General features: G+C 67.9%; 52 protein-coding genes and 1 pseudogene (1 of these 53 running past the window's edge). 37 read left to right on the top strand and 16 right to left on the bottom strand.

Annotated features, from left to right (window positions below):
- The 6 genes from yidD to RCH12_RS07980 all read left to right on the top strand — a co-directional run.
- On the top strand, positions 1-309 hold the 3' portion of the coding sequence (gene yidD / locus RCH12_RS08005) for a membrane protein insertion efficiency factor YidD (protein ID WP_327016562.1). 24 nt of this gene lie to the left of the window's left edge; only the last 309 of its 333 coding nucleotides appear in the window; the start codon falls outside the window, past its left edge; its stop codon occupies positions 307-309.
- Positions 297-1,271 (top strand): membrane protein insertase YidC, encoded by a 975-nt coding sequence (yidC, locus tag RCH12_RS08000; protein WP_327016561.1) that lies wholly within the window; start codon positions 297-299, stop codon positions 1,269-1,271. The genes yidD and yidC overlap by 13 nt, the downstream gene beginning before the upstream one ends.
- A gap of 5 nt (positions 1,272-1,276) precedes the next feature.
- Positions 1,277-1,801 carry a Jag family protein gene (locus RCH12_RS07995; RefSeq protein ID WP_103429915.1) on the top strand — a complete coding sequence of 175 codons (525 nt, stop codon included), beginning with the start codon at positions 1,277-1,279 and terminating at the stop codon, positions 1,799-1,801.
- Between the two features lie 11 nt (positions 1,802-1,812).
- Positions 1,813-2,442: a 16S rRNA (guanine(527)-N(7))-methyltransferase RsmG gene (rsmG, locus tag RCH12_RS07990; RefSeq protein WP_103429916.1), complete on the top strand. Its 630-nt coding sequence runs from the start codon at positions 1,813-1,815 to the stop codon at positions 2,440-2,442.
- An 87-nt stretch (positions 2,443-2,529) separates the two neighbouring features.
- Entirely contained in the window at positions 2,530-3,468 is a 939-nt protein-coding gene (locus RCH12_RS07985) for a ParA family protein (RefSeq protein ID WP_088457775.1), read from the top strand.
- Positions 3,468-4,508: a ParB/RepB/Spo0J family partition protein gene (locus RCH12_RS07980; RefSeq protein ID WP_327016560.1), complete on the top strand. Its 1,041-nt coding sequence runs from the start codon at positions 3,468-3,470 to the stop codon at positions 4,506-4,508. Before RCH12_RS07985 ends, RCH12_RS07980 begins: the two co-directional genes overlap by 1 nt.
- A 2,004-nt stretch (positions 4,509-6,512) precedes the next feature.
- Here RCH12_RS07980 and RCH12_RS07975 read toward each other — a convergent pair.
- From RCH12_RS07975 to RCH12_RS07950, 6 genes are all read right to left on the bottom strand, one after another.
- Complete coding sequence (locus RCH12_RS07975) at positions 6,513-7,472, bottom strand: D-alanine--D-alanine ligase family protein (protein WP_088457773.1); 960 nt, start codon at positions 7,470-7,472, stop codon at positions 6,513-6,515.
- A 41-nt stretch (positions 7,473-7,513) separates the two neighbouring features.
- Positions 7,514-8,833 carry an aminotransferase-like domain-containing protein gene (locus tag RCH12_RS07970; RefSeq protein ID WP_327016559.1) on the bottom strand — a complete coding sequence of 440 codons (1,320 nt, stop codon included), beginning with the start codon at positions 8,831-8,833 and terminating at the stop codon, positions 7,514-7,516.
- Positions 8,834-8,966: 133 nt separating this feature from the next.
- On the bottom strand, positions 8,967-9,290 hold the full coding sequence (gene trxA, locus RCH12_RS07965) for a thioredoxin (RefSeq protein ID WP_088457771.1): 324 nt from the start codon (positions 9,288-9,290) through the stop codon (positions 8,967-8,969).
- Positions 9,291-9,300: 10 nt separating this feature from the next.
- A complete protein-coding gene (gene trxB / locus RCH12_RS07960) occupies positions 9,301-10,275 on the bottom strand; it encodes a thioredoxin-disulfide reductase (protein WP_327016558.1) in 975 nt (324 codons plus the stop codon).
- A 164-nt stretch (positions 10,276-10,439) separates the two neighbouring features.
- Entirely contained in the window at positions 10,440-12,059 is a 1,620-nt protein-coding gene (gene murJ / locus RCH12_RS07955; protein WP_327016557.1) for a murein biosynthesis integral membrane protein MurJ, read from the bottom strand.
- A complete protein-coding gene (locus RCH12_RS07950; protein WP_327016556.1) occupies positions 12,052-14,349 on the bottom strand; it encodes a DUF6049 family protein in 2,298 nt (765 codons plus the stop codon). Before RCH12_RS07950 ends, murJ begins: the two co-directional genes overlap by 8 nt.
- Positions 14,350-14,439: 90 nt before the next feature.
- Between RCH12_RS07950 and RCH12_RS07945 the strand changes: the two genes are divergently transcribed.
- The 7 genes and pseudogenes from RCH12_RS07945 to dnaB all read left to right on the top strand — a co-directional run bounded on the left by RCH12_RS07945 (position 14,440) and on the right by dnaB (position 20,948).
- The gene (locus RCH12_RS07945) at positions 14,440-15,870 is read left to right on the top strand and encodes a CCA tRNA nucleotidyltransferase (protein WP_103429923.1); all 1,431 of its coding nucleotides are present in this window, start codon (positions 14,440-14,442) and stop codon (positions 15,868-15,870) included.
- 185 nt (positions 15,871-16,055) lie between these two features.
- A complete protein-coding gene (locus RCH12_RS07940) occupies positions 16,056-17,030 on the top strand; it encodes a hypothetical protein (RefSeq protein WP_327016555.1) in 975 nt (324 codons plus the stop codon).
- 267 nt (positions 17,031-17,297) lie between these two features.
- Positions 17,298-17,666, top strand: a pseudogene (gene rpsF / locus RCH12_RS07935) (30S ribosomal protein S6); the annotation flags it as partial.
- A gap of 141 nt (positions 17,667-17,807) precedes the next feature.
- Positions 17,808-18,317 carry a single-stranded DNA-binding protein gene (locus tag RCH12_RS07930; protein WP_088457765.1) on the top strand — a complete coding sequence of 170 codons (510 nt, stop codon included), beginning with the start codon at positions 17,808-17,810 and terminating at the stop codon, positions 18,315-18,317.
- Between the two features lie 54 nt (positions 18,318-18,371).
- Positions 18,372-18,635 (top strand): 30S ribosomal protein S18, encoded by a 264-nt coding sequence (gene rpsR / locus RCH12_RS07925; RefSeq protein WP_035835236.1) that lies wholly within the window; start codon positions 18,372-18,374, stop codon positions 18,633-18,635.
- A gap of 11 nt (positions 18,636-18,646) precedes the next feature.
- Positions 18,647-19,096 (top strand): 50S ribosomal protein L9, encoded by a 450-nt coding sequence (gene rplI, locus RCH12_RS07920; RefSeq protein ID WP_088457764.1) that lies wholly within the window; start codon positions 18,647-18,649, stop codon positions 19,094-19,096.
- A 445-nt stretch (positions 19,097-19,541) separates the two neighbouring features.
- Positions 19,542-20,948, top strand: a complete 1,407-nt coding sequence (gene dnaB / locus RCH12_RS07915) for a replicative DNA helicase (protein WP_088457763.1) — start codon at positions 19,542-19,544, stop codon at positions 20,946-20,948.
- Between the two features lie 31 nt (positions 20,949-20,979).
- On the opposite strand, the gene hrpB is transcribed toward dnaB, so the two are convergent.
- Both hrpB and RCH12_RS07905 read right to left on the bottom strand, forming a co-directional pair.
- Positions 20,980-23,538, bottom strand: a complete 2,559-nt coding sequence (gene hrpB / locus RCH12_RS07910) for an ATP-dependent helicase HrpB (RefSeq protein WP_327016554.1) — start codon at positions 23,536-23,538, stop codon at positions 20,980-20,982.
- A gap of 206 nt (positions 23,539-23,744) precedes the next feature.
- Positions 23,745-25,802 carry a BCCT family transporter gene (locus RCH12_RS07905; protein ID WP_327016553.1) on the bottom strand — a complete coding sequence of 686 codons (2,058 nt, stop codon included), beginning with the start codon at positions 25,800-25,802 and terminating at the stop codon, positions 23,745-23,747.
- A 275-nt stretch (positions 25,803-26,077) separates the two neighbouring features.
- Between RCH12_RS07905 and RCH12_RS07900 the strand changes: the two genes are divergently transcribed.
- The 3 genes from RCH12_RS07900 to RCH12_RS07890 are packed head-to-tail and all read left to right on the top strand — an operon-like array spanning position 26,078 to position 28,901.
- Positions 26,078-27,223 (top strand): NAD(P) transhydrogenase subunit alpha, encoded by a 1,146-nt coding sequence (locus tag RCH12_RS07900; RefSeq protein WP_327016552.1) that lies wholly within the window; start codon positions 26,078-26,080, stop codon positions 27,221-27,223.
- Positions 27,223-27,531, top strand: a complete 309-nt coding sequence (locus RCH12_RS07895; RefSeq protein WP_103429928.1) for an NAD(P) transhydrogenase subunit alpha — start codon at positions 27,223-27,225, stop codon at positions 27,529-27,531. The genes RCH12_RS07900 and RCH12_RS07895 overlap by 1 nt, the downstream gene beginning before the upstream one ends.
- Positions 27,528-28,901, top strand: a complete 1,374-nt coding sequence (locus RCH12_RS07890; RefSeq protein ID WP_103429929.1) for an NAD(P)(+) transhydrogenase (Re/Si-specific) subunit beta — start codon at positions 27,528-27,530, stop codon at positions 28,899-28,901. Before RCH12_RS07895 ends, RCH12_RS07890 begins: the two co-directional genes overlap by 4 nt.
- A 186-nt stretch (positions 28,902-29,087) precedes the next feature.
- Here RCH12_RS07890 and RCH12_RS07885 read toward each other — a convergent pair whose 3' ends face one another.
- Positions 29,088-29,873 (bottom strand): HEAT repeat domain-containing protein, encoded by a 786-nt coding sequence (locus RCH12_RS07885; RefSeq protein ID WP_327016551.1) that lies wholly within the window; start codon positions 29,871-29,873, stop codon positions 29,088-29,090.
- A gap of 125 nt (positions 29,874-29,998) precedes the next feature.
- Between RCH12_RS07885 and RCH12_RS07880 the strand changes: the two genes are divergently transcribed.
- The 3 genes from RCH12_RS07880 to RCH12_RS07870 all read left to right on the top strand — a co-directional run bounded on the left by RCH12_RS07880 (position 29,999) and on the right by RCH12_RS07870 (position 33,728).
- On the top strand, positions 29,999-30,598 hold the full coding sequence (locus RCH12_RS07880) for an HdeD family acid-resistance protein (protein ID WP_103429930.1): 600 nt from the start codon (positions 29,999-30,001) through the stop codon (positions 30,596-30,598).
- Positions 30,595-30,864, top strand: coding sequence for a hypothetical protein (locus RCH12_RS07875; RefSeq protein ID WP_088457756.1), 270 nt, complete (start codon positions 30,595-30,597; stop codon positions 30,862-30,864). The genes RCH12_RS07880 and RCH12_RS07875 overlap by 4 nt, the downstream gene beginning before the upstream one ends.
- A gap of 80 nt (positions 30,865-30,944) precedes the next feature.
- On the top strand, positions 30,945-33,728 hold the full coding sequence (locus tag RCH12_RS07870; RefSeq protein WP_327016550.1) for a cation-translocating P-type ATPase: 2,784 nt from the start codon (positions 30,945-30,947) through the stop codon (positions 33,726-33,728).
- On the opposite strand, the gene purB is transcribed toward RCH12_RS07870, so the two are convergent.
- Both purB and RCH12_RS07860 read right to left on the bottom strand, forming a co-directional pair.
- Complete coding sequence (purB, locus tag RCH12_RS07865; protein ID WP_327016549.1) at positions 33,716-35,098, bottom strand: adenylosuccinate lyase; 1,383 nt, start codon at positions 35,096-35,098, stop codon at positions 33,716-33,718. The two genes, RCH12_RS07870 and purB, sit on opposite strands and share 13 nt — an antisense overlap.
- Positions 35,095-35,622 (bottom strand): low molecular weight protein-tyrosine-phosphatase, encoded by a 528-nt coding sequence (locus RCH12_RS07860; RefSeq protein WP_088457753.1) that lies wholly within the window; start codon positions 35,620-35,622, stop codon positions 35,095-35,097. The genes purB and RCH12_RS07860 overlap by 4 nt, the downstream gene beginning before the upstream one ends.
- Before the next feature lie 135 nt (positions 35,623-35,757).
- On the opposite strand from RCH12_RS07860, the gene RCH12_RS07855 reads away from it, so the two are divergent.
- The gene (locus tag RCH12_RS07855) at positions 35,758-36,054 is read left to right on the top strand and encodes a hypothetical protein (protein WP_327016548.1); all 297 of its coding nucleotides are present in this window, start codon (positions 35,758-35,760) and stop codon (positions 36,052-36,054) included.
- Entirely contained in the window at positions 36,051-37,706 is a 1,656-nt protein-coding gene (locus tag RCH12_RS07850; protein WP_327016547.1) for a hypothetical protein, read from the top strand. Before RCH12_RS07855 ends, RCH12_RS07850 begins: the two co-directional genes overlap by 4 nt.
- Positions 37,707-37,718: 12 nt before the next feature.
- On the opposite strand, the gene RCH12_RS07845 is transcribed toward RCH12_RS07850, so the two are convergent.
- The gene (locus RCH12_RS07845) at positions 37,719-38,114 is read right to left on the bottom strand and encodes a phage holin family protein (protein ID WP_088457750.1); all 396 of its coding nucleotides are present in this window, start codon (positions 38,112-38,114) and stop codon (positions 37,719-37,721) included.
- A gap of 105 nt (positions 38,115-38,219) precedes the next feature.
- Here RCH12_RS07845 and RCH12_RS07840 point away from each other — a divergent pair, with 105 nt between their 5' ends.
- Genes RCH12_RS07840 through RCH12_RS07825 form a run of 4 tightly spaced genes read left to right on the top strand, consistent with a single transcriptional unit; the run spans position 38,220 to position 42,989 of the window.
- Positions 38,220-39,326 carry a histidinol-phosphate transaminase gene (locus RCH12_RS07840; protein ID WP_327016546.1) on the top strand — a complete coding sequence of 369 codons (1,107 nt, stop codon included), beginning with the start codon at positions 38,220-38,222 and terminating at the stop codon, positions 39,324-39,326.
- Positions 39,327-39,336: 10 nt separating this feature from the next.
- A complete protein-coding gene (gene pdhA, locus RCH12_RS07835) occupies positions 39,337-40,479 on the top strand; it encodes a pyruvate dehydrogenase (acetyl-transferring) E1 component subunit alpha (RefSeq protein WP_243399260.1) in 1,143 nt (380 codons plus the stop codon).
- On the top strand, positions 40,479-41,489 hold the full coding sequence (locus RCH12_RS07830) for an alpha-ketoacid dehydrogenase subunit beta (protein ID WP_243399261.1): 1,011 nt from the start codon (positions 40,479-40,481) through the stop codon (positions 41,487-41,489). The genes pdhA and RCH12_RS07830 overlap by 1 nt, the downstream gene beginning before the upstream one ends.
- A gap of 27 nt (positions 41,490-41,516) precedes the next feature.
- Positions 41,517-42,989: a dihydrolipoamide acetyltransferase family protein gene (locus RCH12_RS07825; RefSeq protein ID WP_327016545.1), complete on the top strand. Its 1,473-nt coding sequence runs from the start codon at positions 41,517-41,519 to the stop codon at positions 42,987-42,989.
- A 146-nt stretch (positions 42,990-43,135) separates the two neighbouring features.
- Here the strand turns inward: RCH12_RS07825 and RCH12_RS07820 are convergent, their stop codons facing one another.
- The 3 genes from RCH12_RS07820 to RCH12_RS07810 are packed head-to-tail and all read right to left on the bottom strand — an operon-like array spanning position 43,136 to position 45,385.
- On the bottom strand, positions 43,136-43,939 hold the full coding sequence (locus RCH12_RS07820) for a putative protein N(5)-glutamine methyltransferase (RefSeq protein WP_327016544.1): 804 nt from the start codon (positions 43,937-43,939) through the stop codon (positions 43,136-43,138).
- Positions 43,940-43,945: 6 nt separating this feature from the next.
- On the bottom strand, positions 43,946-44,719 hold the full coding sequence (locus tag RCH12_RS07815) for a tyrosine-protein phosphatase (RefSeq protein ID WP_327016543.1): 774 nt from the start codon (positions 44,717-44,719) through the stop codon (positions 43,946-43,948).
- A 9-nt stretch (positions 44,720-44,728) separates the two neighbouring features.
- Positions 44,729-45,385, bottom strand: a complete 657-nt coding sequence (locus tag RCH12_RS07810; RefSeq protein ID WP_243399168.1) for a GNAT family N-acetyltransferase — start codon at positions 45,383-45,385, stop codon at positions 44,729-44,731.
- 224 nt (positions 45,386-45,609) lie between these two features.
- On the opposite strand from RCH12_RS07810, the gene RCH12_RS07805 reads away from it, so the two are divergent.
- The 11 genes from RCH12_RS07805 (at position 45,610) to RCH12_RS07755 (ending at position 53,979) form a co-directional block, all read left to right on the top strand.
- On the top strand, positions 45,610-46,329 hold the full coding sequence (locus RCH12_RS07805) for an AAA family ATPase (protein ID WP_103431320.1): 720 nt from the start codon (positions 45,610-45,612) through the stop codon (positions 46,327-46,329).
- A 61-nt stretch (positions 46,330-46,390) separates the two neighbouring features.
- Positions 46,391-47,446, top strand: coding sequence for a metal ABC transporter substrate-binding protein (locus RCH12_RS07800; protein ID WP_327016542.1), 1,056 nt, complete (start codon positions 46,391-46,393; stop codon positions 47,444-47,446).
- 7 nt (positions 47,447-47,453) lie between these two features.
- Positions 47,454-48,245, top strand: coding sequence for a metal ABC transporter ATP-binding protein (locus RCH12_RS07795; RefSeq protein ID WP_327016541.1), 792 nt, complete (start codon positions 47,454-47,456; stop codon positions 48,243-48,245).
- Positions 48,246-49,142, top strand: coding sequence for a metal ABC transporter permease (locus tag RCH12_RS07790; protein ID WP_103431323.1), 897 nt, complete (start codon positions 48,246-48,248; stop codon positions 49,140-49,142).
- Positions 49,142-49,978: a metal ABC transporter permease gene (locus RCH12_RS07785; protein WP_327016540.1), complete on the top strand. Its 837-nt coding sequence runs from the start codon at positions 49,142-49,144 to the stop codon at positions 49,976-49,978. The genes RCH12_RS07790 and RCH12_RS07785 overlap by 1 nt, the downstream gene beginning before the upstream one ends.
- On the top strand, positions 49,975-50,382 hold the full coding sequence (locus tag RCH12_RS07780; protein WP_174776366.1) for a Fur family transcriptional regulator: 408 nt from the start codon (positions 49,975-49,977) through the stop codon (positions 50,380-50,382). The genes RCH12_RS07785 and RCH12_RS07780 overlap by 4 nt, the downstream gene beginning before the upstream one ends.
- A gap of 176 nt (positions 50,383-50,558) precedes the next feature.
- The gene (gene rpmB, locus RCH12_RS07775; protein WP_066598603.1) at positions 50,559-50,795 is read left to right on the top strand and encodes a 50S ribosomal protein L28; all 237 of its coding nucleotides are present in this window, start codon (positions 50,559-50,561) and stop codon (positions 50,793-50,795) included.
- The gene (rpmG, locus tag RCH12_RS07770; RefSeq protein WP_066598602.1) at positions 50,795-50,962 is read left to right on the top strand and encodes a 50S ribosomal protein L33; all 168 of its coding nucleotides are present in this window, start codon (positions 50,795-50,797) and stop codon (positions 50,960-50,962) included. Before rpmB ends, rpmG begins: the two co-directional genes overlap by 1 nt.
- A 2-nt stretch (positions 50,963-50,964) precedes the next feature.
- On the top strand, positions 50,965-51,270 hold the full coding sequence (gene rpsN / locus RCH12_RS07765) for a 30S ribosomal protein S14 (protein ID WP_035835254.1): 306 nt from the start codon (positions 50,965-50,967) through the stop codon (positions 51,268-51,270).
- 315 nt (positions 51,271-51,585) lie between these two features.
- Entirely contained in the window at positions 51,586-51,873 is a 288-nt protein-coding gene (locus RCH12_RS07760; protein ID WP_066598601.1) for an HU family DNA-binding protein, read from the top strand.
- Positions 51,874-52,002: 129 nt separating this feature from the next.
- Positions 52,003-53,979, top strand: a complete 1,977-nt coding sequence (locus RCH12_RS07755; RefSeq protein ID WP_327016539.1) for a cytochrome c oxidase assembly protein — start codon at positions 52,003-52,005, stop codon at positions 53,977-53,979.
- Between the two features lie 33 nt (positions 53,980-54,012).
- Here the strand turns inward: RCH12_RS07755 and RCH12_RS07750 are convergent, their stop codons facing one another.
- Positions 54,013-55,083 (bottom strand): hypothetical protein, encoded by a 1,071-nt coding sequence (locus tag RCH12_RS07750; RefSeq protein ID WP_327016538.1) that lies wholly within the window; start codon positions 55,081-55,083, stop codon positions 54,013-54,015.
- A 215-nt stretch (positions 55,084-55,298) separates the two neighbouring features.
- Between RCH12_RS07750 and RCH12_RS07745 the strand changes: the two genes are divergently transcribed.
- Entirely contained in the window at positions 55,299-56,612 is a 1,314-nt protein-coding gene (locus RCH12_RS07745) for an ATP-dependent DNA helicase (RefSeq protein WP_240632306.1), read from the top strand.
- Positions 56,613-56,768 lie beyond the last annotated feature (156 nt).

The raw sequence follows: 56,768 nt of genomic DNA, 5'->3' as shown, positions 1-56,768 counted from the left end.
GTATTGCTGCCCCGAAATCTCGGGGTGGCCCTCCTGCGGGTCTATCGCGCAGTAATCTCACCGTTGTACGGCGATGTTTGCCGGTACTACCCCTCGTGTTCGGCGTACGCCCTCGGCGCCGTCCAAGAATATGGCCTGATCGGCGGCTCTTTCTTCGCCGCACGCCGGGTCTTGCGTTGTCATCCTTGGGCTGAGGGCGGAATCGATGATGTTCCCCTGAAACGACACCGTCGCTACACCGTGACGTCGTTTGGATTTGTAGTTCCTTTAGCCACGGAAAGGGCTGACCCGCACGTATGGACCTCATAGGTACTATCCTCTGGCCGCTGAAGTGGGCCGTTGAGCTTCTGCTCGTCGCCTTCCACTGGTTGTTCTCCAACCTCGGCATGGGCTACAACGACGGCATCACCTGGGTGCTGTCCATCGTCGGCCTCGTCCTCGTGGTGCGAGCTGCGTTGATCCCGATCTTCGTGAAGCAGATCAAGAGCCAGCGCAAGATGCTCGAGGTCGCGCCGCAGCTGAAGAAGATCCAGGACAAGTACAAGGGCAAGAAGGACCAGTTCTCCCGCGAGGCCATGTCCCGCGAGACCATGGAGCTGTACAAGCGCACCGGGACCAACCCGCTCGCCTCGTGCCTGCCCCTGCTCCTGCAGATGCCGATCTTCTTCGCCCTGTTCTCGGTGCTCAACGACGCCCAGCGCTCCAACGCCGGCGTCGGCCCCCTCAACCAGGCCCTGGCGACCAGCTTCGGCAATGCCAACCTGTTCGGCGTTGCGCCGCTGCACGACACGTTCGCCCAGCAGTGGACGCTGTGGACCTCCGGAGCGGACTTCAACCTCTCCGTCATGATCATCGCGGCCACGATGGTCGTGCTGATGACCGCGTCGCAGTTCATCACCCAGCTGCAGATCGTCTCCAAGAACATGTCGCCGGAGACCAAGGCCAGCCCGATGTTCAAGCAGCAGAAGATCATGCTGTACCTGCTGCCCCTGGTCTTCGCCTTCTCCGGTGTGGCCTTCCCGCTCGGCGTGATGTTCTACTGGCTCACCTCGAACATCTGGACCATGGCCCAGCAGTTCCTCGTCATCCGCAACATGCCCACACCGGGCAGTGAGGCCGCCAAGGCCCGCGAAGAGCGGCTCGCCCGCAAGGGCAAGCTCATCGCAACCGACGGAGACGTCATCGCTGTCGACGAGCCCAAGAAGCCGGCCCAGCGCCAGCAGCCCGTTGGCAAGAACCGTGCCAAGAAGCAGACCGGCCCCAAGAAGTAAGAGGGATGGACATCGTGACTGAGAACACTGACGTGATCAACGCGGATACCGCGTCCGACGCCGCGCCCACCATCGGCCAGCTGGAGCAGGAAGGCGACATCGCAGCGGACTACATCGAAGAGTTCCTGGACATCTGCGACCTGGACGGTGACATCGACATCGATGCCCGGAACGGACGGGCCTACCTGTCGGTGAATTCGGTTGACCCGCAGAACCTGCGCCTGCTGTCCAAGCCCGACACGGTGAACGCCCTGCAGGAGCTCACGCGACTGGCCGTGCAGAACAAGACCGGGTCGTTCTCGAGGCTGATCCTCGACATCGGTGGATCCCGCGAGGCCCGCGAGGCCGAGCTGACCGACCTCGTCGGCCACGCCATCGAGCGCATCGAAGGCGGCGCAACGGAGGCTTCCCTCCCCCCGATGTCGTCCTACGAGCGCAAGCTCGTGCACGACATCGTTTCGGAGCGCGGATACGTCTCCGAGTCCCTGGGTGAAGGTCGCGACCGTCACACCGTCATCACGGCAGCGTAGCCGCACCGAGTATGACTGAGACCCTCGAGGCCGAGCCCGCCGTTGCTGCTGGACTCTTCGGTGACCGCATCGAGGTTGCTCGGGAGTTCACCAAGCACCTTGCCGAGCAGGGGGAGGAGCTCGGCCTGATCGGCCCGCTCGAACTTCCCCGCTTGTGGAGCCGGCACATCCTGAACTGCGTCGTGGTTGCACCACTTCTGAAGCCCGGGCTGGTCGGCGACGTGGGATCGGGTGCCGGGTTACCGGGTCTGGTGCTGGCGATCGCGCGGCCCGATGTCTCGTTTGTGCTCATCGAGCCGATGGAACGCCGAGTGGCGTGGCTGACCGGCCAGATCGCCGCGCTCGGCCTTACCAACGCCCGGGTACTGCGGGCCCGCGCGGAAGATATCCGGCTGGATACGCCCCTGGATCAGGTCACCGCGCGCGCCGTGAGCGCGTTCAAGACCCTGATTCCCCTCACGGCGCCGCTGCTGCGTCCGGGCGGTGAACTCGTGCTGATGAAGGGCGCGGGTGCCGCGGGGGAGATCGCCAACGCCGCCAAGCCGATCAAGAAGTTCCGCCTGCGCGATGTTGAGGTCCTCACCCTCGGCGAGGGTGTGCTGGAGGACGTCACTCGGGTCATTAAGGCTACAGTGGACTAGTCCCCGGCAACATCCGCGCAGCATGGGCGGAGAACTCCGGGGCACCCTTTCGGGTGGCTCATCAACCGTCGAACGCAAAGGTTTCACGTGAAACATCCCGGCGAAGACCAGCAGACCGGCACTCCCGGTTCCGGCGTCGACAACAGCACCCCCCTGGCGCGGGAGATCTCGGATCTGACCCGCCGCCGTCAGGTGATCGCCGCCGAGAGGCTACCCAAGCCCGAGAGCACCAGGGTGATCACCATCTCCAATCAGAAGGGTGGGGTGGGCAAGACCACCACCGCCGTCAACCTGGCCGCCGCGTTGGCCCGCCAGGGTGCGCGTGTTCTCGTGATCGACCTGGACCCTCAAGGCAACGCCTCCACCGCACTCGGTGTGGAGCACCGCGCCGAGACCTCGAGCGTCTACGACGTCATCATCAATGACCTGCCGATGGTGGACGTTGTTCAGAAGAGCCCGGAGTTCGGGGCGCTCTACTGTGTACCGGCGACCATCCACCTGGCTGGCGCAGAAATCGAACTCGTTTCACTCGTCGCCCGGGAACAGCGGCTGCGGCGCGCCCTCGACCTGCACATCAAGGAGATGGCCGACCCCTACGACTACGTCTTCATCGACTGCCCGCCGTCGCTCGGGCTCCTCACGATCAATGCATTCGTCGCCGCCCGCGAGGTGCTCATCCCGATTCAGTGCGAGTACTACGCGCTGGAGGGGCTGAGTCAGCTGTTGAAGAACATCGAGCTGATCGAGAAGCACCTGAACCCGCAGCTCATCGTCTCGACGATCCTGCTCACGATGTATGACAGCCGCACGAACCTCGCGAACCAGGTGGCGCAGGATGTGCGCGATCACTTCCCGAAACAGGTGCTGGACACGCTGATTCCGCGCTCTGTGCGGGTTTCTGAGGCACCCAGCTACGGTCAGAGCGTCATCAGCTACGACCTCAACTCGGCAGGATCGCTCTCCTACCTCGAAGCAGCCGCAGAAATCGCCCGTCGGGGCGTTCCACGAACAGGAGATGCGCAGTAATGGCGAAACGTACAGGGCTCGGCCGCGGTATCGGTTCGCTCATTCCGGTGCAGGACAACCCATCACAGGCCCGGCCCGTCGACGTCTTCTTCCCGTACAACGAGGTTCCGCACGCCGAGGGCACCGCCGGCGCCTCCCCGGTGCCCGGTTCGGCGCCGGCGTCCTCCACAGGTTCGGCTCCGACAGCGACGATCGAGGCGGCCGACGAGGCTACTGTCGAGCTGCTTCCGGTTCCCGGGGCGCGCCTAGCGCATCTGAACCCGGCCGACATCGTGCCCAACGCCGTGCAGCCGCGCAGCGTCTTCGACGAGGACGACCTGGCCGAACTTGTGCACAGCATTCGCGAGGTCGGAGTGCTGCAGCCCATCGTCGTGCGTCCGCTCGTGGAGCAACCGGGCAAGTACGAACTCGTCATGGGGGAGCGCCGCTTGCGCGCCACCAAGGAAGTCGGCCTCGACAGCATCCCGGCGATCGTGCGGGATACCGCTGACATCGACATGCTCCGCGACGCGCTGCTGGAGAACCTGCACCGCGCGCAGCTGAACCCTCTCGAAGAAGCGTCCGCGTACCAGCAGTTGCTGTCGGACTTCGATATCACCCAGGAAGAGCTGGCCAGCCGCATCGGCAGGTCGCGCCCGCAGATCACCAACACCCTGCGCCTGTTGAAGCTGCCCGAGGCCGTGCAGCTTCGTGTGGCGGCCGGCGTATTGTCGGCCGGTCATGCCCGAGCAGTGCTGTCGGTGGGGGACACCGAGGGCATGTTGCGCCTCGCAGACAAGATCGTCAACGAGGACCTGTCGGTGCGGGCGGCTGAGGCCGCGGCCGCTGCCGGACCCAAGCCCGTTGTCGTGAAACCCGCACCCGGAAAGCGGCAGGGACATCTCAACGAGATCGCCGAACACCTCGGAGACCGCCTCGATACCCGAGTGAAAATCAACCTGGGCGCACGAAAAGGCCAGATCACAGTTGATTTCGCTACGATCGGCGACCTGAACCGCATTCTCGGCGCACTCGGGGAACCCGGTTTCGGAGCCAACTAGCGGCGCTTTGTTTCACGTGAAACATTCGGTGTGGGACTAGGCGGGCCTGCCAAACGGCGGGTCTCGCTGATTGAGGTGAGCGAAGTTCTTATACTGATTTTGGGCGCGCTCGCCCGCGGTGGTACTCGCTGATTGAGCATGTGGACATCAGATTTCCGGGTCCTGACAGCTTGGCTCCTCGCCACCCTTCCGGGCCTCGATGACTGACGTGGTCGATGTTCGAATCCGAGGGTCTCGCACGCTCACCCACAGCCGGGCCTCGCTGATTGCGCTTGTCGAAATCAGGCCTGGCGCCTGTCGACGAGTCCGATCCAACGCGGGTCCCCGGGATTGAGCCTGTCGAAGTCGGATCCTCGATGCTCCTGAGCCCGAACCGCGCGGCCGGGAGTCATCGGATTTCGCGATTTTGAGCTCATTTTGGGCGTTGAGAGGGCCACCGTGGCGCGACGAGCCGGCATTTGCGCAGCTGACAAGCGGAGCAGCGGCCTTACGATGGCTCTCAGGGCCGTCAATTCGCGCCAATCTGGCGGGAAGATTGCCTACTGGAGCCCCTTTGCGGCGAGAAACCGGGTGGCCGGTGGTTGACGAACCCTGGCTCACGACGGGTATTCCGTCGAGTGTGATGTTTCACGTGAAACAGCTGCAGCGCGTGGTATCGACGGGCTTGACCAACGACGTGGTGCAACGCGCATGCCATGGCTGCTCCTTCGAGTCGGGTTGACTGGGCGTCCCGAAATCACGGTGCCCCGTTCGAGGAATCGACTCTTCAGGTCTCACCACCCGCTTGAGATTTCTGACATCAGATTCACTGGGCCGGCTGGCACGACGCGCTCTGCTCAGCGCTCACCGTGACCGACCCCTGGCCCGGTTCCGGACGCTCGTAAGACGATCGTGGCGTCGCCGGCCTGTCTTTGGCCGTCCGAAAGCGGGGGAGTGGCCGTTCGATGGCGCTCACGTTTCGGGTTTACGTCAAACGGTCCGGGATTGCGCCGGCTGGACTTGCTCCGAGCGTTGTTTCACGTGAAACACCGGCCGTACCGGGTCTCGATAGGCACGACCACCGAAATGGTATGCAACATCCGTGTTCTGGCCGGAGCACGTCGGGTGAATCTGGCCGTGCCCGCGGCTCGGGACTTCTGGCAGTCTCGTCAAGCTCGGCCGACGTACGTGCGGAGCGCATGCCCTGACGTCCGGATCGTCCCCACCGCTCAGTGAGGGTGTCGGGGATTGACGCGGGAAACGTAATGGGCCCTGACTCGCTCGCTGAGTCAGCCCGTCGAGGTTCCGCTCCCGCTTCTGGATAGGCCCAGCGGGCTCCATGTTTGGTTGATCGAACTTGTCGACGTCAAGTTTCTGGCACTAATGAGTACGAACGATCCCGCGAGGGGAGCGGCCGCAATCGGGGGACTTCAGAGGGCTGTTTCCGAGAAAATGGAGGCGAACTCGGTGGTCGGGGCGGATGCGCCGTCGGAAGCTACCGCGTCTCCGCCCGGTGTTTCACGTGAAACATTTGCCGCCTAGGGTCTGAGTAGGCTCGACCGGCGAGGTGGTTGCGGCCTGCACGTCAGGTCTGGAATGGGCACCCACGGCTGATTGTGGTTGTCGAAAGCGGGTTCCGGTGTCAATAGGGTGCACGGGAGCGCACACAACGGCCTCTACAGCGCAATTTGAGCCGGTTTTGGGCCAGTTGAGGGCGATTGTGGCGCTCCCGACCGGCTTCGGCGGCGTTGACGCGCGGGGGAGTGGACGCGCGGTGGCGCTCGGAGCCGCCAAATCAAACGACGTGGGGACGATGTTCAGATCTGTCGTCAGGAGCGGGTGGCAGCCAAGGTTCCTCCAGCAGGGTCTCGACCAGTTCGACCACCGAAGGGCGCGTCTCGCTTTCTGGCCGGGCCGGCGAGATGGTGACGAGCGGCAACTGGGAGCCGTCGATGACAATGTTTCACGTGAAACACCCACCCTCGGAGGGGGGTGTTTCACGTGAAACATGACGGCAACGCGTGGCTACTGCAGGCTGGTGGAGGCCGCTCGAGCGAGGGCCGCATAGACAGTTCCGAGTGACTCTCCGGAGGCTTCAATGGACTGCGGGGCGAGCGAGGTTTCGGTGAGTCCGGGCAGGACGTTCGCCTCGAGGAACCATGCGACCCCCTCGGCGTCGACCATCAGGTCGATGCGGGAAAGCTGGGCCAACCCCAGCAGGCTATGAATCGCCACGGCGGTCTCGGCCACCCGCTGGGCCACATCCGGCGCGATGCGGGCCGGCGTGAAGAACAGCGTTTCGCCGGCGTTGTAGCGTGCTTCGAAGCTGAAGACGCCACTCACGGGCACGATTTCAACGGCGGGGAGTGCGACGGGCCCGGCACCGGTGTTGATCACCGTGACGGCAAGCTCGGTGCCTTCGATCTTCGTCTCAACGAGGGCGGTCTCGTCGTAGGTGTAGGCATCGACCATGGCGCGGGGGAGACCCGCTGCTGTGTCGACAATGGTCACACCCTGGGCAGAGCCACCCTGGGCGGGTTTGACGACCAGGGGTGTGCCCAGGGCGGTCACGAGGTGCTCGAGCACACTGGCTGCACCGAGGTCGCGGAAGGTCTCACGTGAGAGGGCGATCCAGGTCGGGGTGGCGTATCCGGCGCGACGCACAAGTTCCTTGGCGGTGGGCTTGGACCAGGCCAGTCCTGCCGCTGTGCCACGGGGGCCGACGTGCGGGATCCCGGTGGTCTCGAGCAGTGAGAGCAGGGCGCCGTCTTCTCCGGTCGCACCGTGCAGAACGGGCCAGATCACGTCGGGCTTGCGGGTGGCCAGCTCGGTGAGGAGTCCGGCCTGCGGGTCGAGCACGGTCACGGTGTGGCCGAGCCCGGTCAGCTCGTCTGCCACCCGACGGCCACTGCGCATGGAGACGTCGCGCTCGTGCGAGATTCCACCCGCGAGTACCACAATGTCAAGAAACTCTGATTCGCTCATGATCTGGGGTTTTCCTTCGCTCGAGCCGGAGAAACGTGGGGTTAGTTGATGTCGGGCGGCGGTGCGCCGAAGCGGCGACCGTCGTGGGCGGGAAACAGTGAACCTGTCCCGGCGAAGGTGTCGAGCAGCTCCAGCTCGTCACGGATGACGGTGGCGAGGCGACGGATACCCAGGCGGATGTGGTCCGGTGTTGGATAGCAGAACGAAAGCCGGATGTTCTGGCGACCCTGACCATCCGCGAAGAACGCGGTGCCGGGGGTGTACGCCACGAGTTCCTTGACCGCGCGAGGCAGCATGGCTTTGGAGTCCAGGGTGTCGGGCAGGTTGAGCCATACGTAGAACCCGCCGTTGGGGTTGGTCCAGGTGAGCTCGGGTAGGTATTCGGTCAGCGCGGAGAGCATGGCGTTCTTGCGTTCGCGGTAGACGCCGCGGAAGGTGTTGATCTGACCCTTCCAATCCGCGGTGGACAGGTACTCGGAGATCACCAGTTGGCTGAACGAGCTGGGGGAGAGTACCGCCGCCTCGTTGGCCAGCACGAGCTTCTCGCGGATGGCGTGCGGGGCCAGGGCCCAGCCCACCCGGAAGCCGGGGGCGAGGGTCTTGGAAAAGGTCCCCAGGTACACCACACCGTCGCGCTCGATGGAACGCATGGCATCGGGTGCCTTCTGGTCGAAGTACAACAGCCCATACGGGTTGTCTTCGAGCACCAGAATCTGGTTGGCCTTGGCGATCTCCAGGATCTCCAGACGGCGGGCCCAGCTGAGGGTCACCCCGGCCGGGTTGTGGAAACTGGGAATCGTATAGAGGAACTTGATCTTGCGACCGGCGGCCTTCAGACGCGCGATGTGTTTGCGGAGGGCCTCGGGGATCATGCCGTGCTCGTCCATGGGTACGTGGTCGACATCGGCCTGGTACGACTTGAAGATGACCATGGCGGTGACATAGCTCGGCCCCTCGGCGATGACAACGTCGCCGGGGTCCAGGAAGAGCTTGCTGACCAGTTCGAGGGCGTGTTGCGACCCCGTGGTGACGACGACGTCATCGGCGTGGGCGCGGATGCCTTCCAGCGCCATGACCTCGAGAATCTGCTCCCGGAACAGGGGAACTCCCTGACCAGAGCCATATTGCAGCGCAACGGGGCCCTGCTTGCGCATGACGCTGTCCATCGCATTGATCACGAGGTCTTGGGGCAGGGCGGCGACGTAGGGCATGCCACCGGCAAGGGAGACGACCTCGGGGCGTGAGGCGACGGCGAACAGCGCGCGCACCTCGGAGGCGCGCAGGGCGGCGGCTCGCTCGGCGTAGTGGTGATACCACGGGTCGAGGTTGTTGCCGGCCTGGGAGGTGCCTATCGCTGTCACGTCATGTCCGTTCTGGTGTGGCCTTAATCGTATGGGGTGCGTCGCTGAGCGGCCGCATCCGCCCGAATTTACGAAAACACCCGCCCGGCGGCTGCCGGGCGGGTGTCGGGTTCGCGGAAGAACCTGCCGGCGGCTACTTGAGGTAGGCGGCCAGGTCGGCTTCGAGGGCGGGCTTCGGCTTGGCGCCGATGACGGTCTTGACGACCTCACCCTTCTGGAAGACCTTCATCGCGGGGATGGAGGTGATCATGTACTTTGCGGCGAGGGCCGGGTGGTCGTCCACGTTCAGCTTGACGATGTCGATCTTGTCGGAGTGCTCCGCGGCGATCTGGTCGAGGATCGGGCTGACGGCGCGACACGGGCCACACCACTCGGCCCAGAAGTCCACCAGGACGGTCTTCTCGTTGTTGATGACTTCCTGGTCGAAGGTGGCGTCGGTGACGGCGCGTGCTGACATGTAGTGCTCCTTAGTTGGTGACGCTTGCAAATTCGGGGTCGCCGGCCGCAGCCAGCAAGTCCTCGGGGAGGGTGGCCAGGTAGTGTTCGGCGTCCAGGGCCGCCACAGTGCCGCTGGCGGCCGCGGTGACGGCCTGGCGGTAGGTGGGGTCAATGACGTCTCCGGCGGCGAAGACGCCCGCCTGGCTGGTCTTGGAGGAGCGTCCGGCGACGGCGATGGTGCCCTCACTGGTGAGGTCGAGCAGATCGTGCACGAGGTGGGTGCGCGGGTCGTTGCCGATGGCGACGAACAAACCGCCCACCTCGAGGGTGCTCTCGGTGCCGGTGACGGTGTCACGAAGACGCAGACCCTCAACGGCCTCTTCACCATCGATGCCGACGACCTCGGAGTTCCAGACGAACTCGATCTTCGGGTGCGACAGAGCGCGCTCCTGCATGATCTTGGACGCCCGGAGGGTGTCCTTGCGGTGAATGATGTAGACCTTTTTCGCGAAGCGGGTGAGGAAGGTGGCCTCCTCCATGGCGGAGTCGCCGCCGCCGACAACGGCGATGACCTTCTCCTTGAAGAAGAAACCATCGCAGGTGGCACACCAGGACACGCCCCGGCCGCTCAGACGCTCTTCGTCGTGGATGCCGAGCTTGCGGTAGGCGGACCCGGTGGCGAAAATCACCGTTAGGGCCTCGTGCTTCTCGCCGTTGCCGAGGGTGACCGACTTGACGGTGTCGCCGAATTCGAGCTTGGTCACGTCGTCGTAGACGACCTCGGTGCCGAACTTCTCGGCCTGCTCCTGCATCTTCGCCATCAGCTCCGGGCCCTGGATGCCGTCCGCGAAGCCCGGGAAGTTCTCCACGTCGGTGGTGTTCATCAGTTCACCGCCGGCCTCGACCGAACTGGCGATCAGCAGCGGCTTCATGTTCGCACGCGCGGCGTAAATGGCGGCGGTGAATCCGGCAGGACCCGAACCGATGATGATGATCTGACGCACGCGTAGACTCCTTGAAATCAGTGGAAGAGACGCCTTTCGGCGCCTCACATTCGGGTACAACACATCCTAATCGGAAGCTATTCCGCCCCGTCCGGCTCGGGGCCCCGCTGCACAGCTGCTGTTCAGCAACCGGTCACCCGGCCAGCACCCGCAGCACGGGCGGTCTAACGCCCGAGGCGTGCCTTCAACGGGGCCAGGAAGCCGTGTAGTTCGGAGCTGCGCATCAGAAGCAACAGGCCGAAGTACAGCACGGCCATGACCGAACCGATCAGGATCATGGAGAGAATCGCCGGTCCGATTCCCGACACGGCGAAACCGCCCGCCGTGGTGCCGCCCAGGACGACCAGGATGCCGATTCCCGCGGCGACCGGGACGATCACGGCGACGACGTACTTCACCAGGCTGCGCAGGATCCGCCGCCCGTCGATACCGCCGAGCCGCTTGCGCAGCAGCCACGCGGCCAGGATCGCCTGGAGGATCCCGGAAACCGTCACCACCAGGGCGATGCCGAACGCGATCCATTGCGGCGGAAGCAGGGCGCAGCCGAGCACACCCGTGATGACCAGGACGACCTGGAACAGGGTGAAGAAGAACGGGGTCCGCGTGTCGCCGAGGGCGTAGAAGGTGCGCTGCACGACGAAGAGCACGCAGAAGGCCACCAAGCCCAAGAGGAAGGCGATGATGACGTTGCCGATGGCTTGCACCTGTTCGAACCCGGCTTCGCCGAAGACCGTGGCGAACGGGTAGGCGCAGACCATGATGACCGCGCTGGCGAGCACAATCAGCAGGGTGGTCCCGCGGATGGCCGAGGAGGCATCCGTGCGCAGCTTCTCGGTGTCATCGCGGGCGGCGTGCTCGCTCATCCGGGTGAAATACGCGGTGGCCACGGAAACCGTGATGATCGAGTGCGGCAGCATGAAGATCAGCCACGCCGTGCTCATGACGGTGGAGGAAGCACCTTCTCCCGATGCGAGGGTCACGACCTGCGTTTCGACGATGCCGGCGATCGTGGTCAGCAGCAGCATGCCGAAGGTCCAGCTCGCCATCTTGCCGGCCGCGCCGAGGCCGACACCCCTGAAGGCGAAGTCGGGACGGTAGCGCAAGCCGATGCGGCGCCAGAAGTAGTAGAGCACCACGGCCTGCAACACGACACCGAGCGTTGCGCTGCCGGCCAGCAGAGCGGTCATCCCCGGGGTGAAGTCGGCCGGCGGTCGCTGCCCATCCGTGTCGATACCGAACAGGAGACCGAACAGCAGCAGACCGCCGATGGAGATCACGTTGTTGATCACGGGCACCCAGGTGAACGGGCCGAAGGACTTGCGGGCGTTGAGGACCTCTCCCAGGACCGTGTACAGGCCGTAGAAGAAGATCTGCGGCAGGCACCAGTACGCGAATCCGATCGCCAACGACAGCTGGTCGGGGGAGAAGCCCAGGCCGATGAACCGGGTGATCAGGGGTGCCAGCAGTGTGGCGGCGAGGGTCGTGATGGCCAGGATGCTCAGGGCCAGGGTGACGAGCTTGTTGATGTATGCGGTGCCGCCATCGTCGTGCAGGCTCGCGCGCACGATTTGGGGAACGAGCACCGCGGTGAGGACGCCGCCGGCCACGATCGTGTACACGGTGTTCGGCAGCTGGTTGGCGACCGTGAAGGCGTCGGGGACGTTGCCGATCTGCCCGATGATGTGGGCGAAGACGATGACCTTGAGAAAACCGAGCAGACGCGAGACGAGAGTTCCCGACGCCAGGATCGCACTGGCGCGGCCGACGCCGCCCTGGCTAACCACGGGGAGCCGGGGGGACATCGTCGGCAACAGCCGGGGGAGTGAGGGCGGGGTCGCTGTCGAGAGGGTCGGCGTCAGCTTCGGCTTCCTGTGAACGGTCGCGTCGCCGGTGCACGATGTTGCGCCACACGCCGAAGCCGAAGAACAGCACGACCAGTGCGGCGAAGATGCGGGATCCGATGCCTTCCCAGTCCGCACGCACGTTGACCGAGATCAACGAGGGCTGACCCAGTTCCGCCCCGGACGGGGTGAAGAGCGTGACGCGCAGGCTGACCGCGCCGTTTCCGACCGCCGCGGTCACGGGGATAGACACTGTCTTGGCCGAACTCGCGTCGATCACAGCCTCGACATCGTTGCCCACCACCAGGCGCCCGTTGGAGGGCACAACCTGTACCCGCACCGTGACGGCCTGGCCGAGGGCGTTGTTCAGCGTGACGGGGATGTCGACCTTGCTTCCAACGACATTGATCGGCCCCTTGGTGCTCACCGTGACCGACCGCAACACCTCGGCAGACGTCGCCAGATTGTCGTCAACGGCGGTGCGCCAGTCGTCCGGGTCGGTCCGCCAGGACGTCGCCAGCAGGGCCAGAACGGCGAGCCGATTCGGTGCCGTGACGGCGGACGGATCGGCGAGGGCTGTGGAGAAGGAGACGATCTCGGCTTCCCGGGCGATCAGTCGGCTCGCGAGGTCGACGCTGCTGCTCGGCTCGGCCTGCGGCCGGAAGGTGACGTCGGTGGAAACCGGGGCTGCTGCTGCCGCTGTCAGCGTCGTTGCGGAGTACCAGGGCAGGGCCGACAGTGCGTCGATGGTCTGCGCCAGCCGCGCCGCGGTCGGCGGCCAGCCGCGATCGAGGGTAGCGAGGAGCGTGTGCGCCTGGTCGGGATTCGCGGCGGCCACGACGGCGATCTGGGAGGACAACTCGGCCATGTACCCGCGCCAGTCGTCATCGGTCGTGGCCATGACGGCCGAGCGCATCGCCTCCGAGATCCCGGCGTCGGCAACCAGGCCGAGTTCGTTGGAGCCCAGGTCAACAGTTGTGCTGGTGGTGACGTCAGGGTCGTCCAGGGTCACGTTGCCCGATGAGAGGAGCGTCGTGGTCAGTCCCGCGGTCGCGAAGGCGGACAGGTCTGCCTGAGCGACGGCGTCGTCAGCGGGCCAGGCGATGGAGGTGGAGGTGTAGTCCCAGGCGAGCAGCTGGTCGAGGGTCGGCACAGGGTTTTCACCGGTGGGCTGGTCCGGGACCGCTGGTGCGTCGGACGAGGTCGGTGCGCCAGGATCGACGGCGCTGCCCTCGGGCTCTGGCGCGGCGGTGGGTTCGGTGGGAACGAACAGGGCCGGGTCGGTGGCGAAGGTCAACGAGGTCGGTGAGAGTGGGCTGCTTGACCCGGCCTGAACGGCCAGGGAAGGATCCGAATCTGCATACCCGAGTGGGAATATATCGTTCTCCGCCAGATCGAGGCGGTTCAGCCAGGTGATCGCGGACTCCGGCGCGCTCGTTCCGAGCACTCGGATAGAGGCGATGATCATCGGGTCGACGGCGATCGCGACGGGGCGGTTGAGAACGCCGTCGAGCTGGCGGGTGAGGATACCGGAGCTGGCGGTGTAGGCGGCGAGGTCCTCGGCGCTGATGAGGCCGGTGCTGTTCGCGGGGGTGGTGATCGGCATCGCCACGGCGAGGCTGACCGGGGTGACGACGGGGGGCTGCTGCACGGAGGCATCCGGGTACCAGACGAAGGTGGACCGACTGGACGCGCGCACCGAGTCATCAGTGTTGAGGGAGGCCGCGATGCCGCGCGGTCCCCAGGGGCTCCACTCGAACAGACCGAGCGCGGCGTTGGGGACCGTGACCGCGACCGTGACCGTGCTGTTGGCCTGCACGGGGACGGTGAGCGGGACGCTGGTCATCAGGTCGCTGCCGGTGTCGTCGTCCTCGTCCGAGGCGAGCCAGTCGTCCAGGTCCGTTGAACTGGTCAGCGCGCGCTCCGCCAGGAAGATGTCGATGTTTCCGGCGGGGATGGCGGTGGCGGAATCGTTGGTGATGGTGACGGAGAGTTTGAGGTCCTCGTTGAGGCGCAGGATCGAGGAGGTGGCCGGTGCGACGTGCAGGCCGACGGTGTCGTCGTTGGTCGCCGTGTCCACCGACCCGACGAATGTGCCCGTCGCGGCGGTTGCCGGAGTCACGGTGGCCAGCGCCGGGCAGAGCAGCAGGGGGGCGCACAACAGGGCGGCCACGATGCGACGCCGGATTCCGGGGAGCGCAGGCCGACGCGCGTGATTCGGATCGGCCAGCATGTACGGGATTCTACGGCGTACCCGGGCGAGAACCCTCCGCGCAGGCTGGGTGGCGCGCGGGTGGGACGGGCGAGCAACTACCATTGGGGCATGCAGAGCGTCACGGCAGCCCTCGCAAGACTGGGCGACCTGGCTGCGTCCCCCACGGTGTCCCGTTTGGCGAACTCGTTCGCCGCGGCCGGTTATGAACTGGCCCTGGTCGGCGGTCCCGTCCGCGACGCGTTCCTGAACCGGGTCACCAATGACCTCGACTTCACCACCAACGCCACTCCCGACCAGATCCTGACGATCGTCAAGCCGATCGCCGAGGCGCACTGGGACATCGGTCGTGCGTTCGGCACCATCGGCGCCCAGATCGCGGGCGAGAAGGTCGAGATCACCACCTATCGGGCCGACAGCTACGACGGGCAGACACGCCGCCCCGACGTGGTCTTCGGCAGCAGCCTCGATGATGACCTGCTGCGGCGGGACTTCACCGTGAACGCGCTCGCTCTGCGGCTGCCGCAGCTCACTCTCGTCGACCCGTCTAATGGGATCGACGACCTGCTCAACGGGGTACTGCGGACGCCCACCGCACCCGAGATCTCGTTTGGCGACGACCCGCTGCGGATGATGCGGGCCGCCCGCTTCACCGCCCAGCTGGGCTTCACCCTCGAGATCGACACCGCGATCGCCATGTCCGCCATGGCAGGGAGCATCAACATCATCTCCGCCGAACGGGTCGGCGATGAGCTCGGCAAACTACTCCGCTCGGAGAACCCGCGGGCCGGCATCGAGCTGCTCGTGGAGTCCGGCCTGGCCGCGATCGTGCTGCCGGAGATCCCGGACCTGCGCCTGGAGGTCGACGAGCACCACCATCACAAAGACGTGTACCAGCACACCCTGACGGTGCTCGACCAGGCCATCGGCTACGAGCGAACCCGTAAGAACCTTCCCGAACCCGACCTCGTGGTGCGGTTGGCGGCGCTCATGCACGACATCGGCAAGCCGGCCACCCGGCGGCTCGAGTCCGGCGGAGTGGTGAGTTTTTACCACCACGACGTGGTCGGTGCGAAGCTGGCCAAAAAGCGGCTGCGCGCGCTGCGCTTCGACAACGACACCATCGCTGCGGTGGGCAAACTCGTGGAACTGCACCTGCGGTTCTTCGGTTACACCGAAGGGGCCTGGACCGACTCCGCCGTGCGCCGGTACGTGCGCGACGCCGGCGACCAGCTCGAGCGGCTGCACATCCTCACCCGAGCCGACGTCACCACCCGCAACCGGCGCAAGGCCGACCGGCTGGGCTTCGCCTACGACGACCTCGAACAGCGCATCCGCGAGCTCGCGGCCCAGGAAGAGATGGACTCGGTTCGGCCCGACCTCGACGGTGAAGAGATCATGGCGATCCTGGGCCTGACGCCGGGCCGTGAGGTGGGCGAGGCCTACCGCTATCTCCTCGAGCAGCGCTTGGACGACGGTCCTCTCGGCACCGAGGAAGCCACCCGCCGTCTGCAGTCCTGGTGGGCGGCCCGCAGCGCCTGATCCGCCCGCCCCCTCGGCGAGTTGCCCACGTGCGGACGAGTTGCCCCAGCACACCGGGGCAACTCGTCCGCAGTAGGGCAGCTCGCGGGGGAGCGCCCGTCCTCCACAGGCCGAGCTCGGCCGAGTTCTGCACCGCTCGCGCACCGGTCACCGCCCGGCGAGGCCACCGGGAGACGCTTCTCGGCATGGACCCCAACGCTTCCGCGCTGTCTCAGCTGCGGCTCACCCGCGATCAGCCCGGCCACGACGCGCGCGCCCAGCGCCGCGAGTACGAACACGGCGGCACCGAGCGCCTGCGGCGTGGCATCTACGTGTCGCGGACCATCTGGACCAGCGCCGACGCGGATGCCCGCTATCTGATGCGCATCCAGGCCGCGGTGCTGTCCAGGCAGTCGCGCCCGGTGGTGAGTCACCTGTCGGCGGCCCGGGTCTGGGGGTTGCCGGTGCTCGGGCAGTGGCCTACCGAGGTTCACCTGCAGGGCGGGAGCGGACAGACGCGGACGTCGAAGAACTGGATCGCCTGGCATCACGACCCGCTGCCGGACGAGGACGTTACCGAGATCGACGGCCTATTGGTGACGACGAGACTCCGAACCCTGGTCGACCTGGCCCGGAGCCAACCCTTCCGCTCCGCGGTGATCAGCCTGGATGCCGGACTGCAGGAACAGTTCCTCCTCCCCGGCGGTGCGGTGGTCCCGGCCGTCACGCGTGACGAGGTGATGGACCGGGTGCTGCGGCTCGGAAGTGCGCGGGGCACCCGACGTGCCCGCCGGTCCGTCGGCTTCGCAGACGCGAAGTCGGGCTCGCCAGGGGAGTCCCTGAGCCGCACGGGCATCTTCCTTGCCGGCATGCCGATGCCGGAGCTGCAGGTGGTCTACCCGCACCCTTTCGGTGAAGACCGGGTCGACTTCCGCTGGAAGCGCCGGTTTCACCTGAAACGGATGCCTCTGCTCGGCGAATTCGACGGGGAGGTCAAGTACACCAGGGGCGAGTTCATGGGCGGGCGCACAATCGACGAGGTCGTCTGGGCCGAAAAGCGCCGGGAGGACCGGTTGCGTGCTCCCGGCCGGGCGATGGTCCGCTGGCTCTGGGCGGATGCCTTCCGACCTGAGCGCCTCCGCGCACTGCTCCTCAACGCCGGTCTGCGCCCCACCCAATGAGCACCACCGCAGGTGTGCGCGCCGCGAGTTGCTCTGCCGCGGACCAGTTGCCCCGGAGCACGGGGGCAGCTCGTCCGCAGGTGGGCAACTCGCGGAAGACTTCCGATGCGGAGGGCATCGGAGGGGATGGTGGCGGAATCACCACGGTTCCAGTAGTCTTGGCAGGTTGTCTGTGTGCCGGATTCCCGGCCTCCACGTTCAACACATGCACAACCCTCCTGTTGCAGAAATACTGCAGCCGTTTAGTCCGAAGGAGGTGGGTTAGTCATGCATCAGTACGAATTGATGGTAATCCTCGATCCCGAGATCGATGAGCGCACCGTAGCTCCCAGCCTTGACAAGTTCCTCAACGTTGTTCGCAACGATGGTGGAACCATTGACAAGGTTGACGTTTGGGGTCGCCGCCGTCTCGCATACGAGATCAACAAGAAGGCCGAGGGCATCTATGCCGTCGTCGACTTCACCGCAAACGCCTCAGCAACTGCCGAGCTCGACCGTCAGCTGAAGCTGTCGGAAGCCGTCATGCGCACCAAGGTGCTTCGCGCAGAAGAGGGCATCGCCCAGGTTGCCGTCGCAAGCAAGCTTGCCGCCGAGAAGGCCGCCCGCAAGGCAGCCAACCCGAAGGCTGCTGCTGCTCCGGTCAAGGCCGACGCTCCTGCCGCAGCTCCCGCTGCCAAGGTCGCCGCATCCGCGAAGCCTGCAGCTGCCCCGGCAGCTCCGGTCGCCGTGGACGCTCCTGCCGAGGCAGACGCCGACAAGGCAAGCGACAAGTAGCCCATGGCCGGCGAGACCGTAATCACCGTGGTGGGCAACCTCACCAGCGATCCGGAACTGCGTTACACGCAGAACGGGCTGGCGGTAGCCAACTTCACCATCGCTTCCACTCCGCGCAATTTCGATCGCGCAACGAGTGAGTGGAAAGATGGCGAGGCACTGTTCCTGCGCGCGAGCGTTTGGCGTGAATTCGCCGAGCACGTGGCCGGTTCATTGACCAAGGGTTCCCGTGTCATCGCTTCCGGGCGTCTCAAGCAGCGTTCGTATGAGACCAAGGAAGGTGAAAAGCGCACGAGCATGGAGCTCGAGATCGACGAAATTGGTCCTTCGCTGCGCTACGCCACCGCCTCCCTCACGCGCGCGCAGTCATCCTCTGCTCCCCGCGGCGGCGCGCCCGTCGCGCAGCAGCAGGGTAACGACGAGCCCTGGGCACCCAGCGCCCCCGCAGCCAACACTGGCGGCGGCGACGTCTGGAACACCCCGGGCAACTTCAGCGACGAGACCCCCTTCTAAGCCGAACCTCACGGTTGACGGCTGCACTCACACGTTTTAGAAAGTTAGGAAATCATGGCTGGAAAGTCGAGCGGCGACCGCCGCAAGCCGCTCCGCGGTGCTAAGGGTGGCAAGAACGCCGCTCCCGCGAAGTCGATCCGGGTTGGTGTCATCGATTACAAAGATGTCCCCACTCTTCGGAAGTTCATCTCAGAGCGTGGAAAGATCCGCGCCCGCCGCATCACCGGCGTCTCCGTCCAGGAGCAGCGCCTGATCGCGCGTGCCGTCAAGAACGCCCGCGAAATGGCCTTGCTGCCCTACGCCGGCTCAGGCCGGTAAGGAGCCCTCACATGTCGAAATTGATTCTGACGCACGAGGTCTCCGGCCTCGGTACCCCCGGTGACATCGTTGATGTCAAGAACGGGTTCGCTCGCAACTACCTTCTCCCCCAGGGCTTCGCTGTTGCGTGGACCCGCGGTGGCGAAAAGCAGATCGAGCAGATCAAGGCCGCCCGCGTAGCCCGCGAGCACGCCACCCTCGAAGAGGCCCAGGCTCTCAAGGCAACCCTTGAGAACACCAAGGTCAAGCTGGTCGTCAAGGCCGGCGCCGGCGGACGCCTGTTCGGCTCCGTCAAGACCACCGACGTGGCCGACGCGGTTGCCGCGGCCGGCCTCGGTGCCATCGACAAGCGCAAGATCGAGCTCAGCCCGATCAAGCTGACCGGTGAGCACACTGCGACGGTTCGTCTGCGCGACGAGGTCAGCGCGACCATCACCCTTCAGGTGGTAGCCGCAAAGTAGTCTCGTTTCATCAGGAGTAGCGGCGGTTTCGAAAGAAGCCGCCGCTACTCCTATTTAACGCCCAAGCGCGTAGCCCCCATTCTTGGCACATTTGTCCCGTGTTTCACACCGCTTTGTGCACAGGTGTCCACCTATTTCATCAACATTCAATCGAGCATTGAAACTAGTTTTTCCACACACATGTGAATAGTTTTAATACCTGATCAAACGCTACTTTCAGTTAAATACTCGTGAGTTGTCCACAGCCCAGTGCACAGGTTGTGCACAAGTCGTGCGGCGTTTCGCGCAGATTACTCACAGAGTTATCCACAGGGTGGTTTGGCTGGGCAGACGAGTCTCTCTATGGTGGGCAAGCAGGTATTCGCTCTTGTGCGCCTGCCTGCCGGATGACCGCTGTCAGCGGCTCCTGATACACCAGAACCACACCAACACGAGGAGGCTCGGCGTGTCGATAGCTCACCTGGGTTACGCCGATCAACGCGGCTCAGATCAACGCGGCTCCGAGTACCGTGGCAGCTCCGAACCGCGCCACGCCGAACGCACGCCACCGCACGACCTGCTGGCCGAGCAGAGCGCCCTGGGCGGCATGATGCTGAGCAAGGATGCCGTCGCCGATGTCGTCGAGACCGTCCGCGCGGCCGATTTCTACGTTCCCAAGCACGAGATCATCTTCGACGCGATCCTCTCGCTCTACGCGCAGGGTGAACCCACCGACGTCATCACCGTCACCGACGAGCTGACCAAGCTCGGCGAGATCTCCCGCGCCGGCGGCGCCGACTACCTGCACACCCTCACCAGCCTGGTGCCCACCGCTGCCAACGCCGGCTTCTATGCCACCATCGTGGCCGAACGGTCCATGCTCCGTAAGCTCGTCGACGCCGGAACCCGGATCGCGCAGATGGGTTACGCGGGGGAGGGCGAGGTCCTCGACCTGGTGAACACCGCCCAGGCCGAGATCTACTCGATCACGGGCAGCACCGAGGTCGAAGACTACGTCCCCCTCACCGACGCCGTCACGGCCGCCATCGAGGACATCGAGGCCGCCAAGCTCAAGGACGGCCAGTTCACCGGTGTACCCACCGGCTTCGCCGACCTCGACGAGCTCACCAACGGCTTCCACGGCGGCCAGCTCATCATCGTCGCCGCCCGACCGGCCCTGGGTAAGTCCACCCTCGCGCTGGACTTCGCGCGGGCCGCCTCGATCCACCACGACATGCCGAGCATCTTCTTCTCGCTCGAAATGGGCCGCAGTGAGATCGCCATGCGTCTGCTCGCCGCCGAGGCATCCGTGCCCCTGCAGAGCATGCGTAAAGGCAACGTCGAAGCGCGCGACTGGACCACCATCGCCGCCACCCGCGGCCGCATCAATGATGCGCCGCTCTACATCGACGACAGCCCCAACATGACCCTCGTCGAGATCCGCGCCAAGTGCCGACGACTGAAGCAGCGTGTGGGCCTCAAGCTCGTCGTGATCGACTACCTGCAGCTGATGACGTCGGGCAAGAAGGTCGAATCCCGCCAGCAGGAGGTGAGCGAGTTCTCCCGGGCGCTCAAGCTGCTCGCCAAGGAGCTGCAGGTCCCCGTGATCGCCCTGTCCCAGCTGAACCGTGGCCCGGAGCAGCGAGCCGACAAGATGCCCGCGATCTCCGACCTCCGTGAGTCCGGTTCGCTCGAGCAGGATGCCGACATGGTGATCCTGCTGCACCGCGAGAGCGCGTACGAGAAGGACAACCCGCGCGCGGGCGAGGCCGACCTGATCGTGGCCAAGCACCGTAACGGCCCCACCCGCACCGTCACCGTGGCCTTCCACGGCCACTACTCCCGCTTCGCGGACATGGTGCCCGGCGCATAGCGCTCAGCTGACCGCAGGGTGTGTCGCGGCCCTAGCCCAGGGCAGCGCGGCGCGTGGTGTGCCGGGTGGGTACGGCGGACCAGGGGTCCTCCGGCCAAGGGTGCTTCGGGTAGCGTCCGCGCATCTCCGCTCGCACCTGCGAGTACGGACCTGCCCAGAAGGATGCGAGGTCGTCGGTCACGGCAAGGGGATGCCCGGCGGGGGAAAGCAAGTGGAACAACACCGGCACTCGTCCTCCGACGATTCGTGGCGTCTCTGCCCATCCGAAGCACTCCTGGAGTTTCACGGCCACAACGGGACGAGCCGACGAATCATCGGCGGGTGGGTAGCTGAGACGGACATGCGAACCGCTGGGAACCCGGAAGCGCTCCGGAACCAGAGCGTCAAGGTCGACCGCGGCGGGCCAGGGCAGGGTACGGCGGAGTGCAGGGGCAAGGTCGATGCGCGCGGCTGGAGTGCCGGCGGCCAGGTCTGACAGCTCGGGGCCGAGCCAGGCATCGAGCGTAGCGAGCAGAACGGTGTCTGAGACATCCGGCCAGGGCGATCCGAGCTCGCGATACAGCAGCGCGAGGCGACGCCGCAGAGCGTCCGCGGCGTCCGACCAGATGAACACTCCGAGGCCGTGCGCTGTGACGGCACGGCGGACGGCATCCCGTCCGCCATCGTCCGCCGGTACGCGCACCGGCACGGACGAGCGAATGATCGCACCGATCCGACGTTCGCGGCGGGCCACGACGCGCCCGTCCACGAACCGTGCTTCGACCCGGTCTGTGCAGAGATGGGGCGCCACCTGCTCCGCCTGGTTCTCAGAGATGACGGCGGCAGAGCGGATGAGTGCTCCGGTTCCTGCGGCCGCTCGTCCCTCTGCCCGAGTGACGTCCGCCACCGCCAACCAGTCGGCACTCGCGAGCTGACCGGTGATCCCGGCACGGGTGCCGGAGGCGAGAAGAAAGGTTGCACCGTTGGGCGATTGATCGACGCGGCGGGCGATCCACTCGGGAAAGGCGAGCGCGATGATCAGTCCGGTCTGATCAGCGCCTCCTCGCGCCGTGTCAATCGCCCCGGCGAAGCGCTCGAGACGGCGGACATCCTGCTCCCATCGGCGGGCATCCGGGCTTCGTCCAGCGCGCAGCGCGTTGAGAGTGGCCTGGGCGTCTCCGTCGTGAACGCGGAGGTCACCTGTGAGCAGCGCGATGACCTCGGCCGCTGTGCGCCCGCCGACCAGGTCACTCCCGGCGCGCAGTGCGCGGGCGAGGCGCGGAGCTGTCGGGACGCGGGCGAGCGCTCGGCCTTCGTCGGTGGCGCGGCCATCGGCGTCGATCGCGCCGAGCCCACGCAGCGCGGCGAGGGCCTCGTCCAGGCTGCCAGACGGGAGCGGATCGACCAGCCGCAGGCCCACGCCACTTGGGGCGCCCCAGCAGGCGAGGAGCAGGGCTGCATCGGTGAGATCTGCCGCCTGGATCTCAGGGGTGGCGTGCGACGGCGCCGTGGCGAAGGTGCGCTCGTCGACGCAGCGGACCACGACGCCAGGCCCCTGCCGGGTGGCGCGCCCCGAGCGCTGGATGGCGGAGGCCTTGGGCGTCGGGCCGGTGACGAGACCGCTCATGCCGCGCGCAGCATCGCGCTGCGGAGCACGAGACAGGCAGGTGTCGACGACCAGGCGTACGCCGGGCACGGTCAGAGAGGATTCGGCCAGTGACGTCGTGACGATGATCCGTGCCGCAGCATCGGGGCTCCGCCCACTGACCACCGCATCCTGCTCTGCGGCGGGGATCTGGCCGTGCAGTTCCCGCACGTCGAACTCCGCGGCGAGACCACGGATGCGTCCGGCGATCTCGGAGACCTCACGCGCACCCGGCGCGAAGACGAGAGCATCGGCGGCCGGATCGGTGCGCACGAGGGTGCGGTGTGCGGCAACCGCGGTGCTCGCGACGTGGTCGAGGAAAGCCCAGGTGACCCCCCGCTCATCCAGTCGAGGTGTGGGAGAGGGCGCCCAGCGCACCTCGAGCGGATGGGCCGGTGCGCTCTGGGTCACGATCGGGGCCGGGCCCGCATCCGTACCGAGAATTGACGCGAACCTCTCGGCGTCGAGGGTCGCGGACATCGCGATGAGGACGAGGTCGTCGCGCAGCTCGCGGACCTCGCCGAGTAGCCCGATCAGCAGGTCCGTCTCCAAAGCCCGTTCGTGCACTTCGTCGATGATGACCGCATCGATCCCGTCGAGACCAGGGTCATCGAGCAGTCGGCGCAGGAGCACGCCGGCGGTAACGAACTCGATCAGGGTGGATGGACTCACCTGGCGTTCGCCACGGACGGTGTATCCGACGCGAGAGCCGAGAGAGGATCCGTCCAACTGCGCGAGTCGTCGGGCCGCGGCGCGGGCAGCGACCCGGCGTGGCTGAGTGACGATCACACGACCCGGAACCCGATCGGCGAGGATAGGCGGCACGAGTGTTGTCTTTCCCGTGCCCGGCGGCGCGCTGACGACCACGGTGCGGCTCCGATCAAGCGCAGCACTCAGATCATCGATCGCCGAGGCGAATGCGAGCCCGCGACCGAGTCTGGACGGATCGAACGAAAGACGGGTCACGTCCTCAGTCTGTCGCGTTTGGGGGGTGTGTGCTCACGTGTCGTAGGTACCGAGCCTCGACTCTGGGCCCACGTGACTTGCCTCAGCGAGCCACTGGCCCGCTTCGGCAGCCGTCGATAAAGGCCTGACCGCGGGGATGGCCTCGCCTGTCAGGCCCTTTCGGTGTGCGGCGCGTCAGGCCCGGCCGGCCCGGTTCGCCAGACGGCTCACGACGTGCGCGGGTCCTCCGGGTCGGCGTCCGGCGCGAGAGCGGCATCCGGCGTCACGGCGTCGGGTTCGGCGTGGTCTGCCGCCGACGGGTGCGCCGACGACGTGTCCGCAGTGGGCTGCGGGTCCTGAGGCATCAGATCGCCCAGGTCCTGCATCTCTCCGATCTCCTCCGGGGTGAGTTCGCCCAGGTCGGGGCGGTCGACCAGGGGGGTCTGGCCGCGCGGTCGGCGTGGCCAGAAGGCACGTCGTTCCCGCGTCTGGATGGAGACGTTGCCGGCGGCATCCGTGATCGCGGCGCTGATGCGGCCGTCCATCTGGTCGCCGAAGTGGTCGTCGAAGTTGTTCTCCAGATGGTTGGTGACGCTCTGGCTGATCCGGCGGGCCATTTCCTCCCGGCGGACCCGGCGTTCGACCTGCACGAGCACCTGGTGTTCGGCCCTGAAGGCCCGATAGGTGGCGATACACATGCCGATCATCACCACACTCACCGGGATGGCGGTGAGGATGGCGCCGGTCTGCAGCGCGGACAGGCCACCGGCGAGCAGGAGAGCGATCGCGACGACGCCGACCAGGCTGGCCCACAGGATACGGCTCCACTTGGGCGGATCGGTTTCGCCGCCGGAGGCGAGCATATCGATCACGAGGGAGCCGGAATCGGCCGAGGTGATGAAGAAGATGGCGACGATCGCCACAGCCAGCACCGCCAGCACCGGCCCGAACGGAAGCGCGGCGAGGAAGTCGAAGAGCACGTTCTCCGGCACGATGCCCACCTCGGGGTCGACCAGTGCAGCGGGGTTCTCCCACACCTGCTTGATAACGCTGCCACCCATCACGGCGAACCAGAGGAACGTGACGAGGGTCGGCACCAGGAGAACGCCGGCGACGAACTCGCGCACGGTGCGGCCACGGGAGATCCGGGCGATGAAGACACCGACGAACGGCGCCCAGGAAATCCACCAGCCCCAGTAGAAGACCGTCCAGCTGCCCTGCCAGTCCAGACCCGCCTGGCCGGTGAACGCGCTGGCGTCGAAGGTGAGTCCGACGATGTTCTGCAAGTAGCCGCCGAGGGACTCCACGAAGACCCGCAGCAGATACATCGTGGGGCCCAGCAGCAGGACGGCGACCAGGAAGAGCGCGGCCGCGCCGAGGTTGATGTTCGACAGCCACTTGATGCCCTTGCCGACGCCGCTGACGACGCTGGCGATGGCGATGAGGGTGATGATCACGATCAGGACCACCAGCAGGGTGTTGCTGACGGAATCGACGACGCCCAGGTGGCGCAGTCCCGCGGCGATCTGCTTGACACCGAGCCCGAGCGACGTGGCCACACCGAACAGGGTGCCCACGATCGCGGTGACGTCGATGGCATCGCCGAGGCGACCCTTCACCTTGTCGCCGAGCAGCGGTTCCAGGGCCCAACGGATCGAGACCGGCCGGCCCTTGCGGTGAATGGCATAGGCAAGGGACAGGCCGACCACGGCGTAGACCGCCCACGCGTGGAAGCCCCAGTGCAGGAAGGTCTGGGACATGGCTGCGGCAGCAAGCTCCGGGCGGCTGCCGTGCACGCCCGGCTTGGGCTCCAGGAAGTAGGTGAGCGGCTCGGCGGCACCCCAGAACACCAGTCCGATGCCCATGCCCGCGGCGAAGAGCATCGAGAACCAGGACATCAGCCCGAATTCCGGCTTGTCGTCGTCCTGGCCGAGCTTGATGTCACCGAACCGGCTCAGCCCCATCCACAGTGCGAAGATGACGAAGAACGCCACCAGCACGAGGTAGTACGGCCCGAGGCCGGCCACCACCAGGGTCTGCAGTTGCGCGAGGACGGCACCGGTGCGCACCGGGAAGAAGATGCTGACCAGGACGACGGCCGCGATGATGCCCAACGCCGGATAGAAGATCCGAGGGGCCGGCACGTGCACGCCGAAACGTCGGGGCCGGCTGGTCGAGGTGGCTGCTGTTGGCGGGGCTGACGGGGACGGGGCGGCGCTGGGAGCGCCCGCCGCGTCGGCGGGTTCGGTGGAGCTGATAACGGACAACCAATCGGGTTGGGGCATCCGTTTTCCGGGCGCTGCTCGGGTGTGGATGCCGGCGGCAGTGCGGGAAGATCAGGCAATTTGTGCGGGGTGGGCGCCACAACAGCGGCCCGGGCAATCCTTCAGCCTACGAGGTCGAGGGTGCTCTTGGCCACCCGGGCAGGGTCTTTCGGCCCTGAAAAGCGCCCCGGGCCGGCAAAACCCGACGGTACGCTACGGAGTGAGATCGCCCTGGGACGCGCGAACGACCCCGTTTCGCTCGTCAGGTGGCAGATGCGTCAAAGGAGTGGTTACTCGTGAAGGTTGGCATAGGGCGTGAACGCCGAGAGGGCGAAAAACGCGTCGCAGCAACACCGGAAACGGTGACCCAACTCACCGCGCTGGGGGTCGACGTCACCGTCGAAGCCGGCGCCGGACTGGCTTCGGGCTACTCTGACGCCGCCTACGAGAAGGCCGGCGCGCGGCTGGTCGCGGACTTCGACGCCAGCGCGTTCGATGTGCTCTGCCACGTGCGTCCGCTGAGCCCGCAGCTGGCCGCAACGCTGCCGGCCGGAATCATCACGGTGGGTCTGGCGTCGCCGGCGTCAGAACTACCCACGGTGGCAGCCCTGGCCGCCGCACAGGTCACGTCGTTCGCGCTGGAACTGGTGCCACGTATCTCCCGGGCCCAGTCGATGGACGCGCTCACCTCGCAGGCCCTGGTCGCCGGCTACCGTGCCGTGCTCGAAGCCACCATCCGGTTCCCCCGATTCTTCCCGCTCTACATGACCGCGGCCGGCACCATTCCGCCGGCCCGGGCGCTCGTGCTCGGCGCCGGCGTCGCCGGGCTGCAGGCCATCGGCACCGCCAAGCGCCTCGGCGCCAGAGTCTCGGCCTATGACGTGCGGCCGGCGTCGGCCGACGAGGTCACCTCGATGGGCGGCACCTTCATCACCCTCGACCTGGCTGCCGTCGAAGGCACCGGCGGTTACGCCAGCGAACTGGCCGAGGACCGCGCCGTGCGCCAGCGCGAACTGCTGGCCCCACACGTGGCCAAGGCGGATGTGCTCATCACCACCGCCGCGATCCCTGGCCGGCCAGCCCCGCTGTTGGTGACCCGGGAGATGGTCGCGGCCATGCCCGCCGGTTCCGTGGTGATCGACCTCGCCGCCGAAACCGGCGGCAACGTCGAGGGCGTGCTCCCGGGCGTCGACCAACTGGTGCCCACCACGGCCGGTGACGGCTTCGTCACCCTCGTCGGCATGCAGGACGCCGCCTCCGCGATGGCCTCCGACGCGTCGCGGCTGTACGCCAAGAACGTTGCCAACCTGCTCGCGCTGATGATTCATGACGGCCAGGTCGTACCCGACTTCACCGACGAGGTCATCGCCGGAGCCTGTCTCACCACCGGCGGCGAGGTGCGGCACGCACCGACCGCCGCCGCGCTGGAAGGAAAGAACTGATGGATCCGATCACCCTGCTCACGGTCATCGTGTTGACCGTCTTCGTCGGCTTCGAGGTGGTCTCCAAGGTGTCCAGCACCCTGCACACCCCCCTGATGAGCGGCGCCAACGCCATCCACGGCATCATCCTGATCGGCGCGATCATCGTCGCCGGCCAGCTGGACGACCCGTGGCTGATATCCGTGGCCCTGCTCGCCGTCGCCCTCGCCACCGCCAACCTCGTCGGCGGCTTCGTCGTCACCGACCGGATGCTGGGCATGTTCCGCGGCCGGAAGCCCGCCGCCACCCCGAAGGACACCACCAAATGAGCCTCCTGTCCGCCGAGTGGACCGCACTGCTCTACCTGGCCGCGGCCGTCTGCTTCATCCTCGCCCTCAAGGGCCTGAGCTCGCCCCGCACCGCCCGCCGCGGCAATCTGATCGGCGCCGCCGGCGCCACCCTCGCCGTGATCACGGTGTTCCTGTCGGCCAAGCTCGACAACATCCCGCTGATCCTGCTGGCGATCGCGGTGGGATCCGCGATCGCGGCGCCCATCTCCCGTCGGGTGCAGATGACTCAGATGCCCCAACTGGTCGCGCTGTTCAACGGCGTCGGCGGCGGCGCCGCGGCGCTGGTCGCGATGCTCGAACTCGGTCACAGTGAGGGTCCCTGGGTACTCGTGGCGGTGGTCTTCACCATGCTCGTCGGCGCGGTCTCGTTCGCCGGTTCCGCGATCACCGTGGCCAAGCTGCAGGAACTGATCACCACCCGCCCGGTGGTGTTCCCCGGCATGAAGTGGGTCATGACCCTCGCGGTCGTGGCAGCCCTCGTGATCGGCGGGGTCGTCGTGGCGACAGGGTCCATCGGCTGGGCGCTGCTGCTCCTGGTGCTCGGCCTGGTCGTCGGCTTGCTGCTCGTGCTGCCCGTCGGCGGCGCCGACGTGCCCATCGTCATCTCGCTGCTCAACGCGTTCACCGGACTCGCGGTCGCCGCATCCGGTGTGGTGTTGGACAACGTGCTGCTCGTGGTCGCCGGCACACTGGTCGGTGCCAGCGGTACGATCCTCACCCGCGCCATGGCCTCCGCCATGGGTCGTGGCGTCAGCGGCATCATGTTCGGTGCTTTCCGCGGCGGCTCGACCGCCGGCTCCACCACGCAGAGCGACCGCCCGGTGCGCTCCTCGAACCCCGAGGACGTCGCCGTGATGCTCGCCTACGCGCAGCGTGTGGTGATCGTGCCCGGCTACGGCCTGGCCGTGGCCCAGGGGCAGCACACCATCGCCGAGCTCGCCACGACCCTCGAGGCGCGCGGCGTCGACGTGGCCTTCGCGATCCATCCGGTTGCCGGGCGGATGCCCGGTCACATGAACGTGTTGCTCGCCGAGGCCAACGTGCCCTACGAGTCGCTCAAGGAGATGGCCGAGGTCAACCCCGAGTTCAAGAACACCGATGTGGTGCTCGTGGTCGGCGCGAACGACGTCGTCAACCCGGCCGCGAAGACTTCGCCGGGCGCGCCGATCTACGGGATGCCGATCCTCGAGGTCGAAGAGGGCCGCCAGATCGTCTTCCTCAAGCGGTCGATGCGCCCGGGCTTCGCCGGTATCGAGAACGAGTTGCTCTTCGACCCGAAGACCACGCTGCTGTTCGGTGACGCCAAGGACTCGCTCACCAAGGTGCTGGGCGCCGTCAACGCCCTCTAACCCGGGTTGCGTCCCTTCGACGTGCCGCAAAACACCCTCAAAGCCGCCGCCAACGGGACTTTTGCGGCATGTCGGGGAGCTGCATTCCACCCACGTGCCGCATGGTGCCCCTCGCGGACGCGCTGAGGGGTGTTGTGCGGCGAGTCAGGGCGGTGCGACCCAGCGCCTCGGAGGACAGAGCGCGGCTCAGCCGAGGGTTCCCCAGAGGTTGCGATCGGCGAGCACCGACCGCAGCCGCGCCTTGGCATGGTTCGAGCGCACGATCCAGCGGGCATCCGGGTCGTCGCTGGCGGTCAGGCGACGAAATGCGGTGAGGCCCGCCGCCGGGCTCGCGGCGATCGCCACGCTCCAGCCGTAGCCCAGGGCCTGGCGCAGCACCCGGTGCGCCTCGCGGGCGCGTACAGGGTCGGTCGGGTTCGGTTCGCCGCGAAGCAGCAGGGCCGTGGCCCGGTCGCAGACCCGCAGTGCCAGCGCCTGGGCGTCGTCATCGGCCAACAGCCGTGGCTCACAGATCGCGGCCACGGCGGCGCGCGCCAGCCAGGCGTCCGTGGACTCCGACCAGTCCTCCACGACGGCGTGCATCAGGGCCGGGTCGGCGTCCCCGATCAGCTGCAGCGCCCGCGCGGCGCCCTCCCGGACCCGCCAACGCTCGTCGGCGGCGGCCCGACGAAGCGCCGTGAGGGCAGCGGGCCGCTCGTCGGGGGAGACCGCGAGCCGTCCGAGCCCCTCGGTGCCGCAGAAGGCCAGGTACTCGTCGGCCGAATCGACCAGGCTCCAGATCAGTTCGGCCGGCGCCGTACCGGCGAACGCATCGGCGAGCGGGAGGTTCGCCCTCGGGCCCGGCAGCCCGGAGCGACCGGTGAGGAAACCGGGCACCTCGGCCGGCGCCCGGGCGAGCAGGTCCGCCAACGCGGCCGCGTCTTCCCTAGGGCTGACCCGCACACTGCCGGCCGGTACGTTCGAAGTGACCACCGTTGGACCCCCTGTCCCGTCCGACGGTAGTCGCGGATGCGGGCGCCCGCTACGCCCGGGCACCGAACCCGGCCGAAAGCGCCGCGTAGACTGGCAGGACTCCCTGCGACGAAAGAGGTGCCCGCGTGGCGCATGCCCCGGCAGCAGCCGTCATCGGTACCCGGTACTGGACCGTGCCCATAACGCGCGCCATCGTGGCCTTCGTACCGGCGGCCGTGATCACGTTCAACGCCGACCACTCCGCCGGTTTCGGGCTCGTCGTGTTCGGCGCCTTCGCGCTGGTCAGCGGCCTGATCACCGGGCTGCTCAGCTGGAAGACCGTCACCGACCCCCGCGACCGCAGCATTTTCGCTGTTCAGGGCGCGGTCGGTGTGCTCGCCGGAGTGCTCGCGCTGGCCATGCCCGCCGGCGGGCTCGGCTTCTTCCTCTACATCGTCTCGGTGTGGGCTGCGGTCACCGGCGCTCTCGAGCTGTACACGGGTATCCGTATTCGCGGACGTGGCCAGGTCGCCCGCGACTGGCTGGTCGTCGGTTCGCTCACCGCGGTGCTCGCGCTGGTGTTCCTGCTGCTGCCGCCGCACGCCGTCGTCGCGGTCGGGCTGCTCGGCGCCTACTTGGTGATCATCGGCGTCTACCTCGTCATCGCCGGCGTCTCCCTTTCTTCTGCGCACGCGGATGCGCCGCGCGACCTGGCCTCCTCCTCCACAGATTCGGACACCCCGTGACCCAGAACAGCCCCCACAAGCCCAGCCGGTCCGAGATCCTCAAGCCCGTCGAGCTGGTCGCCATCTCCGCCGGAATGGGGCTCTTCGTCGGGCTCACCATCCTGCTGGCCACCCGCAACTGGGCGCTGTCGTCGATCGCCCTGGGCATCACCTTCATCGTGGCCCTGGTCGTCATCGCGATGCTGGCGCTGGGTATGAAGCCCGACGCGGCCGAGAAAAGTGACCTCGACGAGCAGAACAAGACCGGCGAGACACCGGGCCACTAGCCTCGTCCGCCGCCCCCAGGGTGCTTTAATGGACCCATTGTGGTCCGCTTCCCGGCGTTTCCTCCCCTAACGGGGCAGCCATGACCACCGACGGCTTGGCCGGGTCCGACGCGGCGCGTCCAGACCGGCCCTATGCCCGCACCGTCGAGGCCGTGTGCGCCGACCTGCACACCAGCCGGCACGGTCTCGACGAGGCCGAGGCCGCCGCGCGGCTGGCCCGGTTCGGCCCCAACGCCCTGCCCGTCGTGGCGAAGAAGAACCCGGTGCTTCGCTTCCTCGGCCACTTCAACGACGTGCTCATCTACGTGCTGCTCGGCTCCGCGGTGCTCACGATGGTGTTCGGCGACTGGGTGGACGCGTCGGTGATCCTCGCCGTGGCCGTGATCAACGCGGTGATCGGGTTCCTGCAGGAGGGCCGGGCGGAGAAGGCGCTCGACGGGATCCGCCGGATGCTGTCGCTGAACGCGAAGGCCCGCCGCGGCGGACACTGGGTGAACACCGACGCCGCGACCCTCGTGCCCGGCGACATCGTCCGGGTGAAGTCCGGCGACAAGGTGCCCGCCGACCTGCGCCTGATCGAGGGCACCAACCTCAGGGTCGAGGAGTCCGCGCTGACCGGCGAATCCGTGCCGGCCGGCAAGGACGTCGCCGCCGTAGCCGCGGATGCCGGCGTCGGGGACCGGCACTGCATGCTCTTCTCCGGCACCATCGTGGCGGCGGGCAGCGGCCGGGGCGTGGTGACCGCCACCGGATCGGACACCGAGATCGGCCGCATCCAGACCCTGGTCACCGACACCGAAGCCCTGGCCACCCCGTTGACCCGGCAACTGGATGTGTTCAGCACCCGGATCTCGCTGGGCATCCTCGCTGTCTCCGGGCTGATGCTCGTGATCGGCCGGCTGGTGCACGACCGCGGTTTTGCCGACCTCTTCGCCGCCACCATCGGCTTCGCGGTGGCGGCGGTGCCGGAGGGGCTGCCTGCACTCGTCACCATCACGCTGGCCCTCGGCGTGCGGCAGATGGCCACCCACAACGCCATCGTGCGGAAACTCACCGCGGTGGAGACCCTCGGGTCGGTGACCACGGTCTGCACCGACAAGACCGGCACTCTCACCCGCAACGAGATGACGGTACGCACCGTGATCACCGGTGCGGCCCGGTACGAGGTGCAGGGGATCGGCTACGAGCCCGACGGCGCGGTCCTCAGGGACGGCCGGCCCGTGACCGTGGCCGACCAGGACGACCTGGCCCGGCTGGTGGAGGTCATGGCCGTCTGCAACGACGCCAGGGTCAGCGCCGACGACGGCGTCTGGCGGGTGGTCGGCGAACCGACCGAGGGGGCGCTCTGCACCCTCGGGCACAAGGCCGGTTTCGACCCGGCGGGCTTCGATCGGCTGGCCGTGATCCCGTTCGAGTCGGCCAACAAGTTCATGGCCACCCTCAACCGGTGGGACGACGAGCCCGCCCGCATCCTGGTCAAGGGTGCACCGGCCCGGCTGCTCGAGGGGTGCAGCAGGCAGCTGGATGCCGCGGGGCTGCCGGAACCCCTCGACGAGGCCTTCTGGGAGCAGCAGGTCGACGAGCTCAGCTCCACCGGGCTGCGTGTCCTCGGCGCGGCCGTCGGCGACGCCCCGGCCGATCTGAGCGCCCTGCACCTGGGTGATGTCGAGGACGGCCTGTTGTTCCTCGGCGTGGTCGGCATCGTGGATCCGCCCCGGCCGGAGGCGATCGCGGCGATCGGGATCATGCACGCCGCCGGCATCCGGGTGAAGATGATCACGGGAGACCACCACGGCACGGCCGTTGCGATCGCCAGGGAAATGGGCATCGTGTCCGGTGAGCCACGGGTGCTCACCGGTGGCGAGCTGCAGAAACTGTCCCAGGACCGGCTGGCCCAGGTGGTGCGCGACGTGGACGTGTTCGCCCGTACCAGCCCCGAGCACAAGTTGCGCATCGTGAAGGCGCTGCAATCGCACGGTGAGGTCGTCGCGATGACCGGTGACGGCGTCAACGACGCCCCGGCCTTGCGCCGGGCGGATGTGGGCGTGGCGATGGGCATCAAGGGCACGGAGGCCACCAAGGAGGCCGCCGACATCGTGCTGGCCGACGACAACTTCGCCACCATCCAGAAGGCCGTCGAAGAGGGCCGGCGGATCCGGGACAACCTGCAGAAATCGATCATCTTCATCCTGCCCACCACCGCGGCCCAGTCGCTGGTGGTGCTGCTGGCCGTGCTGTTCGGTTTTGCGCTGCCGCTGCAGCCCACCCAGATCCTCTGGGTGAACCTGATCACCGCCGTCACCCTGTCGCTCGCCCTGGCCACCGAGCCCGCCGAGCCCGGGATCATGCTGCGCCGGCCCCGGCCGGCCGGCGGCGCGGTGCTTGACTCCGAATACCTGGGAAGGCTGCTCTGGGTCTCGGTGCTGATCACGGCCGCGACCATCGGGGTGTTCTTCTACGAGCTGTCGATCGGGTCGCCGCGCGCGGTCGCGCAGACCACCGCGGTGACGATGCTGGTGCTCAGCCAGCTCGTGTTCCTGTTCAACTGCCGGTTCTTGCGCGCATCGAGCCTCACCCCGGCCGTGCTGCGCGGCAACCGGTCGGTGTGGATCTCGGTGGGCACGATGCTCGTGCTGCAGCTGGTCTTCATTTACACGCCGGTGATGAACGTGTGGTTCAGCTCCACGCCGATCGGCCTGCGCGAGTGGGTGTACACGCTGGGCCTGGCCCTGGTGATCTTCCTGCTCGTCGAAGTCAACAAGATGATCGGCCGGCGCGGGGCCCGCCGCCGCGCGGACCGTGCGGCGGGATCCCGGGGTGCAGCACCCCGGGATGCCCGGCCGTCGGACGGTCAGCCCAGGTAATCCACCAGCGGGTCGGCCAGGCCCACGTAGCCGGCCGGCGTCAGCTCGAGCAGGCGGGCCTTGGCGGCGTCGCCGATCTCGAGTTCCTGCACGAACGTGACCAGGTCGGCGCGGTTGATCCGCTTACCGCGGGTGAGTTCCTTGAGCAGCGCATACGGGTCGGCGATGGTGGAGCGTCCGGAGCTGACCTCGGCGCGGATGACCGTCTGGATGGCCTCACCGAGGATCTCCCAGTTGGTGTCCAGGTCGTGGGCGAGCAGCTCGCGGTCCAGGTCGATCTCGCCCAGGCCCCGCACCAGGTTGTCCAGCGCGAGCAACGAGTGCCCGAAGCCGACGCCGATGTTGCGCTGGGTGGTGGAATCGGTCAGGTCGCGCTGCAGCCTGGAGGTGACCAGGGTGGCAGCCAGCGAATCCAGCAGGGCGCTGGAGAGTTCGAGGTTGGCCTCGGCGTTCTCGAACCGGATCGGGTTGATCTTGTGCGGCATGGTCGACGATCCGGTGGCGCCGGCCTGCGGCACCTGACGGAAGTAGCCGATCGAGATGTAGGTCCAGACATCCGTGGCGAGGTTGTGCAGCACCCGGTTGGCGTGTGACACCTTGCCGTACAGCTCGGCCTGCCAGTCGTGTGACTCGATCTGGGTGGTCAGCGGGTTCCAGCCCAGGCCCAGGCCCTCGACGAACTCGCGGGACACCGACGGCCAGTCCACGGCGGGATCCGCGGCGACGTGCGCGGCGAAGGTGCCGGTGGCGCCGCTGAACTTGCCGAGGTACTCGTTGGCCTCGATCTGCTTCTGGATGCGCTCGAGCCTGTAGACGAAAACCGCCAGCTCCTTGCCCATGGTGGTGGGCGTAGCGGGCTGACCGTGGGTGCGGGCCAGCATGGCGTCGGCACGGTAGTCGCCGGCCAGGGCGCGGAGGGCGCCGATCAGGGCGCGGAACTTGGGCAGCCAGACCTCACGCACGGCGTCGGAGACCGTGAGGGCGTAGGCGAGGTTGTTGATGTCCTCACTGGTGGCGGCGAAGTGGGTCAGTTCACTGATCGATTCGAGGCCCAGCGGCACCAGGCGGCGGCGCACGAGGTACTCCACGGCCTTGACGTCGTGCCGGGTGACGGCCTCGAGCGCGGCCAGTTCGTCGATCTCGGCCTGACCGAAGTCGGTGACGAGGGCGCGGAGGCCCGACTTCTGGTCCACGGTGAGCGGCGTGGATCCGAACAGGCTGCGGTCGGTGAGGGTGATCAACCACTCCACCTCGACCTTGACCCTGGCCCGGTTCAGTCCGGCCTCAGACAGGTACTCGCCCAGTTCGGTGACGGCGGCTTGATACCGGCCGTCGAGTGGACTGAGGACCTGCGGGGGTAGAGGACTCATCGGACTCCCTGTCTGATTGCGGGTGCGAGCTGCGCGAAGAGCGCAAAATTGGCTCTCTCAATCATGCCTAATACGGAGTCAAACAGCGCATCGTCGGAATAGTAGGGGTCGGGCACGTCCCGCAGGGTGGCCTGATCCCGGTCGAAGCTGAGCAGCAGGCGCACCTTGTTGCGGTCCCGTTCGGTCGGCGCCCAATTGCGCAGGATTCGTTCCTGCGACCTGTCGAGCACCACGACGAGGTCGAGGTCGTCGAACCAGCCCGCGTCGAATTGGCGGGCCCGGTGGTGACTGCCGTCGTAGCCGCGCTTGGCCAACGCCGAGATCGTGCGGGTGTCGGCCTGCTCGCCGACGTGCCAGTCGCCGGTGCCCGCGGAGCTCGTCGTGATGAGCCGACCCAGTCCGGAGCGCGTGACGAGGTCGCGCAGCATCACCTCGGCCATGGGCGACCGGCAGATATTGCCGGTGCAGACGAAAATGATCCGGAATGGCGTCGACTCATCTGGACTGAGCGCCGCGAAATTCATGTGTCCATTGTGTTCCACATTCCCCTCCTCCACATCCGCGACCCTGGGCAAATTTTCCCCGGGTTGAGCGCAGACCACGCTGCCACGACCGGGCCGGTCCAGGGTGGGCCGCACAGTCTGGACCGAGGAGGCGCGGTGGAATCACTGGGTGGCAGCATCCTGCCGGATGCGGGCAATGGGCCGGATGCCGAAACCCTCGCGCGGCTGCGGGAGCAACGGCGGCTGTTGAGAGGGGTACGGGACGGTGTGGAGGAATCGGGGCGTCGGCTGGCAGGCCAGGCGTCCGGCGCCGCCTGGCGGTCGCCGGCCCAACGGGCGTACGACACCCGCCGGGGTGAGCTGAGCCGTGACCTGGCCGGGGTCTGGCGGGCCCTGGACGATGCGCTGTGGGCCGTGGATGAGGCCATCGACCGGGTGAAGGCGACGCTGTGACCGGCTCGGGTCCTGTGCCCGGGGGACACGACGGGACCCTGACGGTGTCCGGCGGCGGCAGCATCCAGGTCGCCACCGACACCGTGTTCGCCGAGATGGCGGCGCTGCGCCTGGTGCAGCGGGAGGCGGAGCAGTGGCAGGGGCAGATCGGCCGGGTGCGGGCGTTGGGCGTCGGTTCGGCGCCGAGTTGGCAACCGGACGACCTCGGCGCCTGCGTGTTCGGCGCGTCCGTGGCGATCGACGCGATTGCCACCCGGAGCCGCGACCTGGCCGAGGCCCTCGAGCAGGCCGCCGAGGAGTACGGCCGCCTGGAAAACGGTCTTGACCTGGTGCTGCAGGGTACGGGCGCCTGGATGGCGCACACCCTGGGGGTGCTGGCGCCGGTGCTGGTGCTGTCCCTGGCGACGCCGCTGGCCTACCTGGCCGCCGGCTCGCTGCTGTCCTCCGCAGCGCTGGGCCGCACACCGTCGGTGCTGCCACCGCCGCTCACCGACTGGCTGCGGGAGAATCCGCGGCCGCTCACCGACCCGGCGACGGTCGCAGTGGTCCGGGCGGTCGTGGGCTCGGCCGATGATGCGGTCCTGGGCCGGCTGGGCGTGCCGTACCCGGTGGCCGCGGCACTAGGCGATGGGGGTGCCGGCCTGCTCGGGGCACCGTTTTCGGCAGTCGGGCTGCTCGTCGCGGCGCGGGCGGCGGGGATGTTGCGCGAGTCGCCCGTGCGGGTGGCCCAGGTGGGATCCTCGGCCACCCCGGCGGGCGGGGCCCGGGCCGAACGACCAGGGCCGGCCGGCGGTGTCGGGGCCGGCCCGCCGGCCCTGCCCCTGAGGGGCCCCGCCGCCGGTACCGCGCCGGGGCCGCCGGGCCCGGTGCCTGCCGTGCCTGTGGCCGTGCCGCTGCGGGGCCCCGCCAGCGGCTCTGGCGCTGCGCCGGCCACGCTCGGGCCGGCCACGCTCGGGCCCGCCACGCTCGCGCCGCCGAGCCCGCCCACCGGGTTCGCCGACCTCGCCGACCGCATCCCCACCGAGGATGACGGCGGTCAGGTGCGCATCGAGCGCTACGGCGACGCGGCGCATCCGTCCTGGCTGGTTTTCATCGGCGGCACCGTGGAATGGAGCCCGACCGACTCGAGCGAACCGTGGGACATGGCCTCCAATGTCGCGGCCGTGGCCGACCAGGAGGCCGGCTCGTACCGGGCGGTACTGCAGGCGATGCAGGCGGCCGGAGTGCAGCCCGGCGACCCGGTGGTGCCGGTGGCGCACTCTCAGGGCGGGCTGATCGCCAACCAGCTGGTCTCGCGGGGCGACGTCAACGCCGTGGGGTTGGTCACCTTCGGGGCGCCGGAAACCGACCTGCCGTTGCCCGAGGGGGTGCCGGCGATCGCGGTCGAGCACGATGACGACCTTGTTCCCGCTCTGGGCTCCACGTCGGACGAGGACCAGCGCCTCTACGTGCGGCGGGAACTCTTCGCCGACCGGGAGGTGCCGGCCGACGAGGTCATGCCGGCGCATCAGCTGGTGGGATACCGCGAGACCGCCCGTCTGGTCGACGGGTCCCCGGAGCCCCGGCTGGTGGCGTTCCGCGCGCAGCTGGACGGGATCGTGGGCGAGTCACCTGGGCAGCAGAGCGTCTGGCGAGCCGAACGAGTCGACTGACCTGGCGCGGGCCTAGGAGGTGGCGTTGTTCAGCGGCCGTACGAGCAGGCCGAACAGCCAGCTGACGATGCCCAGCACGAACGCGCCGAGTACGCCCCACCAGAAACTCTCGACGACCAGACCGAAACCGAGCAGGCCGGAGATCCACGCCACCAGCATCAGCAGCAGCCCGTTCACGATGAACGACAACAGGCCGAGGGTGAGCACATAGAGGGGGAACGCGACGATCCGCACGAACCCGCCGATGAACCCGTTGACGAACCCGAAGATCAGCGAGATCAGCAGGTAGGTGAGGACAACGGCCGTCGTGTCCGGTGCGTACGAGTCCACCCGCACACCCGCCACGATCAGTGTGGTCACCCAGAGGGCGACGGCGTTGACGATGAGCTTGATCAGGAAACTACCCATGCTTCCACTATGGCAGCCGGTGCCGGTCGCCGGGTGGGTTTCCGGTGCGGCATATACGGCCAGAGCATGCGGCACCGCGAATATGTCCCGGCGTAGACTCGCCGAGTGAGCCCTTCAGACCAGCCCTCGGTCCGCCTGCGCCCTGAGATCGTTGCGCTGCCGGCGTACCGGCAGGGCAAGGCGGCCAACGCCTCCGCCTTCAAGCTGTCCAGCAACGAGAACCCGTTCGACCCGCTGCCCGGCGTCGTCGACGCGGTGAACGCCGTCTCGGCCTTCAACCGGTACCCGGATGCCTCCGCCCTCGCTCTCCGCGAGCGGCTCGCGGCCCGGTACGGGCTGACCACCGACGAGGTGCACATCGGTGCCGGATCGGTGGCGCTGTTGTCGCAGCTGATCCTGGCCGCGGCCGGCCCCGGCGACGAGGTGCTCTACTCCTGGCGCTCGTTCGAGGCGTACCCGAGCCTGGTCACGGTCTCCGGTGCCACCAGTGTCACCGCACCCAACCGCGCCGACCACGGCCACGACCTGCCCGCGATGGCCGCGCTGATCACCCCGCGCACCCGCGTCGTGATCGTCTGCAGCCCCAACAACCCCACCGGCGTGATCGCCACGGCCGACGAATTCACGGCGTTCATGGAGCAGGTCCCCGCCGACCTGCTGGTGATCCTCGACGAGGCGTATGCCGAATTCGTCACCGACCCGGAAGCCGTCGACGGTACGACGCTGTTGGGGCGCTACCCGAACCTCGTCGTGCTGCGCACCTTCTCCAAGGCCTACGGCCTCGCGGGCCTCCGGGTCGGCTACGGCCTGGGCCCTGTCGGCATCCTCGACGCCGCCCGTGCCACCGCGATCCCGCTCTCGGTCACCGGGCAGGGTTCGGCCGCCGCGCTGGCCTCGCTGGACGCCGAACCCGAGCTGCTGGAACGGGTCGGCGTGATCGCCGAACGCCGCGACGGCATCCGTGCCGCCTTGGTGACCGCGGGGCTGAACGTCCCGCCGTCGCAGGCCAACTTCATCTGGCTGCCGCTGGGCGCGGCGACCGCGGCGACCACCGACCGTTTCACCGATGCCGGGCTCGTCGTCCGGCCCTTCCACCCGGAGGGTATCCGGGTCTCGATTGGCGAGGAGGAATCTGTGGCCACGCTCCTACGGATCGGCGCTGAGATTGTTCAGGATCTACCAACGGGGCACCCGGCCCGGCGGCTAGGTTAGTACGGTGCCAGTGACCTCCAACGACGCACCCGTGCGCACCCTGACCTCTCCCACCGTGCAGCTCCTGTCCACGGACGGCACGTTCTCGCCGTCCGAATCGGCGGCCGAGTTCCTGCCGTACTTCGAACGCCTCACCGAGGCCGACTACCGCAGGTTCTACCGCGACATGGTCGTCGTGCGGAAGTTCGACACCGAAGCGGCGAACCTGCAGCGCCAGGGCCAGCTCGCCCTCTGGGTGCCCAGCCACGGCCAGGAGGCCGCCCAGGTCGGCTCCGCCTACGCCACCCGCGCGCAGGACCACGTCTTCCCCTCCTACCGCGAGCACGTCGTCGGCATGATCCGGGGCCTGGACATGGTCGACATCCTCAGGATGCTCCGCGGCGTCACCCTCGGCGGTTGGACACCGGAGGAACACGGCAACTTCCACCTCTACACTCTGGTGCTCGCCTCGCAGACGCTGCACGCCACCGGCTACGCCATGGGCATGCAGCTGGACGGCGCCACCGCGACCGGCAACCCCGACACCGATGCGGCCGTGATCGTCTATTACGGCGACGGCGCCTCCTCCCAGGGCGACGCCAACGAGGCCCTGGTCTTCGCGGCCAGCTACCAGACCCCGCAGGTGTTCTTCATGCAGAACAACCACTGGGCCATCTCGGTGCCCGTCTCTCGCCAGTCCCGGACCCCGCTCTACCTGCGGGCCGGCGGCTTCGGCATGCCCGGCATCCAGGTCGACGGCAACGACGTGCTCGCCAGCTACGCCGTCACCGCCAAGGCCATGGACGACGCCCGCGCCGGCCACGGCCCGTCGCTGATCGAAGCGCTGACCTACCGCGTCGGCGCCCACACCACCGCCGACGACCCCACCAAGTACCGCGACCCCGACGAGCTGGCCTACTGGGTCGCCCGCGACCCGATCGTGCGCTTCCGCAGCTACCTCAAGGGCCTGGGTGTCGAGCAGGAGTTCCTCGACTCCGTCGACGAAGAGGCCGCAGACCACGCCGCGGATGTGCGCCGCCGCGCCCTGGAGATCACCTCACCCGACCGCTCCGTCATCTTCGACAACGTCTACGCCGAACCGCATCCGCTGGTCGCGGAGCAGAAGGCCTGGCTCGACGCCTACGAAACCTCCTTCGACGGGAGTGAGTCCTGATGACCATGCCGGAAACGACCGCCGCCGCGCCGACCAGCGCGAACCTGCCCATGGCCAAGGCCCTCAATGCGGGGCTGCGCCAGGCGATGCTGAACGACCCCAAGGTGCTCATGATGGGCGAGGACATCGGCCCGCTCGGCGGCGTCTTCAGGGTGACGGAGGGACTGCACGCCGAATTCGGTGAGAAGCGGGTGCTCGACACCCCGCTGGCCGAATCCGGCATCATCGGCACGGCCATCGGCCTGGCCATGCGCGGCTACCGGCCGGTCTGCGAGATCCAGTTCGACGGTTTCGTTTTCCCCGGCTTCGACCAGATCACCAGCCAGCTGGCCCGGATGCGCAACCGGCACGAGGGCGGCCTCACCATGCCCGTCGTCGTGCGGATTCCCTACGGCGGCCACATCGGTTCGATCGAGCACCACCAGGAAAGCCCGGAGGCGTACTTCGCGCACACCCCCGGCCTCCGCGTGGTGAGCCCGTCGAACCCGCACGACGCCTACTGGATGATGCAGGAGGCCATCGCGTCGAACGACCCGGTGATCTTCTTCGAACCCAAGAGCCGCTACTGGCCCAAGGGCGAGGTCGACTTCACCGCGGCCGGCACCCCGCTGCACGCCAGCCGGGTGGTGCGCACCGGCACCAGTGTCACCGTTGTCGGCCACGGCGCCATGGTGAGCGTGCTGCTGCAGGCCGCCGACCTCGCCGCGGCGGAGGGCATCAGCCTCGAGGTCATCGACCTGCGCTCGATCTCACCGATCGACTACACACCGATTCTCGAGTCCGTGCACAAGACCGGCCACCTCGTGGTGGCCCAGGAGGCCGCCGGCTTCGTCAGCGTCGGCTCCGAGATCGCCGCGACCGTCACCGAGCGGGCGTTCTACTCCCTCGAGGCCCCCGTGCTGCGGGTGTCCGGTTTCGACACCCCGTTCCCGCCCGCCGCGGTGGAGACGCACTTCCTTCCCAGCCCCGACCGGGTGCTCGAAGCCGTCGACCGCTCCCTCGCCTACTAATCATCCCCTTGCTGTGAAAGGCACCCCATGAGCGTCTCCCGATTCACCCTCCCCGACGTGGGCGAGGGCCTGACCGAGGCCGAAATCGTCGAGTGGAAGGTCGCCCCCGGCGACACCATCTCGATCAACCAGGTGCTCGTCGAGATCGAAACCGCCAAGTCGCTCGTTGAGCTGCCGTCGCCGTACGTCGGCGTCGTCGGCGAGATCCTCGTGCAGCCGGGCACCACCGTCGACGTGGGCACTGTGATCATCACGATCCTCTCCGAGGCCGGCGCCACCGACGACACCGCTGCGCCCGCACCGGATGCGCCCGCACCGGCCGACGACGACCTCACCGTGGCCGCCCAGGATGCCGGCGGCACCATCTCGCAGGAACCCGCCGAGGAGTCCCCGGCCGTGCTCGTGGGCCGCGGCGCCGCCGCGTCGATGCCCACCCGCCGACGCCGGCACGTGGTGCCGACGGCAGCGCACGAGGCTCTCGCGGCCGCACCGACCGCGCCTCCGCAGGGCGGCCCGGCTGCCTCGGGGCCGCGCTCCGCCACCGCCGCGACGGGACCGGCTCGTGCGACACCGCCGGCTCGACCGGCGCCCGCGCCCGCCGCATCCGCCAAGCCGGCCGGCGCCCCGGCACGCCCCGCCGGCCCGGTGATCACCAAGCCGCCGATCCGCAAGCTGGCCAAGGACCTCGGCGTCGACCTCAGCCAGGTGGAGCCCACCGGCCGGTTCGGTGACGTCACCCGCGAGGACGTGCTGCGCGAGGCCACCCAGGCCAGCGTGTTCCGCAACATCCAGACGCCGGAGTGGCCGACCGACCGCGAAGAGCACATCCCCGTGAAGGGCGTGCGCAAGGTGATCGCGCAGACCATGGTGCGCAGCGCCTTCACCGCCCCGCACGTGAGCCTGTTCGTCGACGTGGACGCCACCCGCACCATGGAGTTCGTCAAGCGGCTCAAGGTCTCCACCGATTTCGCCGGCGTCAAGGTGTCGCCGCTGCTGATCATGGCCAAGGCCATGATCTGGGCCGTGCGGCGCAACCCCACCGTCAACTCGGTCTTCACCGACGAGGAGATCGTGATCAAGCACTACGTGAACCTCGGCATCGCCGCGGCCACCCCGCGTGGACTGATCGTGCCCAACATCAAGGAAGCCCAGGACATGAGCCTGCTCGAGCTGGCCGGCGCCCTCGAGAAGCTCACCCTCACGGCCAGGGACGGCAAGACCAGCCCGGCCGAGATGGCCAACGGCACCATCACGATCACCAACATCGGTGTCTTCGGCATGGACACCGGCACCCCGATCCTCAACTCCGGCGAGGCCGGCATCGTGGCGCTGGGCACGATCAAGCTCAAGCCCTGGGTCGTCGACGGCGAGGTGCGCCCGCGCTTCGTCACCACCATCGGCGCAAGCTTCGATCACCGGGTGGTCGACGGCGACGTGGCCAGCCGGTTCCTGGCCGACGTGGCCAGCATCATCGAGGAGCCGGCGCTGCTCCTGGAGTAGCCGTGGCGGCCCCGGTTCGCGGTGGCCCATCGCGGCACTCACTGCACCTCGTACCGGCCAGCGCGCCCGCTAGAGCGGGCGCGGCGAGCCGCAGGAGGTGCAGTGACGGGAGAATTTTCACGCCTCCGGGCGCTGGACCCCGGGACTCAGGCCGAGCGAGCGCCGATCAATGCGGTGGCGCCGATCACGACCGTGGCGTCCAGCTTCCGCGAGTGCACGACGCGGGCGGTGAGGCCGTGCCGGGCGAAGATCGCCAGAGTCTGCGGCGCCTGACTGGAACTGGTCTCCACCAACAGCTGCCCGCCGGGGGCCAGCCACTCCGGGGCCGCCGCCACGAGCCGGCGCTGCACCTCGAGACCGTCCGGGCCGCCGTCGAGCGCGACCCTGGCCTCGTGCAGCCGCGCTTCGGGCGGCATCCGGGCGATGGCATCCGTGGGCACGTAGGGGGCGTTCGCCACAATGGCATCGATCCGCCCGAGCAGGGTGCGTGGCAGCGGAGCGAACAGGTCGCCGGTGAGGGCGGTGCCGCCGCGCGGAGCGAGGTTCTCCCGGGCGCATGCCGTGGCGGCCGGGTCGATGTCGACGGCGTAGAGCGTCAGCTCCGGTTCCGCGGTGAGGAGGGCGGCGCCGACCGCGCCGGTTCCACAGCACATGTCGACCACCACCGAACCGGGCCGGATGAGCCGGGCCGCCCGCTTCACCAGCAGGCCGGTGCGGCGGCGGGGCACGAACACCCCGGGCCGCACGGTGATGCGCAGGCCGCAGAACTGCACCCAGCCGAGGACCTGTTCGAGCGGCAGTCCGGATTCGCGCAGTCCGAGCAGCTGCTCCAGTTCGGCCGGTGTTCCTGCGGCCGCCGTCAGCAACCGGGCCTCGTCTTCGGCGAAGACGCAGCCGGCCGCGCGTAGGCGTTCGATCACTTCAATCGGGGAGGCGCGGCGCGGCGACATCGCGGCTCAGGCCGTGCGGCTCTGTCGCCAGCTGCGCAGGGTGGCCAGCTCGGTGTCGGTGATGCCCGCCGCGGCGAGCACTGCAGGCAGGTCGAGGCCTGCCAGGGCCGTGCGAAAGGCGCCCTCCGTTGTGGTGCCGAAGGATCGGCAGAGCGCCTCGCTTTCGGCCTCCTCGTGTGCCCGACCGGATGCGACGGCCCGTTGGTCGCCGCGGCGCACGGTTTCCAGGTAGTCGTCCACGATGGCCTCGGGCTCGGCGCCGGCGATGGTGAGCAGCAGGAGGGCGATCTGCCCGGTGCGGTCCCGGCCCGCCGCGCAGTGGAAGAGCACTCCGCCCGGTGCCGCCCGGGCCAGCGCCGCCAGCGCGGCCCCCGACCGTTCCGGCATCGCGGCCAGGTGCGGCAGGTAGTACAGCGCGGTGCCGACCAGGCCGTTGTCCCAGTAGTCCGCCCAGAATGCGGTGTTCTCCAGCCCGTCGAGGTCGACGGGCACCGTGGTGAGCCAGTCCGGTCGCGGTTGGCTGTCCTGGGCGCGCTCGCCGGGTTGGCGCAGATCGACGACGGTACGGATGCCCGCCGCGTAGAGCTGATCCCAGCCGGCGCGGGTGGTCTGGTCCAGGTTCTCCGACCTGAAGAACACGCCCGCCGCGGTCGTACCGCCGGTGCGGTACGGGATGCCGCCCAGGTCGCGGGCGTTCGCCAACCCAGCCACCGCCAGGAGCCGGTCGGCCGCGCGGGCAGGTGCCGGCGCTGACGGGGGTGTTGACGACGGCTCGTCCATCGACCCGGCCTAGAAGGTGATGGTGGACAGGAGGCGGACTGGGGGACGCGGATCGGTGCGGAGCCGGGCGTGGGTCTCCACATCGAAACGCTCGGTGCCGTACTTCAGTTTCTGCCGCTCGATGCCTTCGGCCGCGAAACCCGCCGTGGTGGCGACCCGGCAGGAGGCCGGATTGTTGGTGCGGTGGCCGAGCTCCAGCCTGTGCAGGCCCTGCTCGGTGAAGGCCCAGTCGGCGATCGAGGCGAGGGCGAGCGTCGCCAGGCCCTGGCCCCTGGCCTCGGCCGAAACCCAGTAGTAGACCCAGCCGGTTCCGTGCCGGTGTTCCATGCTGCCCACACCCACGTTGCCCACCGCGACGCCGTCGAGGCTGATCGCGAAGTTCTGCCGCGAGACCGTCGCGGGGGCGAGGTTCTCGGTGATGAAACTCTCGCAGCGCGCGACCGTCGACAGCTCGATCGCACCGACCTGGGCGGCCAGGTCGCCGCTCACGGTGAAGGCGGTTTGCAGACTGGTCGCGTCGTCGAGCCGCCACGGGCGCAGCATCGCCACCGGGGCGGGCGGCACCGACCGGTCAGCACGGCCGGCCCGGCTGGTCCGACCGAGGCGAGTGCGTGCGGGCAGGCTCCCGGCGGGCGGGGCGGTGCCCTTGCCGGCGCGTGCTCTCATGGCAACAGAGTAGACGGCGGGCGTCGCCACCGCGACTTGCCGCACTATTCCCCTGTGCGGGCTCTGAAACGGGAGTGTGCCCGATGTCACCGTCGGGCGCAGCGCCCGAGTTGCCGCAGAATCCCCCTTCGACACCGCTGACGGGGGTGTCTGCCGCAAGTCGGGGCCGCCGCACGGCGGCGAACCGGATGCGCGGATCGGCGCTCGGCGGGGGAGGATGGGGCATGGCCTTCGAGAGCACACCATTGCGCCGGATCGAGGAAGACCCGCAGCATCCGATGCCCAGGAACGCCTGGCCAGCCACCCTGCCGCCGGTGGCCCAGCTGCTTGAGACCGGAATCGACCTCGGGCCGGCCACGGTCTTCGTCGGAGAGAACGGCGCCGGCAAGTCCACGCTGGTGGAGGCCATCGCCCTGGCCTGGGGGCTCTCCCCGGAGGGCGGCTCCACCGGCGCACGCAACTCCACCCGGGTCAGCGAATCCTCGCTCCACGACCACCTGCGGTTGGTGCGCAGCGGCGGCAGCACCCGGCGCGGCTACTTTCTGCGCGCCGAGACCATGCACGGCTTCTTCACCTACCTGGAGGAGAACCCGGGCAGTGGGCCTGAGCCGCGCTTCCACGAGATCTCGCACGGGGAATCGTTCCTCGAGCTGGCCATCGACAAGTTCCGCGGCCGGGGCCTGTGGGTTCTCGACGAGCCCGAATCCGCACTCTCGTTCTCGGGCTGCCTGGCGCTGCTCGGACACCTCAAGGAGCTGCTGGCCGCGGGCGGTTCGCAGGTGGTCATGTCAACGCACTCGCCGTTGCTCGCCGCTCTGCCCGGTGCCCGGATCCTCGAGGTGGGCGAGTGGGGACTGCGCGAGATGGCCTGGCGCGACCTCGACCTGGTCACCAACTGGGCCAGCTTCCTCGACGCCCCTGAGCGATACCTGCGGCACCTCTGACCCGCCGGCATCGGCTCTAATGGTTTTGACAATCATTATCAATAGGCGTAGCGTTTCGATCGTGAAGACCCCCAGACTCCTCCTCCCCGCCCTGGCCGCCTCCGCCGCTCTCGTGCTGGCCGGATGCTCGACGACCGCCACCAACGCCGCGGGATCGGACGGCGACCTCAAGGTCGTCGCCACGACCACCCAGATCGCCGACCTCACCCGCAACATCGTCGGCGACACCGACGGCGTCACGATCACCCAGCTGATCCAGCCCAACCAGAGCGCGCACAGCTACGACCCGTCGGTCGCCGACCTCACCGCCCTGGGCGCGGCGGATGTGCTCGTGATCAACGGCGTCGGGCTCGAAGAGTGGCTCGACGACGCCATCGAGGCGTCCGGCTTCGACGGGGTCACCATCGACTCCGATGAGGGCATCACCATTCAGGGTGTCGAGGCCGGCCACGAGGACGAGGCCGAGCACGCCGACGACGCCGCGGACGCAGCAACGGACGACGCCACCGAGGAACCGACCGACGTGGCCGAGCACGACCACGCCGGCGGCAACCCGCACATCTGGACCGACGTGAAGAATGCCGAGACCATGGTCGCCACCATCGCCGACGGCCTGGCCGCCGCCAGCACCAGCCACGCCGCCGACTTCGAGGCCAATGAGGACGTCTACACCGGCCGGCTCGCCGAACTGGATGCCTGGATCCGCGAGAACGTCGATGCCGTCCCCTCCAGCGAGCGCCTACTGGTGAGCAACCACGACGCCTTTGGCTACTTCACCGCCGCCTACGGCATCACGTATGTCGGCAGCGTCATCCCCAGCTTCGACGACAACGCCGAGCCGAGCGCCGCCGAGATCGACGCCCTCGTGGCCGCGGTCAAGGCCACCGGCGTCAAGGCCGTCTTCTCGGAGGCCTCCATCAACCCGAAGGCGGCCGACACCATCGCCGCAGAGGCCGGCGTGGCGGTGTACTCCGGCGACGACGCCCTCTACGGTGACTCGCTCGGCCCGGCCGACAGCGACGGCGCCACCTACATCGCCACCCAGCTGCACAATGTGCGCCTCATCCTGGAGTCCTGGGGCGTGACGCCCAGCGCCGTACCCGCCGACCTGCAATAGTTGAACAGTGAACGAGAACCCTTCTCAGCAGCGGATGCCCGCACCGCTCGCCCTCCGCGTCTCCGGGGCCTCGTTCGCCTACGCCCAGACCCCGGCCCTGACCGGCATCGACTTCGATCTGCATCCCGGTGAGGCCGTCGCACTGATCGGGCCGAACGGCTCGGGCAAGTCCACCCTGCTCAAGGGCATCCTGGGCCTGATCCACCGCACAGAGGGCACCGTCGAGGTGCTCGGCCACGCCACTGCCCCGGCCGGCACCGTCGGCTACGTGCCGCAGACCGACGAGCTCGACCCGGAGTTCCCGGTCAGTCTCGAACAGGTCGTCATGATGGGCCGCTACCGCGAGCTCGGCTGGCTGCGCCTGCCCGGCAGGAAGGACCGCAAGGCCGTGGCAGCTGCGCTGGAGACCGTCGGCCTCGACCACCTCGCCACAACCCGGTTCGGCGAACTCTCCGGCGGCCAACAGCAGCGCGGCCTACTCGCCCGCGCCGTGGCGGCCGGCCCCCGGCTGCTGCTGCTCGACGAACCCTTCAACGGCCTCGACCAGTCCAATCGGGACGCCCTCGTCGGCACCGTCGACCGGCTCAAGGCCGAGGGCGTCGCCGTGCTCGTGTCCACCCACGACCTCGAACTGGCCCGCGCCGTCTGCGAGCGAGTGCTGCTGCTCAACGGCAACCAGGTCGCCTTCGGACCACGCGAGAGTGTGCTCACCCTCGACAACGTGCAGCGCACCTTCCACGAGGTCGGCGTCGAGATTGACCAGCACACGCTCGTCGTTCCCGGCCACGAAGGCCACTGAATGGCCGACCTGCTCGGACCCCTCTTCACCGCGTTCACCCTGCCGTTCATGGCGCGGGCGCTGGTGGTGCTGCTCGCCCTCAGCCTCGTCGCCGGCGTCGTCGGAGTGCTCGTCAACCTGCGCAGCCTCGAATTCATCAGTGACGGCCTCACCCACTCCGTCTTCCCCGGCATCGCCATCGGCTTCGTCTGGGGCGGCCGCGAGGGACTCTTCGTCGGCGCCATGATCGCCGCCATCCTGGCCGCGGTCGTGCTCACCGTGATCACCCGGCGGGCCGTGTCGGGGGATGCGGCGATCGCGATCGTCTTCACGGCCATGTTCAGCATCGGCATCCTGGTGGTCTCCCGCCAGACCAACTACGCCGGTCAGCTCGAACAGCTGCTCTTCGGCCGACTGCTCACGGTCACGGCCGCCGAGGTGACCCAGACGCTGGTGATCTGCGCCATCGCTCTGCTGCTGGTGGGCCTCACCCTCAAGCAGCAGGTGTTCCGGGCGTTCGACCGCACCGCGTTCGCCGCGGCCGGCTACCGGCCGCTGCTGCTCGACCTGGTGTTGAACGTCGCCATCGCCCTCGTGGTGGTGGCCGCGTCGAGCGCCGTCGGCAATCTGCTCGTCCTTGCCGTGCTCATCGTGCCCGGTGCCGTGGCCCGGCTGGTCACGGTGCGGCTCTGGGCTCTGTTCCCGCTCGCGGCCGGCTTCGCCGCCCTGTGCTCCTGGGTGGGCTTGACGCTCGGCTTCGAAGCCTCCGTTTCCGCCGGCATCGACCTGCCCAGCGGCGCCACCGTGGTGCTGGTGCTCGTGGCCGGCTACCTGCTGGTGCTCCTCGGCCGCCTCGCGGTTGACCGGATACGCCGCCCCGCCCAGCCGGCCGTCGATCCGGAACCGGTGACCGCCTGATGGGCTACTTCGAGAAGGCCCTGCTCGCCGCAGCCGTCATCGGCGCGCTGAGCGGCCTGGTCGGCACCCTGGTGCTGCTGCGCCGGCGCACCTTCTTCGCCCAGGCGCTCACCCACGCCACGTTCCCCGGTGCCGTCGCGGCGGCGTTGCTGGGAGTGAGCATCCCGCTGGGGGCCGCCGTCGCCAGCGCCGTGATCGTGGCGGTGATGACCCTCCTCGGCCGGGTGCGCCGCCAGGGCAGCCAGGTCGCGTCGGGGATCATGCTGACCGCCGGGTTCGCGCTCGGTGTGCTGCTCCAGGCACTCAACCCGTCGTTGCCCGTGCACGTGGAGTCCTACCTGGTCGGCTCCATGCTCACCGTCACCGACGGCGACGTGATTCTGGCCGCCTCGGTGCTGACCGCGGCGGTGCTCGCGGCCGTTCTCTTCGGCAAGGAGATCCTGTTCTCCACCTTCGACCGCACCGGCTTCCGGGCCGCCGGGTACCGGGAGTGGCCGATTGAGCTTCTCACGCTGGTGCTCATCGCCGCCACTGTCGTGACGGCGATGCCCGCGGTGGGCGCCATCCTCGCCATCGCCCTGATCGCCGCCCCCGCCGCGGCCGCCCGACTGCTGATGCGGACCGTGCCGGGAATCGTCCTGCTCGCCCCTCTCATCGGCGCCGGATCCGGGGTCGTCGGCGTGTTGCTGTCCCGCATTCTCGATGTGGCGGCGGGGCCCGCCATCGCGCTCACCGCCGCGGCCTGCTTCCTTCTCGCACTGGGGGCACGCTCATTGCGTGCGCGCGCCGGTGGCGTTCCCACTCCTGTCCGCGCCGGGCTACGGTTGGAATCATGAAGCGAAACACCTGGCAGCGAGAGGCCGTGCGCACCGAGCTCGGCCGCGTCGAGGGGTTTGTCAGCGCCCAGGGCCTGCACTCGGCTCTGCACACCAGCGGTTCCCCGATCGGCCTGGCCACGGTCTACCGTGCGCTCGCCGACCTGGCACTGGAGGGCGACGCCGATTCGCTGCAGTCGCCCGACGGCGAGAGCCTGTACAGGGCGTGCAGCACCACGGATCACCATCACCACCTGATCTGCCGCAACTGCGGACTCACCGTCGAGATCGAGGTGGACGCCATCGAGAACTGGGCCACCGAGGAGGCGGCCAAGCACGGTTTCACCGAAGCCGCCCACGTCATCGACATCTTCGGCCTGTGCGCGGCGTGCACCGCGCTTGCATCGGACCGCCCCACCCCGTAGGCTGGGTAGCTGCTGCGCATATCTGTGCGTGCATTGCTTGTTCGTGACTTTTCCTCCCACCGAATCAGCCGCTGAAATTCACCTTTCGGCAGGCCGCTTCAGGGTGGAATCCAACGCGAACCGGCCGACAAGAGATCTTGGGAAGGGCATTCGCCCTTCGGTATTGGAGGAAAACCATGGCAGCAACCTGCCAGGTGACCGGAGCCGTTCCCGGCTTTGGACACAACATTTCGCACTCGCACCGGCGCACCAAGCGCCGTTTCGACCCGAACGTGCAGACCAAGAAGTACTTCGTGCCGTCGCTTCGCCGCAACGTCACGTTGACCCTCTCGGCAAAGGGCATCAAGGTTATTGATGCTCGCGGCATTGAGTCGGTCGTCAAGGACCTGCTCGCACGTGGGGAGAAAATCTAATGGCTAAGGCTCAGGACGTACGTCCGATCATCAAGCTGCGTTCGACGGCAGGAACCGGTTACACCTACGTGACCAAGAAGAACCGTCGCAACAACCCCGACCGTCTCGTACTCAAGAAGTACGACCCCGTAGTGCGCAAGCACGTTGACTTCCGTGAGGAGCGCTAAAAATGGCGAAGAAGAGCATGATTGCCAAGAACAACCAGCGCAAGGTCATCGTTGAGCGTTACGCCGCGAAGCGCCTCGAGCTGAAGAAGGCTCTTGTCGACCCGGCCGGCACCGACGAGTCCCGTGAAGAGGCTCGCAAGGGCCTCCAGAAGCTGCCCCGCAACGCCTCGCCGGTTCGCCTGCGCAACCGCGACGCGGTTGACGGTCGTCCCCGTGGCCACCTCTCCAAGTTCGGCATCTCGCGCGTACGTTTCCGCGACATGGCGCACCGCGGCGAGCTGCCCGGCATCACCAAGTCCAGCTGGTAACCAGCTACTGATCGCGTAACCGCGAACAGCGCAGTATCAACAGGGGATGCCCGACTTCGGTCGGACATCCCCTGTTCTGCGTCTACGCCCGAACGGCACCGTCGTCCCCGTACGGGGGCGCACAGTTCGCGCACAGCACAAACACACCCCAATACGACGGGCAAAGCGTCCCGAAACGCCGTAAATCCGCGGAATCTCGCGGATCAATGCTAGATTCAACGCGGTCGAACCGACCAACGGAGGCGTTGTCTCAACGTCGCCCGCTTCACGTGAATACCTGTTTTTTTACAGACGAAGGTCCGAGGAGGACACTCAATGGCTGACAAGTCGCTGAACAAGACCGAGCTCGTTGCCAAGGTTGCCGCAGATTCTGGCCAGAGCCAGGCTGCTGTCGACGGCGTTCTGAACGCTTTCTTTGCAACCCTCGCCGACACCGTTGCGAACGACGGCAAGGTCACCATCCCGGGATGGCTCGGCGTCGAGCGCACCGCAACCGCCGCTCGCACCGGCCGCAACCCGCAGACCGGCGAAGAAATCGCCATTGCTGCCGGCCACCGCGTCAAGCTGACCGCTGGTAGCAAGCTCAAGGCTGCCGCCAAGTAGGTTTCAGCTTTTGTAGTGCCGGTGGGCGTCGACTTCGGTCGGCGCCCACCGCTCGTTAACCGGCGGCGCCCGGCTGCGCGGTGGCCGGCCACGGCGGGTTCGGCGTCCCCCGCCGGTTAAGCTGGAGTGGTGCCCCGTTATGTGCGAATCATCGGGCCGGCAGCCCTGCTGCTGGCCGCGATTGTGGCGACGGTGGCGGGCCTGGTCTACGGCGGCGGCGCCGAGGCCCAGCTGCTCGCCGATCCCGGCGCTGTGGTGCGATGGGGCCTTCCGGTGGCCAAGCTGCTTGTCAACCTCGGCGCGGCCGGCACCCTCGGTGCCCTGGTCCTGACCTGTTTCGCCCTGAGCCCGAAGGAACGGGAGTACGGCACCGCCATCGACCTGGCCGCCGGCTCCGCCGCGTTCCTCACCATCGCGTCGGCGATCACCGGTTTCCTCACCTTCCTCCAGGTCACCAACGCGACGATCAGCTTCAACGACACCTTCAGCGCCACGGTCGGTCAGTTCTTCAGCCAGATCGAGCTCGGCCAGGCCTGGCTGTCCACCACCCTGATCGCCGCCGCCGTCACCGTGCTCTGCTTCGCCGTGCGCAACCAGACCGCGCTGGTCTTCGTCACCGTGCTCGCCCTGCTCGCGCTGCTGCCGATGGCCCAGCAGGGCCACTCCGCCGGCGCCGAGGGCCATGACGCGGCCATCACGGCGCTGGGCCTGCACCTGGTCTTCGCAGCCGTATGGCTGGGCGGAATTCTCACCATCGTCCTGCTGCACAACCAGCTGTCGTCCACGCGCCTGCGTGAGGTCGTCGGCCGGTATTCCACCCTCGCGCTGGTCAGCTTCGTGGTCGTCGCCGCCTCCGGCTACGTCAGCGCCGAGCTGCGCGTGGGCAGCTGGGACCGGCTGCTCACCGGCTACGGCGTCCTGGTGCTCGCCAAGGTGGCGCTGCTGCTCGTGCTCGGCGGCTTCGGCGTGCTGCAGCGCCGATACCTGATCGGCCGGATGCGCACCGGCGCCGGCCGCACCGACACTTTCTTCTGGTGGCTCGTGGTGGGCGAGATCGCGTTCATGGGCCTGGCCAGCGGCGTGGCCGCTGCCCTCGCCCGAACGGCCACCCCGGTCGCCCAGGTGGTCACCACGGCGATCCCCACCGCCACCCCGGCGCAGATCCTCACCGGCGAGCCCCTGCCGCCCGAGCTCACCTTCGCCAGGTACTTCACCGAGTGGAACTTCGATCTCGCCTGGGTGCTGTTCTGCGCGTTCGGCATCTTCTTCTACCTCGCCGGGGTGCGGCGGCTGCGCCGCCGCGGCGACAGCTGGCCGTTGCACCGCACCATCTTCTGGACGCTGGGCATGGTCACCCTGTTCTACATCACCAACGGCGGCGTGAACGTCTACGAGAAGTACCTCTTCTCCACCCACATGCTCGCGCACATGGCCCTGACGATGCTGGTGCCGGTGCTACTGGTTCCCGGCGCTCCGGTCACCCTGGCGGCCCGCGCCATCCGGATGCGCCGCGACGGCAGCCGGGGCCCCCGTGAGTGGATCCTGCTGGCCGTGCACTCGCGCTTCGCCGGCATCATCTCGAACCCGATCGTGGCCGCGGTGCTCTTCGCCGGGTCGCTGTGGGTGTTCTACTACACGTCGCTGTTCAGCTGGGCGACGACGGACCACATCGGCCACCAGTGGATGATCGTGCACTTCCTGATCACCGGCTACCTGTTCGTGCAGTCCCTGATCGGCATCGACCCGGTGCCGTTCCGCCTGCCGTACACGTTCAGGCTGTTGCTGCTGCTGGGCACCATGGCGTTCCACGCCTTCTTCGGCCTGGCCCTGATGACCGGCACCGGCCTGCTCCTCGCGGACTGGTACGGCGCCATGGGCCGTGACTGGGGGCTGAACGCCCTGGCCGACCAGCAGGCCGGCGGCGGGATCGCCTGGAGCGTCGGCGAGATCCCCACCATCGCGTTGGCCATCATCGTGGCCATCCAGTGGGGCCGCAGCGACGACAAGGAAACCAAGCGCCGGGACCGCAACGCCGACCGCACCGGCGAGGCCGAGCTCAACGACTACAACGACCGCCTCGCCCGCCTGGCAGCGCACGACAGATAGCGCCGGACCGGGCCCCGGAGCCGGCACCCGCCGCTAGCGCAGCTGGATGGCCAGGGCGCCGTCGGGCTGGATCGTGACGGAGAGGGCCACCGAGAACGGCACATCCTCATCGCGGGTGCTCAGATCGCCGTCGTACAGGGACTGCACGTCGACCACGATGTGTGCCTGGCCGCCGGTGCTGGGCATATCGAAGGCCGTCTCGCCGGCCGTGAGGACGACCTCCGGGTACTGCGCGATCGACCATGCCGGGGCGGACTTGACCCTGTTGTCGATCTCGATGCCAAAGGGACAGTTCGACGGTTGCAGCACCTGCTGGGTGGCGCACTCGTCGAGGAACTCATTGAGCTTGGTCTGCACCTGGCCGGTGAAGGTCGTGTTGGGCACCGCGTCCACCGTGACGTCGGCGGCACCGGAGGCCACGACGGGCACACTCTGCACGGGCGCGGTCAGCAACGTCGAATCGTGGGAGATGTCGTAGACCGCCGGAGCGAAGGCCAGGTACGAACCCCGGTTCGAGAACGTGATCGGTGCGTCGGCCGCGGCATGGGCCCGGGTGTCGAGGGTGAGTCCGTTCACCGAGAAGTCGGCCTCGTGCAACACCGTCACCTGCAGCACCGCCAGGGGACTCGCGGCGAAGCCCCAGGTGCTGAACAGGCCGGCAACGGTGCCGAGGCGTTCCACGGTGAACTCCATCGAGGTCTGGGTGCCGTCCAGACGAAAGTCGAACACCACGGTGTGCTGGCTCTTCTGGCCCAGCTCGGTGTCCGCGGAGCTGGCCGTGTCGCTGACGAATTCGATGTCGGTGATCGAGCCCAGCACCGACGGACGTAGCAGCGTGCGCGGCAGGTCCCGGGGGAGACCGGCCGCTTCGAGGTCGGCATCCGTCGGTTCGGCGCCGGGAAGTGCCAGCGCGGTGTCGGTGTTGTGCGTGGCCAGCGCGTCGAGGTACTGCCGCACGAACCCGCCGGCGCTGTACAGATCGCGGTTGAGAGCGCCGATGGTGGCGACCAGGGCGGCGCCGAGCAGGGCGCAGATAACGCAGACCGCGAGCGTGGCACGCAGATAGCGCGCCCGCCGCACCCCGTTACCGACCCCGTAGCTCACCTCCACATCCTACGGGGGCCACCTCCGAGCTCGGTGCGGCTGCGCCGCTTGATGCCGGCCGGGCTGACCGGTGCACCGGGTCGAGCTCGGTGAGTTATCCACCGGCAGGCCGGGGCGCGGGTCGTGGGCCCGGCCGGACGGTTACAGTGGAAGGGAAACGTGATGCTTCTCGTGCCTTCGCGCCGCATCGCCCCGCATCCCACCGAAAGTTCCCCGTGACCGCGCTTCCCCCCGAAATTCCGCTTTCGCGCGAGCAGGCCGAGGTGTTCGCCGCCATTGAGGGCACCAAGCAGAACGTCTTCGTCACCGGTCGGGCCGGCACCGGTAAGTCCACGCTGCTCAACCACCTCTCCTGGAATACCAGTAAGCAGATCGTCATCGCGGCGCCGACCGGCGTCGCCGCCCTGAACGTGGGCGGTCAGACCCTGCACTCGTTGTTCCGGCTGCCGATCGGGGTCATCGCCGATCACGCGATCGACCAGAACGATCAACTGCGCAAGCTGCTCAACACGATCGACACCGTGGTCATCGACGAGGTCTCCATGGTCAACGCCGACCTGATGGATGCCATCGACCGCAGCCTTCGCCAGGCCAGGCAACGCCCGCACGATACCTTCGGCGGCGTTCAGATCGTGCTCTTCGGCGACCCGTATCAGCTCGCACCGGTGCCGGGGGACCCCGAGGAACGTGCCTACTTCGCCGACACCTACCGCTCGATGTGGTTCTTCGACGCGAAGGTGTGGCAGAGCGCCGAGCTGAAGATCTTCGAACTCACCGAGATCCACCGTCAGCACGATGCCGGCTTCAAGACGATGCTCAATGCGGTGCGCTACGGCCAGGTGACGCCCGAGATCGGTGGGGCACTCAACGGTGCGGGTGCCCGCACCCCGCCGAGCGAGGGAGTCATCACGCTGGCCACCCGCAACGACGCGGTCAATCGCATCAACGCTGCCGCGCTCAAGCGACTGTCCGGCAAGTCCCTCTCGGCCAAAGCCGAGGTCACCGGCGACTTCGGTGGACGCACCTACCCGGCCGACGAGGTTCTCGAACTCAAGGTCGGTGCCCAGGTGATGTTCCTCCGCAACGACAACCCGCTCGACGGGGGTCCTCGCTGGGTGAACGGCACCATCGGCACCGTGACACGGGTCGACTCCACCGTGTACGTCGACATCGACGGCACCACCCACGAGGTGGAGCCCACGGTGTGGGAGAAGTTCAAGTACACCTACAACGCGGCGACGAAAAAGCTCAGCAAGGATGTCGTGGCCGAGTTCACCCAGTTCCCGCTGCGGCTGGCCTGGGCGGTCACGATCCACAAGTCGCAGGGCGCCACCTACGAGCGGGCGATCGTCGACCTCGGCACCCGGGTGTTCAGTCCCGGCCAGACCTATGTGGCGCTGAGCCGGCTGACCAGCCTGAACGGCCTCTACCTCACCCGGCCGTTGCGCCCGAGCGACATCATCGTCGACGAGAACGTGCTCCGTTTCATGGAGGGCCTGCGCGTCACCCCCGCCGTCGAGGGCGCCTGACCCCCTCCCGGACAACCCGTCGATTGGGCCTGGCCTAGGACGGCAACGGCCGCTGCCCACCCGTGGCAGGGTTTTTGCTGGGTATTTCGATGAGTGTTTGGCCGGGGTCGATGGTGGCCGGTGGTCGGAGCCAGTATTGGCTTTGGTGTTCGAGGA

This window comes from Cryobacterium sp. MP_3.1 (assembly GCF_035984795.1).
Lineage (GTDB): Bacteria > Actinomycetota > Actinomycetes > Actinomycetales > Microbacteriaceae > Cryobacterium > Cryobacterium zongtaii.
Note: the sequence above shows the minus strand (reverse complement) of the source record. Positions and strands in the feature narration are given on the sequence as shown.

What these genes read in the sequence shown, in the direction of transcription:
- RCH12_RS07815 (WP_327016543.1), bottom strand. Translation starts at nt 44,719, where the DNA reads ATGGACGAGCCGTCGTCAACACCCCCGTCAGCGCCGGCACCTGCCCGC.
- RCH12_RS07860 (WP_088457753.1), bottom strand. Translation starts at nt 35,622, where the DNA reads ATGAATTTCGCGGCGCTCAGTCCAGATGAGTCGACGCCATTCCGGATC.
- rpmB (WP_066598603.1), top strand. Translation starts at nt 50,559, where the DNA reads ATGGCAGCAACCTGCCAGGTGACCGGAGCCGTTCCCGGCTTTGGACAC.
- RCH12_RS07890 (WP_103429929.1), top strand. Translation starts at nt 27,528, where the DNA reads ATGAGCCTCCTGTCCGCCGAGTGGACCGCACTGCTCTACCTGGCCGCG.
- trxA (WP_088457771.1), bottom strand. Translation starts at nt 9,290, where the DNA reads ATGTCAGCACGCGCCGTCACCGACGCCACCTTCGACCAGGAAGTCATC.
- RCH12_RS07950 (WP_327016556.1), bottom strand. Translation starts at nt 14,349, where the DNA reads ATGCTGGCCGATCCGAATCACGCGCGTCGGCCTGCGCTCCCCGGAATC.
- RCH12_RS07995 (WP_103429915.1), top strand. Translation starts at nt 1,277, where the DNA reads ATGGACATCGTGACTGAGAACACTGACGTGATCAACGCGGATACCGCG.
- purB (WP_327016549.1), bottom strand. Translation starts at nt 35,098, where the DNA reads ATGAGTCCTCTACCCCCGCAGGTCCTCAGTCCACTCGACGGCCGGTAT.
- yidC (WP_327016561.1), top strand. Translation starts at nt 297, where the DNA reads ATGGACCTCATAGGTACTATCCTCTGGCCGCTGAAGTGGGCCGTTGAG.
- rsmG (WP_103429916.1), top strand. Translation starts at nt 1,813, where the DNA reads ATGACTGAGACCCTCGAGGCCGAGCCCGCCGTTGCTGCTGGACTCTTC.
- RCH12_RS07760 (WP_066598601.1), top strand. Translation starts at nt 51,586, where the DNA reads ATGGCTGACAAGTCGCTGAACAAGACCGAGCTCGTTGCCAAGGTTGCC.
- rpsN (WP_035835254.1), top strand. Translation starts at nt 50,965, where the DNA reads ATGGCGAAGAAGAGCATGATTGCCAAGAACAACCAGCGCAAGGTCATC.
- RCH12_RS07975 (WP_088457773.1), bottom strand. Translation starts at nt 7,472, where the DNA reads ATGAGCGAATCAGAGTTTCTTGACATTGTGGTACTCGCGGGTGGAATC.
- RCH12_RS07945 (WP_103429923.1), top strand. Translation starts at nt 14,440, where the DNA reads ATGCAGAGCGTCACGGCAGCCCTCGCAAGACTGGGCGACCTGGCTGCG.
- RCH12_RS07820 (WP_327016544.1), bottom strand. Translation starts at nt 43,939, where the DNA reads ATGTCGCCGCGCCGCGCCTCCCCGATTGAAGTGATCGAACGCCTACGC.
- RCH12_RS07785 (WP_327016540.1), top strand. Translation starts at nt 49,142, where the DNA reads ATGGGCTACTTCGAGAAGGCCCTGCTCGCCGCAGCCGTCATCGGCGCG.
- RCH12_RS07780 (WP_174776366.1), top strand. Translation starts at nt 49,975, where the DNA reads ATGAAGCGAAACACCTGGCAGCGAGAGGCCGTGCGCACCGAGCTCGGC.
- RCH12_RS07895 (WP_103429928.1), top strand. Translation starts at nt 27,223, where the DNA reads ATGGATCCGATCACCCTGCTCACGGTCATCGTGTTGACCGTCTTCGTC.
- RCH12_RS07825 (WP_327016545.1), top strand. Translation starts at nt 41,517, where the DNA reads ATGAGCGTCTCCCGATTCACCCTCCCCGACGTGGGCGAGGGCCTGACC.
- RCH12_RS07810 (WP_243399168.1), bottom strand. Translation starts at nt 45,385, where the DNA reads ATGAGAGCACGCGCCGGCAAGGGCACCGCCCCGCCCGCCGGGAGCCTG.
- RCH12_RS07845 (WP_088457750.1), bottom strand. Translation starts at nt 38,114, where the DNA reads ATGGGTAGTTTCCTGATCAAGCTCATCGTCAACGCCGTCGCCCTCTGG.
- RCH12_RS07805 (WP_103431320.1), top strand. Translation starts at nt 45,610, where the DNA reads ATGGCCTTCGAGAGCACACCATTGCGCCGGATCGAGGAAGACCCGCAG.
- RCH12_RS07905 (WP_327016553.1), bottom strand. Translation starts at nt 25,802, where the DNA reads ATGCCCCAACCCGATTGGTTGTCCGTTATCAGCTCCACCGAACCCGCC.
- RCH12_RS07940 (WP_327016555.1), top strand. Translation starts at nt 16,056, where the DNA reads ATGGACCCCAACGCTTCCGCGCTGTCTCAGCTGCGGCTCACCCGCGAT.
- RCH12_RS07790 (WP_103431323.1), top strand. Translation starts at nt 48,246, where the DNA reads ATGGCCGACCTGCTCGGACCCCTCTTCACCGCGTTCACCCTGCCGTTC.
- rplI (WP_088457764.1), top strand. Translation starts at nt 18,647, where the DNA reads ATGTCGAAATTGATTCTGACGCACGAGGTCTCCGGCCTCGGTACCCCC.
- RCH12_RS07830 (WP_243399261.1), top strand. Translation starts at nt 40,479, where the DNA reads ATGACCATGCCGGAAACGACCGCCGCCGCGCCGACCAGCGCGAACCTG.
- RCH12_RS07870 (WP_327016550.1), top strand. Translation starts at nt 30,945, where the DNA reads ATGACCACCGACGGCTTGGCCGGGTCCGACGCGGCGCGTCCAGACCGG.
- rpsR (WP_035835236.1), top strand. Translation starts at nt 18,372, where the DNA reads ATGGCTGGAAAGTCGAGCGGCGACCGCCGCAAGCCGCTCCGCGGTGCT.
- RCH12_RS07980 (WP_327016560.1), top strand. Translation starts at nt 3,468, where the DNA reads ATGGCGAAACGTACAGGGCTCGGCCGCGGTATCGGTTCGCTCATTCCG.
- rpmG (WP_066598602.1), top strand. Translation starts at nt 50,795, where the DNA reads ATGGCTAAGGCTCAGGACGTACGTCCGATCATCAAGCTGCGTTCGACG.
- RCH12_RS07930 (WP_088457765.1), top strand. Translation starts at nt 17,808, where the DNA reads ATGGCCGGCGAGACCGTAATCACCGTGGTGGGCAACCTCACCAGCGAT.